This window comes from Thioalkalivibrio sp. ALE28 (assembly GCF_000377425.1).
Classification (GTDB): domain Bacteria; phylum Pseudomonadota; class Gammaproteobacteria; order Ectothiorhodospirales; family Ectothiorhodospiraceae; genus Thioalkalivibrio.
Window position 1 is genome coordinate 1 of sequence record NZ_KB898108.1, and the last position, 54,847, is coordinate 54,847.

At 65.7% G+C, this 54,847-nt stretch carries 60 protein-coding genes, 1 tRNA gene and 2 pseudogenes; 38 read left to right on the forward strand and 25 right to left on the reverse strand.

Annotated features, from left to right (window positions below; genetic code table 11):
• Positions 1 to 756 precede the first annotated feature (756 nt).
• The 5 genes from prsT to D105_RS0112700 form a co-directional block, all read right to left on the reverse strand.
• Positions 757 to 3,528: an XrtA/PEP-CTERM system TPR-repeat protein PrsT gene (prsT, locus tag D105_RS0112680; RefSeq protein WP_018878636.1), complete on the reverse strand. Its 2,772-nt coding sequence runs from the start codon at positions 3,526 to 3,528 to the stop codon at positions 757 to 759.
• A gap of 83 nt (positions 3,529 to 3,611) precedes the next feature.
• Entirely contained in the window at positions 3,612 to 4,949 is a 1,338-nt protein-coding gene (gene prsR, locus D105_RS0112685) for a PEP-CTERM-box response regulator transcription factor (protein ID WP_026280489.1), read from the reverse strand.
• Between the two features lie 61 nt (positions 4,950 to 5,010).
• The gene (prsK, locus tag D105_RS0112690; protein WP_018878638.1) at positions 5,011 to 7,062 is read right to left on the reverse strand and encodes an XrtA/PEP-CTERM system histidine kinase PrsK; all 2,052 of its coding nucleotides are present in this window, start codon (positions 7,060 to 7,062) and stop codon (positions 5,011 to 5,013) included.
• A 7-nt stretch (positions 7,063 to 7,069) separates the two neighbouring features.
• Entirely contained in the window at positions 7,070 to 8,464 is a 1,395-nt protein-coding gene (locus D105_RS0112695) for a TIGR03013 family XrtA/PEP-CTERM system glycosyltransferase (RefSeq protein ID WP_018878639.1), read from the reverse strand.
• A 158-nt stretch (positions 8,465 to 8,622) separates the two neighbouring features.
• Positions 8,623 to 9,258 (reverse strand): XrtA/PEP-CTERM system exopolysaccharide export protein, encoded by a 636-nt coding sequence (locus D105_RS0112700; protein WP_018866590.1) that lies wholly within the window; start codon positions 9,256 to 9,258, stop codon positions 8,623 to 8,625.
• A gap of 252 nt (positions 9,259 to 9,510) precedes the next feature.
• Here D105_RS0112700 and D105_RS0112705 point away from each other — a divergent pair, with 252 nt between their 5' ends.
• Together D105_RS0112705 and galE are read left to right on the forward strand one after the other, a co-directional pair.
• Positions 9,511 to 10,287 carry a YdcF family protein gene (locus D105_RS0112705; RefSeq protein WP_018878640.1) on the forward strand — a complete coding sequence of 259 codons (777 nt, stop codon included), beginning with the start codon at positions 9,511 to 9,513 and terminating at the stop codon, positions 10,285 to 10,287.
• A 42-nt stretch (positions 10,288 to 10,329) separates the two neighbouring features.
• A complete protein-coding gene (gene galE, locus D105_RS0112710) occupies positions 10,330 to 11,310 on the forward strand; it encodes a UDP-glucose 4-epimerase GalE (protein ID WP_018878641.1) in 981 nt (326 codons plus the stop codon).
• Between the two features lie 20 nt (positions 11,311 to 11,330).
• Here galE and D105_RS0112715 read toward each other — a convergent pair whose 3' ends face one another.
• Positions 11,331 to 14,531, reverse strand: coding sequence for a DUF3427 domain-containing protein (locus D105_RS0112715; protein ID WP_026280490.1), 3,201 nt, complete (start codon positions 14,529 to 14,531; stop codon positions 11,331 to 11,333).
• Positions 14,528 to 14,941 carry a (deoxy)nucleoside triphosphate pyrophosphohydrolase gene (locus tag D105_RS0112720; protein ID WP_018878643.1) on the reverse strand — a complete coding sequence of 138 codons (414 nt, stop codon included), beginning with the start codon at positions 14,939 to 14,941 and terminating at the stop codon, positions 14,528 to 14,530. The genes D105_RS0112715 and D105_RS0112720 overlap by 4 nt, the downstream gene beginning before the upstream one ends.
• 495 nt (positions 14,942 to 15,436) lie before the next feature.
• Here D105_RS0112720 and D105_RS15125 point away from each other — a divergent pair, with 495 nt between their 5' ends.
• The 5 genes from D105_RS15125 (at position 15,437) to D105_RS0112730 (ending at position 19,267) form a co-directional block, all read left to right on the forward strand.
• Entirely contained in the window at positions 15,437 to 16,162 is a 726-nt protein-coding gene (locus D105_RS15125) for a hypothetical protein (protein WP_155987710.1), read from the forward strand.
• Positions 16,163 to 16,193: 31 nt separating this feature from the next.
• A complete protein-coding gene (locus tag D105_RS14895; RefSeq protein WP_155987711.1) occupies positions 16,194 to 16,637 on the forward strand; it encodes a hypothetical protein in 444 nt (147 codons plus the stop codon).
• Positions 16,634 to 17,557 (forward strand): hypothetical protein, encoded by a 924-nt coding sequence (locus D105_RS15130; protein ID WP_155987712.1) that lies wholly within the window; start codon positions 16,634 to 16,636, stop codon positions 17,555 to 17,557. Before D105_RS14895 ends, D105_RS15130 begins: the two co-directional genes overlap by 4 nt.
• 645 nt (positions 17,558 to 18,202) lie before the next feature.
• The gene (locus D105_RS0112725; RefSeq protein ID WP_018878644.1) at positions 18,203 to 18,448 is read left to right on the forward strand and encodes a hypothetical protein; all 246 of its coding nucleotides are present in this window, start codon (positions 18,203 to 18,205) and stop codon (positions 18,446 to 18,448) included.
• Positions 18,449 to 18,847: 399 nt separating this feature from the next.
• Entirely contained in the window at positions 18,848 to 19,267 is a 420-nt protein-coding gene (locus D105_RS0112730) for an SRPBCC family protein (protein WP_018878645.1), read from the forward strand.
• Between the two features lie 3 nt (positions 19,268 to 19,270).
• Here D105_RS0112730 and D105_RS14905 read toward each other — a convergent pair.
• Positions 19,271 to 19,363 (reverse strand): annotated as a pseudogene (locus tag D105_RS14905) (peptide deformylase); the annotation flags it as partial.
• Between the two features lie 176 nt (positions 19,364 to 19,539).
• On the opposite strand from D105_RS14905, the gene D105_RS0112740 reads away from it, so the two are divergent.
• Together D105_RS0112740 and D105_RS0112745 are read left to right on the forward strand one after the other, a co-directional pair.
• Positions 19,540 to 19,800, forward strand: coding sequence for a type II toxin-antitoxin system Phd/YefM family antitoxin (locus tag D105_RS0112740; protein ID WP_018866580.1), 261 nt, complete (start codon positions 19,540 to 19,542; stop codon positions 19,798 to 19,800).
• The gene (locus D105_RS0112745) at positions 19,793 to 20,056 is read left to right on the forward strand and encodes a Txe/YoeB family addiction module toxin (RefSeq protein WP_018866579.1); all 264 of its coding nucleotides are present in this window, start codon (positions 19,793 to 19,795) and stop codon (positions 20,054 to 20,056) included. Before D105_RS0112740 ends, D105_RS0112745 begins: the two co-directional genes overlap by 8 nt.
• Positions 20,057 to 20,157: 101 nt before the next feature.
• On the opposite strand, the gene def is transcribed toward D105_RS0112745, so the two are convergent.
• The 3 genes from def to D105_RS0112760 all read right to left on the reverse strand — a co-directional run bounded on the left by def (position 20,158) and on the right by D105_RS0112760 (position 22,551).
• Positions 20,158 to 20,709, reverse strand: a complete 552-nt coding sequence (gene def, locus D105_RS0112750; RefSeq protein ID WP_026280342.1) for a peptide deformylase — start codon at positions 20,707 to 20,709, stop codon at positions 20,158 to 20,160.
• A gap of 65 nt (positions 20,710 to 20,774) precedes the next feature.
• Positions 20,775 to 21,671 (reverse strand): nucleotidyl transferase AbiEii/AbiGii toxin family protein, encoded by an 897-nt coding sequence (locus D105_RS0112755; RefSeq protein WP_196801067.1) that lies wholly within the window; start codon positions 21,669 to 21,671, stop codon positions 20,775 to 20,777.
• 280 nt (positions 21,672 to 21,951) lie between these two features.
• Entirely contained in the window at positions 21,952 to 22,551 is a 600-nt protein-coding gene (locus D105_RS0112760; protein WP_018876727.1) for a type IV toxin-antitoxin system AbiEi family antitoxin domain-containing protein, read from the reverse strand.
• Positions 22,552 to 22,916: 365 nt separating this feature from the next.
• Here D105_RS0112760 and D105_RS15290 point away from each other — a divergent pair.
• Together D105_RS15290 and D105_RS15295 are read left to right on the forward strand one after the other, a co-directional pair.
• Positions 22,917 to 23,197, forward strand: a pseudogene (locus D105_RS15290) (type II toxin-antitoxin system YafQ family toxin).
• Between the two features lies 1 nt (position 23,198).
• On the forward strand, positions 23,199 to 23,459 hold the full coding sequence (locus D105_RS15295; RefSeq protein ID WP_026280491.1) for a helix-turn-helix domain-containing protein: 261 nt from the start codon (positions 23,199 to 23,201) through the stop codon (positions 23,457 to 23,459).
• Between the two features lie 130 nt (positions 23,460 to 23,589).
• Here the strand turns inward: D105_RS15295 and D105_RS0112775 are convergent.
• The 5 genes from D105_RS0112775 to moaC form a co-directional block, all read right to left on the reverse strand.
• Positions 23,590 to 23,665: transfer RNA gene (locus D105_RS0112775), tRNA-Phe, on the reverse strand.
• Positions 23,666 to 23,766: 101 nt separating this feature from the next.
• Entirely contained in the window at positions 23,767 to 24,042 is a 276-nt protein-coding gene (locus tag D105_RS0112780; RefSeq protein WP_018866575.1) for an oxidative damage protection protein, read from the reverse strand.
• Complete coding sequence (mutY, locus tag D105_RS0112785) at positions 24,026 to 25,084, reverse strand: A/G-specific adenine glycosylase (protein WP_018878648.1); 1,059 nt, start codon at positions 25,082 to 25,084, stop codon at positions 24,026 to 24,028. The genes D105_RS0112780 and mutY overlap by 17 nt, the downstream gene beginning before the upstream one ends.
• A gap of 51 nt (positions 25,085 to 25,135) precedes the next feature.
• Positions 25,136 to 27,316: an AsmA family protein gene (locus D105_RS0112790; RefSeq protein WP_018878649.1), complete on the reverse strand. Its 2,181-nt coding sequence runs from the start codon at positions 27,314 to 27,316 to the stop codon at positions 25,136 to 25,138.
• The gene (gene moaC / locus D105_RS0112795; protein WP_017940559.1) at positions 27,313 to 27,801 is read right to left on the reverse strand and encodes a cyclic pyranopterin monophosphate synthase MoaC; all 489 of its coding nucleotides are present in this window, start codon (positions 27,799 to 27,801) and stop codon (positions 27,313 to 27,315) included. The genes D105_RS0112790 and moaC overlap by 4 nt, the downstream gene beginning before the upstream one ends.
• Positions 27,802 to 27,846: 45 nt before the next feature.
• Here moaC and moaD point away from each other — a divergent pair, with 45 nt between their 5' ends.
• Positions 27,847 to 28,080 carry a molybdopterin converting factor subunit 1 gene (gene moaD, locus D105_RS0112800; protein WP_018866572.1) on the forward strand — a complete coding sequence of 78 codons (234 nt, stop codon included), beginning with the start codon at positions 27,847 to 27,849 and terminating at the stop codon, positions 28,078 to 28,080.
• A gap of 1 nt (position 28,081) precedes the next feature.
• Positions 28,082 to 28,519: a molybdenum cofactor biosynthesis protein MoaE gene (locus tag D105_RS0112805; RefSeq protein ID WP_018878650.1), complete on the forward strand. Its 438-nt coding sequence runs from the start codon at positions 28,082 to 28,084 to the stop codon at positions 28,517 to 28,519.
• Positions 28,520 to 28,836: 317 nt separating this feature from the next.
• Here the strand turns inward: D105_RS0112805 and D105_RS0112810 are convergent, their stop codons facing one another.
• From D105_RS0112810 to D105_RS0112830, 5 genes are all read right to left on the reverse strand, one after another.
• Positions 28,837 to 30,186, reverse strand: coding sequence for a DegQ family serine endoprotease (locus D105_RS0112810; protein WP_018878651.1), 1,350 nt, complete (start codon positions 30,184 to 30,186; stop codon positions 28,837 to 28,839).
• A 28-nt stretch (positions 30,187 to 30,214) separates the two neighbouring features.
• Positions 30,215 to 31,135 (reverse strand): DnaJ C-terminal domain-containing protein, encoded by a 921-nt coding sequence (locus D105_RS0112815; RefSeq protein ID WP_018878652.1) that lies wholly within the window; start codon positions 31,133 to 31,135, stop codon positions 30,215 to 30,217.
• A gap of 216 nt (positions 31,136 to 31,351) precedes the next feature.
• Entirely contained in the window at positions 31,352 to 31,783 is a 432-nt protein-coding gene (locus tag D105_RS0112820) for an Hsp20/alpha crystallin family protein (RefSeq protein WP_018878653.1), read from the reverse strand.
• A gap of 88 nt (positions 31,784 to 31,871) precedes the next feature.
• Positions 31,872 to 32,093, reverse strand: a complete 222-nt coding sequence (locus D105_RS0112825) for a DUF2835 family protein (protein WP_018867690.1) — start codon at positions 32,091 to 32,093, stop codon at positions 31,872 to 31,874.
• A 3-nt stretch (positions 32,094 to 32,096) separates the two neighbouring features.
• Positions 32,097 to 32,960 (reverse strand): YicC/YloC family endoribonuclease, encoded by an 864-nt coding sequence (locus tag D105_RS0112830; protein WP_018878654.1) that lies wholly within the window; start codon positions 32,958 to 32,960, stop codon positions 32,097 to 32,099.
• An 84-nt stretch (positions 32,961 to 33,044) separates the two neighbouring features.
• On the opposite strand from D105_RS0112830, the gene rph reads away from it, so the two are divergent.
• The 5 genes from rph to D105_RS0112855 all read left to right on the forward strand — a co-directional run bounded on the left by rph (position 33,045) and on the right by D105_RS0112855 (position 36,370).
• Positions 33,045 to 33,764, forward strand: a complete 720-nt coding sequence (rph, locus tag D105_RS0112835) for a ribonuclease PH (RefSeq protein WP_026280492.1) — start codon at positions 33,045 to 33,047, stop codon at positions 33,762 to 33,764.
• Positions 33,765 to 33,766: 2 nt separating this feature from the next.
• Complete coding sequence (gene rdgB, locus D105_RS0112840) at positions 33,767 to 34,387, forward strand: RdgB/HAM1 family non-canonical purine NTP pyrophosphatase (RefSeq protein ID WP_018878656.1); 621 nt, start codon at positions 33,767 to 33,769, stop codon at positions 34,385 to 34,387.
• A 275-nt stretch (positions 34,388 to 34,662) separates the two neighbouring features.
• Complete coding sequence (gene hemW, locus D105_RS0112845) at positions 34,663 to 35,931, forward strand: radical SAM family heme chaperone HemW (protein ID WP_018878657.1); 1,269 nt, start codon at positions 34,663 to 34,665, stop codon at positions 35,929 to 35,931.
• Positions 35,931 to 36,125, forward strand: a complete 195-nt coding sequence (locus D105_RS0112850) for a CPXCG motif-containing cysteine-rich protein (RefSeq protein WP_026280493.1) — start codon at positions 35,931 to 35,933, stop codon at positions 36,123 to 36,125. The genes hemW and D105_RS0112850 overlap by 1 nt, the downstream gene beginning before the upstream one ends.
• Positions 36,122 to 36,370 carry a transcriptional antiterminator, Rof gene (locus tag D105_RS0112855; RefSeq protein ID WP_018867684.1) on the forward strand — a complete coding sequence of 83 codons (249 nt, stop codon included), beginning with the start codon at positions 36,122 to 36,124 and terminating at the stop codon, positions 36,368 to 36,370. The genes D105_RS0112850 and D105_RS0112855 overlap by 4 nt, the downstream gene beginning before the upstream one ends.
• Before the next feature lie 493 nt (positions 36,371 to 36,863).
• Here D105_RS0112855 and rho read toward each other — a convergent pair whose 3' ends face one another.
• Both rho and trxA read right to left on the reverse strand, forming a co-directional pair.
• Positions 36,864 to 38,123, reverse strand: a complete 1,260-nt coding sequence (gene rho, locus D105_RS0112860) for a transcription termination factor Rho (protein ID WP_018867683.1) — start codon at positions 38,121 to 38,123, stop codon at positions 36,864 to 36,866.
• A gap of 189 nt (positions 38,124 to 38,312) precedes the next feature.
• Complete coding sequence (trxA, locus tag D105_RS0112865) at positions 38,313 to 38,639, reverse strand: thioredoxin TrxA (RefSeq protein WP_018867682.1); 327 nt, start codon at positions 38,637 to 38,639, stop codon at positions 38,313 to 38,315.
• Positions 38,640 to 38,753: 114 nt separating this feature from the next.
• Here trxA and D105_RS0112870 point away from each other — a divergent pair, with 114 nt between their 5' ends.
• Complete coding sequence (locus D105_RS0112870; protein WP_018878659.1) at positions 38,754 to 40,028, forward strand: DEAD/DEAH box helicase; 1,275 nt, start codon at positions 38,754 to 38,756, stop codon at positions 40,026 to 40,028.
• A gap of 121 nt (positions 40,029 to 40,149) precedes the next feature.
• Here the strand turns inward: D105_RS0112870 and D105_RS14915 are convergent, their stop codons facing one another.
• A complete protein-coding gene (locus tag D105_RS14915) occupies positions 40,150 to 40,449 on the reverse strand; it encodes an STAS-like domain-containing protein (protein ID WP_081619317.1) in 300 nt (99 codons plus the stop codon).
• A gap of 124 nt (positions 40,450 to 40,573) precedes the next feature.
• On the reverse strand, positions 40,574 to 41,137 hold the full coding sequence (locus D105_RS15140; protein ID WP_155987713.1) for a hypothetical protein: 564 nt from the start codon (positions 41,135 to 41,137) through the stop codon (positions 40,574 to 40,576).
• 492 nt (positions 41,138 to 41,629) lie between these two features.
• Here D105_RS15140 and D105_RS0112880 point away from each other — a divergent pair, with 492 nt between their 5' ends.
• The 19 genes from D105_RS0112880 to D105_RS15220 all read left to right on the forward strand — a co-directional run bounded on the left by D105_RS0112880 (position 41,630) and on the right by D105_RS15220 (position 54,627).
• Complete coding sequence (locus tag D105_RS0112880) at positions 41,630 to 42,475, forward strand: ParA family protein (protein WP_018878660.1); 846 nt, start codon at positions 41,630 to 41,632, stop codon at positions 42,473 to 42,475.
• Entirely contained in the window at positions 42,468 to 44,030 is a 1,563-nt protein-coding gene (locus D105_RS0112885) for a ParB family protein (RefSeq protein WP_018878661.1), read from the forward strand. The genes D105_RS0112880 and D105_RS0112885 overlap by 8 nt, the downstream gene beginning before the upstream one ends.
• A gap of 3 nt (positions 44,031 to 44,033) precedes the next feature.
• Positions 44,034 to 44,675 (forward strand): DUF2857 domain-containing protein, encoded by a 642-nt coding sequence (locus tag D105_RS0112890; RefSeq protein ID WP_018878662.1) that lies wholly within the window; start codon positions 44,034 to 44,036, stop codon positions 44,673 to 44,675.
• Entirely contained in the window at positions 44,672 to 46,000 is a 1,329-nt protein-coding gene (locus tag D105_RS0112895) for an STY4528 family pathogenicity island replication protein (protein WP_018878663.1), read from the forward strand. The genes D105_RS0112890 and D105_RS0112895 overlap by 4 nt, the downstream gene beginning before the upstream one ends.
• Entirely contained in the window at positions 45,997 to 46,815 is an 819-nt protein-coding gene (locus tag D105_RS0112900; protein WP_018878664.1) for a PH domain-containing protein, read from the forward strand. The genes D105_RS0112895 and D105_RS0112900 overlap by 4 nt, the downstream gene beginning before the upstream one ends.
• 90 nt (positions 46,816 to 46,905) lie before the next feature.
• Positions 46,906 to 47,217 carry a hypothetical protein gene (locus tag D105_RS0112905; RefSeq protein WP_017926608.1) on the forward strand — a complete coding sequence of 104 codons (312 nt, stop codon included), beginning with the start codon at positions 46,906 to 46,908 and terminating at the stop codon, positions 47,215 to 47,217.
• Between the two features lie 38 nt (positions 47,218 to 47,255).
• Entirely contained in the window at positions 47,256 to 48,086 is an 831-nt protein-coding gene (locus D105_RS0112910; RefSeq protein ID WP_018878665.1) for a PFL_4669 family integrating conjugative element protein, read from the forward strand.
• A gap of 153 nt (positions 48,087 to 48,239) precedes the next feature.
• On the forward strand, positions 48,240 to 48,647 hold the full coding sequence (locus D105_RS0112915) for a hypothetical protein (RefSeq protein ID WP_018878666.1): 408 nt from the start codon (positions 48,240 to 48,242) through the stop codon (positions 48,645 to 48,647).
• Positions 48,637 to 48,987 carry a hypothetical protein gene (locus tag D105_RS0112920; RefSeq protein WP_026280494.1) on the forward strand — a complete coding sequence of 117 codons (351 nt, stop codon included), beginning with the start codon at positions 48,637 to 48,639 and terminating at the stop codon, positions 48,985 to 48,987. The genes D105_RS0112915 and D105_RS0112920 overlap by 11 nt, the downstream gene beginning before the upstream one ends.
• Before the next feature lie 186 nt (positions 48,988 to 49,173).
• Positions 49,174 to 49,569: a single-stranded DNA-binding protein gene (gene ssb / locus D105_RS0112925; RefSeq protein WP_018878668.1), complete on the forward strand. Its 396-nt coding sequence runs from the start codon at positions 49,174 to 49,176 to the stop codon at positions 49,567 to 49,569.
• Positions 49,562 to 49,756: an acyltransferase gene (locus D105_RS14920; RefSeq protein WP_081619318.1), complete on the forward strand. Its 195-nt coding sequence runs from the start codon at positions 49,562 to 49,564 to the stop codon at positions 49,754 to 49,756. Before ssb ends, D105_RS14920 begins: the two co-directional genes overlap by 8 nt.
• Positions 49,757 to 49,759: 3 nt before the next feature.
• Positions 49,760 to 49,984, forward strand: a complete 225-nt coding sequence (locus D105_RS0112930) for a hypothetical protein (protein WP_018878669.1) — start codon at positions 49,760 to 49,762, stop codon at positions 49,982 to 49,984.
• A complete protein-coding gene (locus D105_RS0112935; RefSeq protein WP_018878670.1) occupies positions 49,981 to 50,493 on the forward strand; it encodes a hypothetical protein in 513 nt (170 codons plus the stop codon). The genes D105_RS0112930 and D105_RS0112935 overlap by 4 nt, the downstream gene beginning before the upstream one ends.
• 19 nt (positions 50,494 to 50,512) lie before the next feature.
• Entirely contained in the window at positions 50,513 to 50,848 is a 336-nt protein-coding gene (locus D105_RS0112940) for a hypothetical protein (protein WP_017941456.1), read from the forward strand.
• Entirely contained in the window at positions 50,845 to 53,079 is a 2,235-nt protein-coding gene (locus tag D105_RS0112945) for a DNA topoisomerase III (RefSeq protein WP_081619319.1), read from the forward strand. Before D105_RS0112940 ends, D105_RS0112945 begins: the two co-directional genes overlap by 4 nt.
• Before the next feature lie 24 nt (positions 53,080 to 53,103).
• Positions 53,104 to 53,340: a hypothetical protein gene (locus tag D105_RS0112950; protein ID WP_018158380.1), complete on the forward strand. Its 237-nt coding sequence runs from the start codon at positions 53,104 to 53,106 to the stop codon at positions 53,338 to 53,340.
• Between the two features lie 188 nt (positions 53,341 to 53,528).
• The gene (locus D105_RS15145) at positions 53,529 to 53,720 is read left to right on the forward strand and encodes a hypothetical protein (RefSeq protein WP_026181389.1); all 192 of its coding nucleotides are present in this window, start codon (positions 53,529 to 53,531) and stop codon (positions 53,718 to 53,720) included.
• 185 nt (positions 53,721 to 53,905) lie between these two features.
• Positions 53,906 to 54,325, forward strand: a complete 420-nt coding sequence (locus tag D105_RS0112965; RefSeq protein ID WP_018878672.1) for an STY4534 family ICE replication protein — start codon at positions 53,906 to 53,908, stop codon at positions 54,323 to 54,325.
• 128 nt (positions 54,326 to 54,453) lie between these two features.
• Positions 54,454 to 54,627 carry a hypothetical protein gene (locus D105_RS15220; RefSeq protein ID WP_018158376.1) on the forward strand — a complete coding sequence of 58 codons (174 nt, stop codon included), beginning with the start codon at positions 54,454 to 54,456 and terminating at the stop codon, positions 54,625 to 54,627.
• Positions 54,628 to 54,847: the final 220 nt, after the last annotated feature.

The window sequence follows — 54,847 nt, forward strand, 5'->3', positions numbered from 1 at the left end:
CCGTCAATACTGATCCACAACTCGGCCTTGCCGACATCGACCCCGATCCGATGCGTTGCCATCATCACACCTCCCGAGCTAGCTTGGAGTGGTCTGTCGGGGCCTCACCGAACGCTGGCTTGCCATCTATCGTCGGTCCCGAGCCGATCGATTCCTTATCGGCGTTTAAGGTGAGGGGTGGGACGAACTCTCCTACCGTCTGTGCCACAGGCCAGATGCCAGCTTCGTCCCTCCACCCCGACAGACCCTTTCTAGGCCTGCCACGGGTAAACATACAAGCCTGCTTGCAGGCGAAGCCCCTGCCAGAGCCGGACGCGGGCAGGAGCATTCGCCTGCAAGCAGTCTCCTACAGGGGGCGGATCAGGACATCCGGATTCCCGACCGCATCCCCGCCACACACACCGTCATCCCCGCCGCAGCGCGCCGGAGAGCCGGGATCTCCCACCCCGCCACCGGCGCCGGACCATCCCCCGGGTGATCCCGGATAACCGCTGCGCGGTCTCCAGGATGACGACAGAGGGGTGCGCGGTGGAAACATCCTTGTGGGAGCCTGCTTGCAGGCGAAGCTCCTGCCAGAGCCGGACGCGGGCAGGGGCATTCGCCTGCGAGCAGGCTCCTACAGGGGGCGGAACAGGGCATCCAGATTCCCGGCCTCATACCCCCACACACCGTCATCCCCGCCGTGCAGGCGTGCGGGCAGGCATGAAAAAAGGGGCTGCCTGTGGCAGCCCCTTCGAACGGCGGACCTCTTCGGGCTTACAGGCGGTCGAGCAAGGCCTCGGCGTCGGCCCGTTGCGGGAAGGCGTCGTGCGCGTCCAGCAGTTGCCGCAGGCGGTCGGCGGCGGCGTCGCGTGCACCCTGTTCGCTTTCCGCCCAGGCCAGGTGGTACTGGATGCCCGGATCCTCCGGAGCCAGCTCGTGCGCGCGACCCAGGATATCCGCGGCCTCGGCCGGCTCGCCCGCGTGGATCAGCACCACGGCCAGCGTGTCCAGCACCGGGGGCGCCTCCGGAGCGAGTTCGGCGGCCCGGCGGGCATGCCCGAGCGCCTCTTCGGTCTCGCGTTCACGCAGGGTCCAGGCCAGGTTGTTGAGGGCGATCACGTCGTCCGCATCCTGATCGACGATGCGGCGGTACGAGGCCACGGCGCCCGACTCGTCGCCCGCTGCCATCTGCTGCGCCGCATAGATGTGCCGGGTGGCCAGGTCCTGCGGGTGCTCGTCGAGCCAGTCTTCCAGCGTGGCCTGGCCGGCCTCGAACTCGCCGGATTCCCGTTGTGCGCGGGCCATTTCATGGACCCAGTCCCGGCGCTGGGCGCCCGGGTCCGCCAGCGCGGCCCGGTAATGCCGCACGGCGGCCGCGGGATCATCCCGCTGCAGGGCCGCACGTCCCAGCAGGGCCTGGACCTCGCTGCGATCCTCGAAGCGTTCTTCCAGCCGCTGCAGATGCGGCCGGGCGTCCTCCGTGCGCTCCTGGTTGACCAGCCCTCGAGCCAGCAGCACGCGGGCCCGGTAATGTTCCGGCTGGCGTTCCAGCAGCTCGCGCAGCGTGGCCTCGGTGGCGGCCTCGTCACCGGCCTGCGCATGCGCGCGGGCCAGGGCAAGCCGAAGGTTCACATTGTCCGGCGCCTGCCCGACGGCCGCCTCTAGACTGGCGACCGCGGCATCGGGACGATTAAGCGTCTGCTGGACATCGGCCAGCGCATACAGCAGGTCGGGATTGTCCGGATGATGTTCACTCGCGGCCTCGAGCGTCTCCAGTGCCTGCTCGGGGCGGCCGCCCTGGAGCTGGATCTGGGCCAGCGCGAGATGCGGTGGCAGCATCTCGGGCTGTGACTCGATCGCCACCCGAAACCAGCGGGCGGCGCCCTGCTGGTCCCCGTCCTGGAGACTCAGGTTGGCCAGGCGCTGCGCGGAGCGGGCATGCCCGGGGTGGCGATCCTGAATCGCTTCCAGGACCTCCCGTGCCGCGCCACGGTTGCCGGCCTGCAATTCCAGGCTGGCAAGGTTCATCGCCACGGAGATATCGTCCGGGTCACGTTCGACCCCTTCGCGGAACGCGGCGCGCGCCTCGTCGGTCCGGCCCAGTCCCATCAGGGCGGCGCCCTGGAGACTCAGCGGGCCGGCGGCCTCCGGCTGCAGCTCCTGCAGGCGCTGGGCGCGTTCCAGCGCCTCGTCATAGCGACCCGCCTGCAACAGGTAGAGCACCATGGTGGTATCGACCTGTTGCGCCGTAACCTCGCCGCCACCGGCGGCACGCATCACGTCCAGGCCTTCCTCGGTCTCGCCACCCCGGAGCAGCGCCACCGCCAGGAGTTCCTGCAGGCCCTGAGAGCCGGGGCTCGCGGCCACGGCATCGCGCAAGGCTTCGATCCCGGCTTCGGAGTCGCCGGCCACCAGCAGCAGGCGCCCGCGCAGCTCCGCCATGTCGGCGGGATCGCCGGTGTAGTCGCGGCTGACCCGGTCCACGAACCGCAGCGCATCCTCCACCCGATCCTGTTCCAGATAGATCGCCGTCAGGGTACGGATGCCCTGCAGCGATCCCGGGCTCTCCTGCACATGGCGGTTCAGGTTGTGCTCGGCCTGCTCCAGATTGCCCAGGCTGCGATGCGCCAGGCCAAGCCCCAGTAATGCGGGGCTGTAGGTGCGATTGCCGGCCACGGCCCGTTCGAAACTCGCGCGCGCGTCGCTGTAGCGTTCCTCCTGCATCAGGAGCATCCCGTCCAGGTAATGCACGCCGGGATGCGACGAGCCACCCTGCATCAGGCCGTCGACGTCCGCCCGCGCCCCTTCATAATCGCCGGCATTCAGGCGCACCATCGCGCGCGCCATGTAGTCACGTCCGGAAGCCGGGCGCACCTCGATGGCCCGGGTGAAGGCCTCTTCCGCGCCCTCGGGGTCGCCGGTAATACGGCGGTATTCACCCAGCAGGCTCCAGGCATGCGCCAGCTCGGGGTCCTGATCGAGCGCCTGCTCGAGGGAGGCCATCGCCCGCTCGGCATCACCCTCGGCCATCGCCAGATGAGCATGCGCCAGGGCCTGCAGCGGCGCCTGTTCGGCCGCATCGACCTGTGCCAGCTCGGCCTCCGCGGCGTCGCGCTCGCCCACGGCGGCAAAGGCGACCGCCCGCAGCGCGTGCAGCCGTGGCCGCTCCTCGGCGGCGAGATCCTCCGGCACCGACTGCGCCCGGATCCGCGCGAAGCGGTCGGTCGCGAACCACGCCTCGGCCAGCGGCAGCGCCACCTGCGCCTCCGGGATACCGAGCGACTGCGCCCGTTCCAGCTGGCGGCGGGCCTCCTCGGGGTTGTCCAGCTGCAGATACACCACGCCAAGGCTGCGGCGCGTGGCCGGGGCATCGGTGTTCAGTTGCAGGGCGTTGCGATACTCGATGCGGGCGCCCCGGTAGTCCCCCTGCTCCTGCAGGGCCTGGGCACGGTCGAGGTAGTCCTGTTCGCTGGCCGTCCCGATCTGGTCACAGCCCGCCAGGCCCACTCCGGTGGCCAGGATCACCGCCAGCGCCAGTGGCTTCAATCGCCCCCGCGGCATCCGGCTGGGACGGGACCGGGCGGGGCCGGGCGCTTGATTCGTGTATCGGGTAGTCACCATGGTGTGCCTCATCTGAGCCCGTACTTGTCGAGCAGGCCGTAGAGCGTTGGACGGGTAATGCCGAGGGTATCGGCCGCCTGGGCAATGTTGCCGTTGCAGCGGCCCATCGCCTTGATCACAGACTGATATTCGGCCCGGTCGCGGGCCTCGCGCAGACGCTCCGGCGGCGTTTCCTGGTCGTGGTCCTCGAGCCCGAGGTCGTCCGCGGTCACCAGATTGCCGTCGGCCATGATCACGGCGCGGCGGATCAGGTTTTCCATCTCGCGCACATTGCCGGGCCAGGGGTGGCCCTCGATCGCGCGCAGCGCGTCGGCGGTAAAGCCGCGGCGCGGCTTGCCCTGCTCGCGCGCGAAGCGTTCCAGCAGGGCGTGAGCCAGCAGGGTCGCGTCCCCCTGACGGGCGCGCACCGGCGGGATGTCGATACTGATCTCGCTGATGCGATAGAACAGGTCTTCGCGGAAGTCGCCCGCCCGGATCAGGGCCTGGAGGTCCTGGTTGGTGGCGCCGATGATGCGGACGTCCACCGGGATCTCGTTGCGCCCGCCCAGACGCTCGACCGTGCGCTCCTGCAGGAAGCGCAGCAGCTTGGCCTGCAGGCTCTGCGGGAGGTCGCCGATCTCGTCGAGGAACAGCGTGCCCTTGTCAGCATGCTCGATCTTGCCGATGGTCTGGCGGGTCGCACCGGTGAAGGCGCCCTTCTCGTAACCGAACAGCTCGCTCTCCAGGAGGTTCTCCGGGATCGCGGCGCAGTTGATCGCGACGAAGCGCTCCTTCGCGCGGTTGCTGAGGTCGTGGACGGCGCGCGCCAGGACCTCCTTGCCGGTCCCGCTGTCGCCCAGCAGCAGGACGGTCGCGTCGGAGGGCGCCACGCGCTCCACCATGCGGCAGACCTGCAGCATTTGCGGATCCGAGGTGATGATCCCGGACAGCGAAGAGGTGCTGCCGCGGGCCAGCCGGCGGTTCTCCTCCTCGAGTTCGTACAGCCGCGCGGCGCGGTCCACGATCAGGCGCAGGAGCTCGGCGTCCACGGGCTTGATGTAAAAGTCGTAGGCCCCGAGGGCGACGGCCTTCAGCGCGTTCTCGCGATCGTCATTGCCGGTGACCACGACCACCTTGACCCCGGGGTTGAACGCCAGGATCTCTTCCAGCAGCGCGAGGCCCTCGGTGGCGTTGGCCGGGTCGGGGGGCAGGCCGAGGTCCAGGGTCACGAGTTCGGGCTCGTAGCGGCGTATGTGCGCCATCGCGCTGGCGCGATCCTGGGCCTGCAGGATCTCGTAGCCGTCCAGGCACCAGCGCAACTGGCTTTGCAGACCGGCGTCATCCTCGACAATCAGCAGCTTGAGCATCGACTCCATTACTTTGCACCCGGCCCCGGGAGGACGTGATGGTGAACGGCACGAAGACGCCTCATGTGCCGTACCGTGGCAGACGCAGCGTGAAGGCGGTCCCCTCGCCAACGTGGCTGGATACATCGATCCGCCCACCCATCCGGACCACCAGGTCCCGGGCCTCGTACAGGCCAATGCCCATGCCGGCGTTTCCCTTGGTGGTCTGGAAGGGGCGGAAGAGCCGCCGCCGGACGAAGTCCTCGTCCATGCCCGCCCCGTTGTCCTCGATTTCGATGATGGCCCATTGATCTCGGGTTTTCAGGGTCATGGTTATATCGCCGTTATCCGGCGTGGCCTCCTGTGCATTCCGCACCAGGTGCAGCAGCACATTCCGCAGTGCGTCGCGGTTTCCGAGAACTCCGGCGCTGTCCTCCACCGTGACCCGGGGCACCGGCCGGACCTCGCGGCTATCGTGCGCAACCTCCTCCAGCAGGGCGTCCACCTCGATCGCCTGGCGCGGGCTGTCGGCCCCCGGCTGGGCCTTGCGCAACTGGGCCAGGGTGCGCTCCAGGCGCTCGCGGGCATTGCCCACGGTGCGGAAGGCATCCGCCACGAACTCGGGATTGTCGCGGTGGCGCTCGGCGTTGGCGCTGATCAGGGACAACTGGGCCGAGACGTTCTTGAGGTCGTGGACCAGGAACGCCGCCAGCCGGTGGAAGGTCTCGAACTGGCGCGCCTCCAGCAGCGCCTCGTCGGTCTGTACCAGCGCCACGTACACCGCGAGCTGGCGGCCCGCGGTCTTCAGCAGATCGCGCTCCTCCCAGTCGATGCGATGCCGCGCCCGCGGCTGGGCCAGCACGACAAAGCCCTCCAGGCCATCGCTTTTCAGCAACGGCACCACGGCCCAGTGGCGCGGGTTGTCCACCAGCCAGGCCGGGAGCTCCAGTCCGTGATAGAACGCCGGATCGCGGCGGAACTCGTCGATGTCGATGACCCAGCCGGTGCGCATCAGAAACACCACCAGGGAATCGTCCGGTTCCAGCGCCGGGTACGCCGGCTCGCCCAGGTTCAGCACGCCGTCGAGGGCAAAACGGCCGTCGTCGCGATGGACCCAGAGCAGGCCACCGGGGCTCTCGACCAGCTCGCCGATGGCCTGGATCGCCCGCTGCCGGAACGGGGTCTCGTCGTCGGTCTGCGCGAGGGTCCCGGTAAAGCGCAGCCATTCCTGGCGGTAGTCGTAGCGATAGTTGAAGAAGTGCTTGGCCAGCCATACCCGCAGCTGGGCGCGGACGCTGCCGGAGAAGAGCACCACCGCCAGCAGCAGTACCGCCCCGAACAGTAGGGTCACCTGCAGCAGGGCGCCCAGGTCCCCCCCGTGGTGGCGCAGGTAGTAGCCCGCGCCGCCCACCGCCAGCAGGTACAGCCCGGCCCCGATCAACGATGCGGTATGGAACAGCAGGTGGCGCGAAACCGTGGGCCCCTCGCGCTGCGGCAGGCGCCGGCTCACCGAAATTGCCAGTAGCGGGACCACCAGCGCATTCACGAACCCGCGGGCCTGCCAGGACGGGCTGTCGATGGTCTGGAACAGCACCAGGTCCGCGAACAGGAACAGGTCGAAGGCGAACAGGCCGCCCAGACCCAGGCACAGGAACTTGATCTCCCAGCGATTCTGCGGCGGCGTATTGCGGTAGACCTGCTCCACCAGCACCAGCCCGGCGATCGCCATCAGCAATGTGGCCAGCCCCGGCCAGATCGCGCCCAGCAGCTGCGGCCACAGCATCGGCACCAGGATGAACAGCAGAAAGACCGCGACGCCACTGGCCCACCAGCGCAGGGCGCGCGGATCGACCCCGGGGCGGCTGCCACTGCCGGCGAGCAACGCCAGCAGCAGGGCGAACCAGCCGGCATTGCGCGCCACCTCCATCACGCCGCCGGAGATCGCCGCGCTGGTCCCGTACTGCCAGGCGAGAAACCCGAGGTAACCGGCCCATCCCACCGACAGCAACGCGGCCAGGACCACCCACAGGCCCGAGGGCCGGTTGCGCCAGCGCACCAGCGTCACCACCGCCAGCACCAGGAACGCCAGTGCCGCTGTCAGGTAGCCGATCGCGGCCAGGGGAACACTGGTCATTACGGGATCAGCGCGCGCCGCGGCCGAACAGGACGACCTTGACCGTCTCGATCAGGATCAGGACATCCAGGAACAGGGTGTGATTCTTCACGTAGTACAGGTCGTACTGCAGCTTCTGCCGCGCGTCCTCGACCGAGGCCCCGTAGGGGTAGCGCACCTGCGCCCAGCCGGTAATGCCGGGGCGGATCGAGTGGCGCGCCGGGAAATAGGGGATCTGCTCGGTCAGTTGCTCGACGAACACGGGCCGCTCCGGGCGCGGCCCGACGAACGACATGCTGCCCTGGAACACGTTGATCACCTGCGGCAGCTCGTCGATACGCAGCTTGCGGATAATGCGCCCCACGCGGGTCACGCGGTCGTCGTCGCGCACCGCCCAGCGCGCCACGCCATCGACTTCGGCGTCTTCGCGCATGCTGCGGAACTTGCAGACCTCGAATGGCACATTCCCCAGCCCCACGCGCGTCTGCCAGTAGAACACCGGGCCGCGGCTTTCCAGCTTGATGGCCAGGGCGGTGACCAGCATCACCGGCAGGGTGGCCAGCAGCAGCGTCGAACTGGCCAGCACGTCGAAGGTCCGCTTGATGGCGTTGCGGGACCAGTGCTGGCGGAACCCCTCGCCGAAGATCAGCCAGCTGGCGTTCAGCGAGTCCAGTTGCACCCGCTGCTGTTCACGCTCGAAGAAACTGGACACATCGGTGACAGCCACCCCGTTCAGCTTGCACTCGAGCAGCTGCCGGACGGGCAGGTTGCCCCGTCGGTCGCGGATGGCGACCACGATCTCGTGGGCCCGAAACTCGCGCGCCATCTCCAGCAGACTCGCATCGCAGCCCAGCTGTAACTGGCGCGCCGGATCCTGCGGGCAGCCCTTCTCGCCCTCGGTGGCGATGTAGCCCAGCACCCGGAACGGCAGGTCGTCCGGGGCCTTGTCCGCGTGGACCGTCTCGATCGCGCGGGCCCGGCTGCCGGTACCCAGCACCAGGATGCGGCGCTTGAAGGCGTCGGCGTCGGAGAAATTGCACCAGAGGGTGCGCTCGGCAACCAGCCCGGTCAGCAACAGCAGCACGCCGCCGCCGACCGCCGTTGGCGAAAAGAGCGCCGCCGGCACCAGGGCCCCATACAGGAGCAGCAGCCCGCCCACGAACAGCAGCGCCGGCACCAGGCGCAACAGGGAGCGCAGCGTGCTGCGGGTGGCCAGATAGTCCGACTCGTACAGGCCCGCCAGGGTGAGCACCAGCAGGACGACCAGCGTCGCCGCCACCAGCTCCGGGTCCAGCAGGCTGAGGGCCTCCGGCTGAAAGGGTGGCAGGCTCAGCACCAGGTACAGGCACAGATACGCCACCAGCAGTTCCGCGGTCGCGAGCATCAGCACGCGGCGGCGTATGTAGTGGCCGAAGATGCGCACGACTAGCCCTCTCGCCGAGGCGCTTGCGCAGCGGGGTTGTGCGTCCTTGTCAGGGGGTCCATGTCTACCGTCCCCGATCCCGCAGCGTGGCGGCGACGATTCCCCGGCGGCGCCTCAGCGCCGCGCGCCCGGAACCCGCCCGTCGCGCCCCGGGCTCGTCAGAAGCGTCGTTCCGGAATGATCAGCGTGTCGCCGGGCAGCATGTCCACGTTGGCCGAGATGTCGCCGCCATTCACCAGGTCGTCCAGGCGCACCCGGTACTGCTTGCGCTCGCCGTCCTCGTTGCGCACGATCACCGCGCGATTGCCGGCCGCGAAGTCGGTGATACCGCCCACCGCGATCATCACGTCCATCACGCTCATCTCCTCGCGGTACTGCAGCGCCTGCGGCTCCGCAGCCTGCCCGATCACCCGGATCTGGCGGCTGTAGGGCCCGGCGAAGCCGGTCACCATCACCGTGACGATCGGATCGCGCAGGAACCGGGAGAGCTCCTCCTCCATCGCCCGCGCCAGTTCGGTGGGCGTCTGGCCGCTGGCCTGGACATCCTCGACCAGCGGGGTGGTGATCTGCCCGTCCGGGCGTACGGATACGCCGGTGGAGAGATCCGGATTGCCACGCACAGACACCTGCAGGGAGTCGCCGGGACCGATGATGTACTGCTCGATCACCGTGCGCTCGATGGAGGTCGGGGCATCCGGAAAATCGGTCGTGGCGCAGCCACCCAGGATCAGGGCCGGCAGCAGGAAGGCGAACCCGAACTTCGGCCCGACCTTTGAAGCATGGATCAGGGACATCGCGACTCCCCCTTGGACATTTCTGGCGGTTGTTTGGAGGCTTCACCCGACCGGGAACCGGGCCCGCACCGCACCCCGAAGGCCGCGATACCTGGCTACGCTTACCGGGAATACCGGATTCCACAAGCAACTTGATGTTAGGCCCCGGTTGTGAACAGAGTCCACGTAAGGCCTTCATTCCCGGCGGCTCCTGACTAACGTTCGCGTTACGGCGCCGCCGGGCCGTCCTGCTACCGCCAACAAGGATGCCCCGTGGATTTTCTGTCGCTGCGTTTTCTGGCCGACTGGCTGCTGCTCCCGCCCAGCGGGCCACTGCTGCTGGCCCTGGCGGGCCTGCTGCTGATGCGCACCCTCGCGGGCAAGGCGCTGCTGATCACCGGGCTCCTGCTGACCTACGCCTTCAGCCTCCCGCCCGTCAGCCACGCCCTGATGGCCCCGTTGCAGGCGCCGTGGTCACCCCCGGACGCGGCGGCGCTGGAACGCGCCGAGGCGATCGTCGTGCTCGGCGCCGGCTACCGCAGCGGCGCCGTCGAGTTCTCCGGCGAGACGGTGAACGACCTGGCCCTGGTGCGCCTGCGCTATGCCGCGGCCCTGCACCGGCGCACCGGCCTGCCGGTGGTCGCCACCGGCGGCGGCCCGGACGATCGGGAACCGGAGGCCCGCTGGATGGCCGAGGTGCTGGAGGAGTTCGGGGTATCGCCGGTGTGGCAGGAACCTCAGGCGCGCGACACGCAGGGCAATGCCCACCACTCGGCCGCGCTGCTGCAGGAACACGGCCTGCAACGCGTGCTGCTGGTCACCCATGCCCACCACCTGCCGCGCGCCACGGCCGCGTTCGAACGCGCCGGGCTGGAGCCCATCCCGGCGCCAACCGGGGCGTTCGTCGCGCATGACACGCGGCTGTCGTTAGGCGCCTTCAAACCCCAGGCTAACGCCATGCGCACGAGCTGGCTCGCCATGCACGAGTACCTCGGTATTCTGTGGTATCGCTGGCAATACGGCCGTCACCCGGCACCACCCGACCCCTGACGCGCCCCGCCAGCCCCAACCCACAGCGACCGGGGGCGATGGATGAAACTGCTGGTAACGGGCGGGGCCGGCTATATCGGCAGCCATGTCCTGCAGCACCTGCGCAGGGCGGGGCACACGGTCACCGTGTACGACAACCTCAGTACCGGCCACGCCTGGGCCGTGGGGGATGCCGAGCTGGTGGTCGGCGACCTGGCCGATACCGAAGGCCTGCGCGACACCCTAGAACGCGGGTTCGACGGCGTGCTCCACTTCGCCGCGCATATCGTCGTGCCCGAATCGGTCGCCGATCCGCTCAAGTACTACGGCAACAACACCCGCAACACCCTCAATCTGCTGCAGGCCTGTGCGGATACCGGCGTGCGCCATTTCGTGTTTTCCTCCACCGCCGCGGTCTACGGCATCCCCGACACCGTCTCGGTTGCGGAAGACGCACCGCTGCAGCCGATCAACCCCTACGGCGCCTCCAAGATGATGTCCGAGCGCATGCTGATGGACCTGGGCGCCGCCTCGGACCTGCGCTACGTCAGCCTGCGCTACTTCAACGTGGCCGGCGCCGCTCCCGACGGCCACCTGGGCCAGGCCACGCCCGACGCCACCCACCTGATCAAGGTCGCCTGCCAGGCCGCCACCGGCCAGCGCGACGGCATCACCGTATTCGGCACCGACTACGACACCCGCGACGGCACCTGCGAACGCGACTACATCCACGTGGAAGACCTGGCCGCCGCCCACGTCCGCGCCCTGGAACACCTCGACGGCGGCGGCGACTCTCAGGTGCTCAACTGCGGCTACGGTCACGCCTACAGCGTGCTCGAGGTGATCGACGCCGTGAAACGCGCCAGCGGCGTGGACTTCCCCGTCACCCTCGGCCCGCGCCGCGAAGGCGACCCGCCCGCCCTGATGGCCGACGCCCGCCGTATCCGCAAGACCCTCGCCTGGGAACCCCGCTACGCCGACCTCGACCAGATCGTCCGCCACGCCCTCGCCTGGGAACAGAAGACCGCGCTACAGACCGCCTGATCCGCGTTTCCCTAGCCGCGTTACAGGACGGTACGGCGGGCGAGGTGCAGGAGCCGCGCGGGCATCTCGTACTCCAGCTCCCAGATGATGCTCATCGGCTTGCTGCCCTCGTGGTGCTGGTAACGCACCAGGCCGCAGAAGGTGAATGGTTCGCTGAGGCCCGTCGCATCACGCTTGGCCCGCCGAATGAACAGCATGGGGGTGTAGCCACGCGCCTCGTGGTGGATGTAACGCTGCCCGGTCTCCGAGGTGGGTGAGGTGCCGGACTGTGACTGCCAGTGGAACCGTCGCTCGTTGAGGGCGTAGTCCTCGTACATGGTGGTGGGCGAGAACTCCTGTTCGGATTTCTCCAGGGTCACGAACAACGCATCGACCCGTCGCTCCGGTACGTGCCGCACACCCTCCTGCTGGGTGATCGGCTTCTCCAGGCTGCCAAGTCCCAGCGCCAGCAGGATCTGCTCGCGGGTGTAAGACGCGTGCAGTTCCAGCGGCCCCGTCTGCTCCGGGAAGGTGATGCCGCTGGCGGGGACGATACGCTCGTGTCGCCAGGCGGCGACTTCCTGGAGATCCCGGTACAGAGGGCGCTGTTCGCGGACGAAGGCATCCACGGTGGTTAGGTCCCCGTCCCCCGGCCGCGTCTTGCCCCATAGGGTGCTGTGGACGAGGGCCAGCCGGAGCCGATCTTCTTCGGCAAGCTGCTCCACGTTCGCGGCCGGCTGCGCCAGGTGGGTCTGCAGGGTTTCCAGCAACTGGTAATCGTCACACCGCGCCAAGCGCTGCAGCCCGCGTTTGAGGCCACTGGCATAGGGCGCTAGCGCTTCGGTCGATTCGCCTCCGCATTCCGCGCGCAGCCGGGAGGGCAGGTCCTTGCGCAGCAGGTCTTCCGCATCATCCATATGCAGGCAGTCGAGCATCTTGGGCAGGCTGGCGGAGTCGATGTCCTCCCGGAAACAGTCCTTCAGCTCGCGCACGATCTGCGGTCGCTGGCGGTTGATCTGCGCACGGATGTTGTCGAGAACGTGCTGGGTGGCCAAGCGGTCGAGGTGGATCAGGCAGCCGCTGGGTAACCAGGGGAAGCCTTCCTGAATCTGGTGATCCACCCGCTTCTCCGGCCGCGCGCTCAGGGCCCGGAACCGCGCGGCATAACGAAAACGCCGGTGCTGCGGTGCGACGAAATCGAGCACGGTCAGGTGCGGCTTACCTTCGTGCAAGCGCAGGCCGCGGCCCATCTGCTGTAGGTAGACCGTCAGGCTCTCGGTCGGGCGCAGCAGCAAAACGGTGTCCACCTCCGGCAGGTCGACGCCTTCGTTGTAGAGGTCCACCGTAAAGATGAAGCGGATGCGCCCCTCGCGCAGGTCGCGCTGCACCGACTGCCGCTCGTGATCCGAGCTCTCGCCAGTCAGCACCGCGCTGGGCACCTGCTTGGCCGAGAAATGCTCGGCCATGAATCGGGCATGGTCGCAGCTGATGCAGAAACCCAAGCCCCTGACCGAGCTGAGATCCGTCGCGTGCTCATGCGCCTGCCGCAGCACCCAATCGGCTCGCGCCCGGTTGCCGGTGAACACCCCTTCCAGTTCGTCGGCGTCATAGCCGCCACGCTGCCAGCTCACTCGGCTCAGATCCACGGACTCATGGTCGGCCACGCCGAAGTAATGGAACGGCACCAGCAGGCGCCGCTCGATCGCATCCGGCAGGCGGATCTCGTGGGTGTAACGCTGGCCGAAGTGCTGGCGGATGTCGTCGGCATCCGTGCGCTCCGGGGTCGCCGTCAGGCCCAGCAGGCACTTGGGCCGCACATGGTCCAGGATGCGCTGGTAGCTCCCGGCGCTACTGTGGTGCGCCTCATCCAGTACCACGTAGTCGAAATGTGCCGGGTCGAGGCGATCGAGCTCCCGCGCATTCCAGCTCTGCACCGTGCAGAACAGGTGACGGTCCTGGGTCGGACGCGCCCCGCCCACCAGCACATCGCCAAACTCGTGGTCCTGCAACACTTGCCGAAAGCTGGCCATCGCTTGCCGCAGGATCTCTTCACGGTGGGCAATGAACAGCAGCGAAGGACGCCCCTTATCCGCCTGCTCGCGCGCAAAGCGGCGGTAGTCGAACGCGGCGATCATGGTCTTGCCGGTCCCGGTGGCCGCGATCACCAGATGGCGGGCGATCCCCGAACGGCGCTCGCGCTGGATGTCCTCCAGGATCTCCTGCTGGAAGGCATACGGCCGCAGGTCGAAGAACGCGGTGGCGTCTTTCTGCGCCCCGGGCCCCGAGCTGGATTCCGACTCCAGTGCCTGTTGCAGGCGGGGTAGGTCGTCCGTGGTGAGCGGTTCGAACTCCGCCGGGTCTGCCCAATGCGCCTCGAACGACGTCTGTATCTGGCGCCACATATGCGGCAGCTCGTATTCACTGACCTTGGCCGTCCACTCCAGGCCCTCATCCATCGCCACCCGCGAGACATTCGCCGAGCCAATGTAGGCACTGCCAAACCCCGTGTTCCGATGGAACAGGTAGGCCTTGGCGTGCAGGCGCGTGCGGTGCGTGTCGTACGAAACGCGTATCTCGGTGTTCGGCAGGCCCAGCAGAAACTCGATCGCCTTCAGATCCGTGGCCCCAAGGTACGAGGTCGTCGCGATCCGCAGCCTGGGCGAGCCATCGGTCGTCGGGGTCTCGGTAAAGCGCTTCAGCGTCTCGCGCAGGGCGCGAATCCCGCTCCACTTGATGAACGACACCAGCCAGTCGGCCCGCTCCGCACTGGCCAGCTCCTTCTCGATCTGCGTGAGCAGACTCGGTGTGCGATCCGAACCGGTGAGCAGGCTGGACAGCGCCAGCGGAACATCCGGGCGCGGTGTCTCCTGCTGCCCCACCTGATCGGCGGCCGGGGAACGCACCTCCAGCAACTGCCGAAACGGCGGCTGCGGCAGGTCCTCCTCAATCCCGGATAGCGGATGCCCCGCCGCCGCCAGCGCATCCGCCAGCCCCTGCACGGCCCGCGTCCAGTCGTCGTGTCCCTTTTCCCGCAGCTCACCCGCGCGCTCCGCGAGCCGCTGGGCCAGCTCAGCGACCAGGCTCAACGCCAGATCGTCGCCCTCCAAGCCCGGGCTCCAACGGGCGTGTCCCTCCAGCCCCAGGGCCTCCAGCGCTTGCCGTACCCGCGGCGTATCCAACCGCTCATGCAGACCGACCCATTGGCCACTGGACAGGGATTTGGCAGCGCTATCTCGGCTCATTCGGAACGTGCAGCAATAAAGGCTTCGAGCAACGGGATGTCCGCAGGCGCGAGATCGAGCCCGCGCGCCTCCGGCGGCGACACCCAGCACCACCGATCGTGCACGGTCAGCACCGGGCTTTCGTCATCCGTCCACGCGCGCAGCGCCACCAACTCAAGGCCCCCATTACCCGGAATCGGCGTGCGCCCGATCTCTTCGCCCACCCGGAGCTCCAACGCCAGCTCTTCACGAAATTCGCGGCACAACGCAGCTTCCATGCTCTCGCCCGGCTCCGCCTTGCCACCGGGGAATTCCCAATACCGCGCCAGCGCCTGATCGGCCCCACGACGCGCCAGAAAGATCCGCCCCTGTGCATCCACCAGAATGCCGCAGACCACCACCGCCTGATTCGCTTCCTTGAGCGTTTCCAACACCGGCTCCCGCTTCGCCTCTGGCCGGATCGTACCAGGGAACGCCGCCACAGCTCCCACCGGAAGCTCGTTTCTCGGGCCACGCGTGGTGTCTCCGGCCGTCCCGCGACACTGCGATAACGGTGATATACAGATTCTGTATGGCACCGCGCTCTGTCACGCTCGAGCCGCCGCTTTTCACGCCTCGCCCCGAATCAGTCCACCCGCAAGCCTTTAAGGTCGGCCCCTGCGTCTCCCCTATCTTGGGCTAGTGATGCGCTGTAAGTCTTTGAACAAGAGCCGAAACGTGCTCGCCCCAGCGCCGGCGGCGCCCTGCCCCTCGACGCGAAGGCTACTACCATGATAAAAGCAAGGTTTCCCCATGGCGGCGTGCCACCGAGAGTTGAACGCCGGGATGATATGCAGAATCTGTATATCACCAATATGACAGAATCTGTCTAGTCTACTGTTATACGATGTAGGCATTATTGCTGATAATCTTGGATGGAGTCACATGTGTTCTTGAAGGACTGGGCTGAAATTTGGCAGATCTATAGGAGCTGTGGGGCAGGAAGTATTGCTCGGGCAGTTTATGCACCTAACAAGCTGATATCTTATTGGTATCTGTGGGCTGCGACATTGCTCTATCTTCTTGTGTCCCTTCCGGCCGCATTTGGGTCTGGCGCGTGGTTTTGGTTTGGGGTCACAGGAATGGGGTTCGCATTCGTTTTTCTATTTATAGCAGTGGAGTGGGCGCTTCAACGGGAGTTTTCGTCTGAATACGATGCCCATGCCATATCACGTCATCCTTTCGGAAAGCGAAGGCTCTATCTCCGATATGCCTTATTCCTAAATAGGCTCCGCGAGAGGTATAAGGCTAATCAAGAAATAAGAACAATTCTGGAGTTCGCAGATATAGCAGATAAGCCAGAGCCGCCATTTAGATTGACGGAACACCCGATTGTGCTTCCTTTTATAACAATATTGACGGTCCTGATTGCAGATTATATTCGACAAACTGAAGCATGGCAGGATGGTGGCGGCCTGGCTTACATTTTTTTAATGGCGATGGGGTTATTCTTTTTGCTGACATTGTTGGATATGGTACGAGGGCTCAAGCATAAGCATTCTGAAATCAAGCGGTTCCTTGAGTGGGCTGCTTTTGACTTGAGCGGAAATCGTACGACAACAGCTTCAACGCGGACCGATTTTTTATCTGACGCTGAAAAATCGTCCGGTTAGGCTGGTCGTTAACTAAAAATGAGAGTCTGACATGGAAGAAGAACCGCTGTTAGAGCCCGGGCTCCACGACTTTGAGCTAGGTGAAATCGGAAATCATTTTCTCGAAGACTTTGCCGATTCGACGACAAGGCCAGCTCTGATAGCTAATCTTGAGGCATACGCAAAGCTGTTTTTGGACTTGGGTGCTTCTGTCGAGTTGTGGCTTGATGGCTCCTTCACGACTAAGAAAGTGGACCCGAACGATATAGACCTGGTTGTATTTTCATCTGAAGCGGAAGTTAATGCGTTACCGCCCAGGGAACAGAGCTTGTTAAAAGCTCTGTTGGATCACGCAACAATCAAAAAGAGATTCGGCCTTGATGTTTATTTTTGTGTTGCCGAAAACCAACAAATGCGCAGTTACTGGCGTGGCTGGTTTGGTTTTGACAGAAACGAGGAGCCAAAGGGTATCGCGCGTATAATGGTGGCAACATGAGTGAAAAAATTAGCCGAAAAAATAACGAAGCGAAGAGACTTCTTGATGAAGCCAACCGAAAGGCACGAGAAGGGAGTTTCGCCTACGAGCTGACGGCCGCTTCACTTGAAAATCATATTGACGAGTTGGAAAAGATCGAGCTCACGTCAAAGGTGAGCCCAGCGTTTGAAATGTTGGATTTCCGAATAAGCGCTCCGAACCTAAGAACTGGTAGTGCCCCTCTAGAATTCGTATCGAAGTTGACTGAAGAGGTTCGAAAAACTCTCGGCTACGCGGCGCTCCGCTTGATGCAAGGCGGTATAAATCGAAAAAGAGTTCCACGGGATCTATATGCGGATTTAGATCTAAGACTTGAAGGGCTTTTACCAGGGTCTTCGAGGTTTATAATTTCAGCAGCAGCTGAAAGAGATTTATTAGACGATGGCTTAAGTAAACGAGCTATCGAGCGTGTATTTTCCGTTCTTGATTCAGAGGGGAGAGGTGCGGAATTTCTTGATTCAGTTAACGATTTAGGGCCATTGGGTGCTAAGAGTTTGCGTAATTTCCTGAAAGTTATTCGATCTCATGACGCCGAAGCTGAGTTTACGTGGACATTCGCGGGAGAGAAAGTTCGATATTGGCAGGGAAGTAAAAAAGTTCTCGATTCAGTAGCCTCTGCGCTGGAAGTTACTGAGGTAATAGAAGAAGAAAAGGTTCTTCTTGCCGGAAAAGTGGAGCTTCTAAGTAAGCGTGAACGCATAGATTTAAGGTCATATGAAGGGAGCCTTATAAAGATTCTTTATCCTAAACGCTTGCTTCCGAGTGTTAGTGAACTGCACCTTGAGCAGGAAGTCTCCCTTTATTGTCAGGTTACTGAAACTGAAAACCCGTTAACAAATGAATCTTCCATTTTTTACGAACTTCTAGAAATCAGAAGTTAACAAGTGCGTCAACGGGACCGGTTTTCCGCTGGCGCTCCAAACCGGACCGCGGGGGTCAGGCCGTGCCTTTAGCCCTGCGATAGGCGTCCCTGAAGCATTCCACCATGCCGTTGATCAGCGGCCGCACAGCCCCTTCCCCAACGCCTCCGGGGTCACCTTTGACCGCCTCGAGAACGGGGTTTAGCGTCTAAGGGAAGGGGCAGGAAACGGCCCGGCGAAAGCCGTTGCAATCTCGCGGAATCGCGAAGGAGGCTGACCATGCGGAGTCAGTGCCCACGGGGGTCATGTGCCCACGGGGGTCAAACCTTGCCTTTTGCCCTGCGGTGTCCCTCCCCGAAGCAATCCACCATGCCGTTGCTGAAATACGGCATAGCCCCTCCCCCATCCGCTTCCGGGGTCACCTTTGACCGCCTCGGGAACGGGGTCTAGCGCAGCCACCGGGGTCAGACCTTGCGTTTTGCCCTTCGGTGTCCCTCCCCGAAACAATCCACATGCCGTTGATGAAATACGGCGTAGCCCCTTCCCCATCGCTTCCGGGGTCACCTTTGACCGCCTCGGGAACGGGGTCTAGCGTCAAAGAACAGGGGCGGAGAACGGCCCGACAGAATCCGATGCAACCTCGCGGAATCGCTAAGGAGGCACACCATGCGCAGCGTAGACAACTTGCCGGTGCTCGACTGGCAGGATGGCAAGAACGCCATGCGGGCGAAGTTCCAGGTGATGCACGAGGAGCCGGTGGTGCTGAAGATGCCGGCCGGCATGGACTGGTCGGTAAACGAGGGCGAATTCGGCTGCACGCTGGACGACAACGGCATGCCGCGTGACTGCGAGGGCGGCAGTCTTCTGCATCGTCTGGCGGAGATCAATGAGATGCCCGGAGGGAAACACTGACCCATGTACACACTCGCGTTGGTACCCCAGGTTTTCCGAGGCAAGGCGCGGCGTGCAGCGGGTAGTGGTTCTACCCGCAAGCGGTGCAACGCAGGATCGGGGAACCTGGGGTGCCAACCCCGAAGGGGCTCGGCCGCTTTTGTGTGCGCACGGCGTTGCGGCTCCCTTGTGCAGAATGACTGCACGGCAGTCACCGCGCCTTGTTCGCACGCAAAAGCGACTCGAGCGCGAGCGTGTACATGGGTCAGTGTTTCCCTTTAGGACATCGCGAAGGCCTGTGCCTACTCCAGCTCGCGCGTGGATATCGACGCCTCGGGCTCCCGCATCATCGTGCACGACTGATCGGGCCTGGGCCTCCGGGCCTGCCGGCGGCGACCCTGCAATGTGGAGCGGTGGGCGATGTCGGTGATCCACCACGAGATGGAGATCGACGCCGCTCCGGAGGCGGTGTTCGAGTTGATGGCCCGGGTAGAGGCGTTCGCCGCCTACAGCGAGGCCATCGAGTCCATCACCTGCGTCGGGCCCGAGCGCTACCGCTGGTGTGTGCGGGTGGCCGGGGTTCCGCTAACCTTCGACGTGGAAGTGCTGGTCGCCGTCCCGCCGCGCCTGCTCGGCTGGCGCGCGCTGGCCGGGTTGTCCTGCGAGGGCTGCTACCGGCTGACGCCGAGCGCGCGCGGTACGCATCTGGAACTGGCCGTGCGCTGCGGCGACGAGAATCCCCTGACCGATGGCCTGCTCGGCCTGGCGGCCCACCCGCTGCTGGATGCGCTGGGGGCGGAGGTGGTGCGCAACGCATGGCCGCGCCTCCACGGGGCGTGATCCCTACGCCTGCGCGTGGAACTCGCGGTATTCATCGAGGAAGGCGAGGCGGGTAGTTTCGGTGACGCGATCGATGAACAGGGTACCGTCGAGGTGGCCCGAGGCAGCAGGCTCGCGCCCCGCGCGGTGAACACGGGGTCCACCAGCGTCAGGCGAGTGGCTGTCAGGTAACCGGTATTTCACTCGGCGACGCGATAGCACAACCTGCACAGTTGGTTGTACATGTGGGCCGGCCGGCCTATACTTGTACAAGTCAAGGTACAGGAGGCGCCATGAAGATTGTTTCATTCACCGAGGCTCGCAACGGTCTCAAGGCCGTACTGGATGGGGTGGTCAACGATGCCGACACCACGGTGATTACGCGCCGTGATTCGGAGGATGCAGTGGTCATGTCACTTGATCACTACAACAGCCTGATGGAAACGGTGCATCTTTTGCGTTCCCCTGCCAATGCAGAGCACCTCAACAGGTCCATTACGCAATACAAGGCAGGAAAGGCGACCGAGCGTGCGTTGGTAGGTGGGGATGAGTAGTCGGTTGCTTTGCTGGACCGACGAAGCATGGACTGACTACCTCTACTGGCAACGTCAGGACAAGAAGACCCTGAAGCGGATCAACAAGTTGATAGAAGACGTGAGGCGGTCTCCATTTGAAGGCATTGGCAAGCCGGAAGCCCTCAAGGAGAACCTGGCGGGTTTCTGGTCGCGTCGGATTGATGACACCAATCGACTTGTGTATGCGGTGGAGGATTCGTCTATCACGATCATCTCCTGCCGATATCACTATTAAGTGCGAGGTCGACTACCGACGCATCCTGTATCGGCGATCGACGGTACCGTCCTAGTAGCCGGAGGAAGTCGGGCCCATTCGGATGGCCAGCAGGGGCGGGCTTACGTGGGCTTTGACGAGGGTGCCGCGTGGAACTCGCGGTATTCGTCGAGGAAGGCGAGGCGGGTGGTGTCGGTGACGCGGTCGATGAACAGGGTGCCATCGAGGTGGTCGATCTCGTGCTGGAAGACGGTGGCGAGGAACCCTTCGGGTTCCAGGTGGCGAGGCGTGCCGTCGGGCTCGTAGTAGTCCACGGCGATGTGGCGCGGCCGGGCAACCTCCCCGCGCAGCCCGGGTACGGACAGGCAGCCTTCCCAGTAGCGTTGCGGGGTTGGGTCCAGCACGGTCACGGTCGGGTTGACGAGGACCAAGCGGCCGGTCGGCACGGCTCCGGGGTAACGGGTATTGCCCGGCTGGATCTCGATCACGGCTACGCGTAGCGGAACGCCGATCTGGGCAGCAGCCAGGCCGAGGCCTTCGCTGGCGTGCATGGTATCGACGAGGTCGTCCACCAGGGCGTGCAGCCCAGGGCTGTCAAAGTCCGAGTCGGGTACCGGGTCGCAGACGCGACGCAGATCGGGGTGCCCCATGCGCAGAATACGGCGAATGCTCATGGAAACGATGGTGCCACGGCGCCGCATCTTCCGCTGCTGCGGGAGATGCGCGATGGAATCGCGTGTTAGCTGGAAGGCGTCCAGCCATGCCCGGCATGCCAGGTTTCCCGAAACACCGCACGTTGTTTGATCGCGCGCAGCGGACGCGACAGGAACGCTCGCAGATCCGTTACTACATCGGAAAGCGGGAGGTGTGCCAGGGTGTTTTTCTTCAGGAATGCCTGCCACTGGATCTGCTTCGATCGGTCCTGTGCGAAGTCGTCGCTCAGGCCGAACGGGGTACCTTCCGGCAGCGGTGTCATGCGGCGTTCGAATGTCGCGTGAATGGCCTGGTACAGAATTTCGCCTTCGAAATCGGCATAACGCGACAAGACCCAGAGATCGAAGTAATCCTTCATACGACTGTTGGCGATGCCAAGCGACACCAGGGCCTCCAGCTTTTCGGCGACAACGGTCGAGCGGGGATAGGCGCGAAGCCTGGGGGCAGGCATGTCGGGCAAGATCACCGGGAACTCGATGGCGTCGGGGCCTGGTGTCACGGCATCGCCAAAACCCACGTCGATCTGCGTGTGACAGCGCGCACCGTCCAGCAGCCCTATCAACGTGATCCGCACACCGGAGTAGCTGGCCTCCTTGCGAATCGCCTCCGCCCGTACCGAGTCGGCCTGAAAATGGATTCCATCGTCCTGCTCCACCGAACAGACATCCCGAAACACAGCCTCAAGATGTGGCAGCTCGGCTGACCCAAAGCCCAGGAGGTCGGCATCACGCGTCGGTCGGTGCGGGATGTCGAACCACAGATCGAACAGCAAGGCGCCCTTGAGAAGGAACTGGTCTGCATGGGAGGAGGTGCTCAGGCGATACAGGAACCGTTCAAGGGCATAGCGGGTTAGGGAAACCCTGATCCATGTACACGCTCGCGTTGGTGTCCCAGGTTTTCCGAGACAAGGCGCGGTGCGCAGCCGGTAGTGGCTCTACCCGCAAGCGGCGTAATGCAGGATCGGGGAACCTGGGGTGCCAACCCCGAGGGGCTCGGCCGCTTTTGCGCGGGAACGGCGTTGCGGCTCCCTTGTGCAGAATGACTGCACGGCAGTCGCCGCGCCTTGTTCGCACGCAAAAGCGACTCGAGCGCGAGCGTGTACATGGACCAGGGTTTCCCTGGTACGAGGTTGTAGTCCTGCTTGTGGTTTCGGGCGTTTTCGAGCAGCCGGGCACGCACCGAGGCAGCGGGGTTTTTGGGACTCACGTCAGGCTCTCCAGATAAGGGCGCATGACATTGCCGACCCGGCACAGCCTGGCAAACTGCCAGAGTTCGTCCATGCGCACCCGCTTCTCACTCCAGGCCTCGCGCAGGGCCTCCAGAGCGACATCCAGGCCAATCTTGTTGCGGTACTTGAAACAGTCCGCGACCGTCCTGGCAATACCGGTGACGCGCACCGGAACCCCTTCGATCAAGTATTCCTCGACGCCTTCGGCAAGAAGAGGATCGGAAAAGCGGACAATACGCAGGGCCGGGTAGTCGATCCGGGGAGCGCGGGCCTTGTTGGGGATGGCAAGCCAGACCTCGAATGGCGACTGGGTGGTGAGATTATGGAAACGCAATGCCGAGAGCAGGCACACCACCGCTCGCGGATGCTTGCGCGCGGTCTCGGCCAGCGCGGTGTGTTCCGAGACAGGACGGTCCGGCAGCGCATAGAGGCCGCGCGCAACCCGCGCGAGCATGCCCTGACGGACGAGACGCGTCAGCGCAACTCTTGGCAGGCCTAGTGGTTCCAGGTCGCGCGACCGGATCAGTCCGCGTTTGCGCGCGAGATCGAGGATGGCTTCTGCGCTATTGCCCATGCCGGCATGCTGTTCCGTTATGACGGTAGAAGTCAATCACTACCGACAAAAAGAAACACCCTGATTGTCCACGACCGCGAGCGACGGATACGGTGCGGCGTCGCAGATACGACGCAGATCACGGTATCCACGGGCAGGATACGGCGGACGCTCATGGGAAGGATGGTGCCACGAAGCCGAGGCTGACGTTGGTACGGGGATACCTGCCGGAGAGGAACGCTGAAACAGGACGTTGCCCAGATGGGGTTATCGGCTGTGCGATGAGGAAGACACCCATCTTTCTGGCTGCCGCCTAGCCGTACTCGGCGCCCGCGTCAGGAGTCCGACCTTGATATACCATATTCAGTATGCATACTCTATTTGGTATGTGGGAGATCTTTGAACACAAGAGGGTAGAAAAGAGCCTGGCGGCCGCCCCTCCAGAAGTTCAGAAGCGGTACGAAAAGTGGAAGGACATCGTCACCATCTCCGGTCCGCAGGGGTTGCGGCATATTCGGGGCTTCAACGACGAAGCCTTGTCCGGCAAGTGGAAAGGCTTCCGATCGTCTCGACTGAATATCCAGTACCGCGTCATTTACCGGGTGGAGAAAGACAAGGTGCTCGTTGAAGTCGAGAAGGTAACTCCCACGATTACGGGAGGGCGTGACATGAGTGATTATCGCAACGCAAACAAGAGGGTCGAGGTTTCGGTTGGCGAATCGGTCCGGATCCTGCGTGAGCTTCAGGAAATGAGCCAGAACGATCTGGCGAATGCCTCCGGGATCCCCCAGTCGACCATTTCGGCCATCGAGAATGACCGTGTACGTCTCGGTGTTGATCGTGCCAAGGTCCTGGCAAGGGCATTGCGCTGCCACCCCGCCGTACTCGTATTCCCGGGCTGGGATGTCGAGCATGAATCGGCCGCATAGCCATCAAGCCATTCGGGAACACGCAAAGTCAGCAGGGCACCAGGTCGCAGACGCGACGCAGTTCGGGCGGCCCATACGCAGACACGGCCAACGCTTATTGATGGGGAGGATGGTGCTACGGGAAAGATAATGGTGGCCGGGGACGGAATCGAACCGCCGACACGGGGATTTTCAATCCCCTGCTCTACCAACTGAGCTACCCGGCCATACTGCGGGGGGATTCGTCCTGCGGACGAAGGGCGGTATTAAAGCGGCCCGGCGCCGCCACGTCAAGCATGCCGGGCCGGTCGCCGCTGAAAAGCCCGGATCAGGAGGCGTTCGGGTCGACGAAGCCTTCCGGCTTCTCGGAGCCTTCGCCGAACAGGAACTTTTCCATTTCCTCTTCCAGGAACTTGCGCGCCTTGGGATCGACCGGGGTCAGGCGGTATTCGTTGATCAGCATGGTCTGGTGGCTCAGCCAGGCCTGCCAGGCTTCCTTGGACACGTTCAGGTAGATCTTCTTGCCCATCTCGCCGGGATAGGGCGGGAAGTCCAGGCCTTCGGCCTCTTGCCCGAGTTTTACGCAGTTAACGGTTCGTGCCATTGCCGGGATCCTTGTCGTCGTGCAGATAACGCTGGATGGGGGCCGGGATGCCGACCGCCCGTGATGTGCCGGGTTTATACCAAATCACCCTGTCGCCTTCCATGATCCCACACGCGCCAGCCGGGAGGTCGAAGGGGCGGATACGCAGATCCAGGCGGTAGTGGCTGAAGCTGTGCTGCAGGCCGTGATCGGTGGCGGCCGGCACGGCGCCGGGCCACTGGGCCAGCACCCAGTCCTCCAGGGCCTCGGGGGTTTCGGCCTCGGGCAGGCTGTAGAGCCCGCCCCAGATGCCGTCCTGCCCGCGCTGCACCAGGGCGATGCCCTCGGGCGCGCGCAGGCAGGCGGCCCAGCGGGTGCGGGTGGGCAGGTCGCGGCGTGGCCGGGGCGAGGGCAGCGTAGCGGTCAGGCCCTGCTGCGCGGCGCCACAGTCCTGATGGACGGGGCAGGCGTCGCAGTCGGGCCGGCTGCGGGTACAGAGCAGGGCGCCCAGGTCCATGATGGCCTGGGTGTAGTCGGCACAGCGCGTGGCCGGGGTGCGCGCCTCGGCCTCGGCCCACAGCTCGCGCTGGACGGCCGGGCTGCCGGGCCAGCCGTGGATCGCGGCGTGGCGCGCGACCACGCGCTTGGCATTGCCGTCCAGGATGGCCTCGGGGGCATCATGCGCCTGGGCGGTGATCGCGGCGGCGGTCGAGCGGCCGATCCCGGGCAACGCCTCCAGGCCCTCGCGGCGAGCGGGGAAGACACCCCCGTGCTCCTCGACCACCACCTGCGCGGCCCGGTGCAGGTTGCGCGCGCGGGCGTAGTAGCCAAGCCCCGACCACTGGTGCAGCACGGCATCCTGCGGCGCCGCCGCGAGGCTCTGCACGTCGGGGAAGCGCTCCATGAAGCGGAGGAAGTAGGGGACGACGGTCTCCACCCGGGTCTGCTGCAGCATGATCTCGGAGACCCACACCCGATACGGCGTGCGCGGGTGCTGCCACGGCAGATCCTGGCGGCCGTGGCGGTCGAACCAGGCCAGCAGTCGCTCGGCGAAGGCGTTCATGGAGGGGCCGGGCATGGCGGCGCCCGCCCGGGAGGCGGGCACCGGCGGTGATCAGCGACTGCGGAAGCGGTCCAGGAGCCGGTCGGACTCCTGCTCGATGCGCTCGCGGGCGCGCCCTTCTTCCTCGTCCAGGCGTTCGCGGACGCGTTCCTCTTCCTCGCGCACCCGCTCGCGGGCCTCGTCCTCGTAGCGACCGCGCAGGGCGTCCTCCAGGTCGAGACGGAAGTTCGGGTCGGTGAAGGTCCCGCTGATGCGGATGGGCAGGGTCACGCCGCGCAGGTCGTCCAGTTCACGGCCGCCCTGGCCTTCCAGCGTGCCTACCACTGTCGTGTTCACGCGGTAATCGAGGCTGTCGTCGTTAAGGTCCGCCTGGCCTTCTCCGCGCACCCGCAGCAGGGGCGAGCTGGCGGCGAGGTCGTCGTTGCGGACCACGCCGTCGCGAATGGTGAAGCTGCCGGCCAGTTCGCTGAAGTCGGTCTGGTTGGGCTCGTCCTCTTCCAGCTGTTCGCCGCGCAGCCGCGCCTCGGCGCGGCGGATGATCTGGGCCACGTTGATACCGCGCACCGCGCCGTCCTCGAAGCGCATGTTGCCGGAGCCGTTCAGGGCCCCTTTCAGCTCGCTCAGCAGCTCGCCGCGGGTGCTGATGTCCAGCTCCAGGTTGCCGGTACCCATCAACCGCGCGTCGTCGCCCTGGAAGTCCTCCAGCAGGGCGCCGATATCCAGGCCCTGCAGGTCGGCGGCCAGTTCGTAGCGCGGGGCATCGTGGCGGGCGTCCAGGCGCAGGCGGCTGGTCAGCTCGCCGTCGTAGGCGGCGGCGTTCAGCGGCTCGATGTTCCAGTCGCCCGCCTCGCCCCGGATCTGCAGTTCGATGTTGCGCAGGACCATGCCCATCACGTCCAGGCGGTCCAGCGCAGCGCGGCCGTCCACGTCGACGCTGCGCAGCGCCTCCAGCGGCAGTTCGATGGCGAGGTCCTCGTCGGCATCGCGTTCGCCGTTGCCGTTGTCGGTACGCGCCTCTTCCACCTCCGGCGGCAGGTAGCGGTCGAGGTTCAGGCGTTCGCCGGAGACATCGAAGGTGATCTTCGGGCGCTCACCGCGGCCATCCCAGCCGGCGGAGCCGCTCAGCATGGTGTCGTCCACGGTCACCAGGAACGGGGACATCTCCAGGGCCTGGAAGCTGCCGCTGGCCGAGAAATCGAACGCGACGCGCGCCAGCGCGTCGGGGTCGTTGGTCTGCGGCGCCTCCAGGCCCAGGTCGGTCAGCACGTCCTTCAGATTGACGGTGTTGGTACGCATCTCGGTGCGCACCTGCGGCACTTCGCCATCCAGATCGGACAGCTCGGCGAACCCGGTCAGACGCAGATCGGAAACCCCCAGCGTCAGGCGTTCGAAGCGCAGGGTCATGGCGTCGGCCATCTCCAGCCCCACGTCGCTCTCCAGCGTCATGCCGACGGCGCGCGGCAGGCCACCGCCATCCAGGCCCAGGGTCGCGTTCAGACGGCGCACGGAATAGCGCTCATTGAGCAGGTCGACGTTCATCAACCCGCCCAGATCAAGGGCTAGCTCCACCGGTTCGGCCAGGTCGCCGCCCTCGGCACGCACGACCGCCTCCAGATCAAGGCGCGTCTCGATACCCGGGCGGAAGCGCCCGACCTGCAGCTCGAACGGCTCCAGGGTCGCCTGCATGCCGGACTCGCGGTCATCCCAGTGCACGCGGGCGTTGGTCAGGGAGATCCCGGCCACGTCGATGCGCTGCAGGGCCAGACGGGTCTCGGTCTCGGTGCGCTCGTCGTCATCCGCGCCCACGGCCTCGTCGCGGGCGGCGCCGGCGTGATCCAGCAGGTCGTCCCAGTTGTTGCGGCCCTGTTCGTCGCGCGCCAGGTTCAGGCGCACACCGTCGGCCTCCACGCGCTGAACCTCCAGCTCGCGGCGCAGCAGTGGCATTACCGCGACCGCGACATCCACCACATCGACCTCGGCGAACGGCTCGTCGCCGAAGCCCTCGGCGTTGCCGAAGCGCACCTCTTCCAGGCGCAGCCCGAGGCTGGGGAACAGGGTCAGACCGATCGGCCCGGACAGGGTCAGTTCACGGCCGGTGGCCTCCTGCACCTCGGCCTCGATGCGCTCCTTGTAGTCATTGGCATCGAAGGTGACCAGCAGGTACGCGGCCACGATGATGGCCAGCAGGATCAGGACGGCAATCAGGCCCAGCAGGCGCTTGATCCATTTCATTCGGAATCTCCTTTCGGTTCGGCCCGCCAGGTGCCACTGCGGCCCCCGCGTTTCTCCAGCAGGCGAACACCATCAATTTGCATGCCGCGATCCACGGCCTTGCACATGTCATAGACCGTCAGCAGCGCGGTGGACACGGCGGTCAGCGCCTCCATCTCCACGCCAGTCTGCGCGTGCACCTCGCAGGTGGCCTGTACGCGCACGGCGGTGTCTTCCGTCTCCAGCTCCAGGGCCACCCGGGTCAGGCCGATCGGGTGGCACAGCGGGATCAGGTCGCCGGTCTTCTTGGCCCCCATGATGCCAGCCACCCGGGCAATGCCGAGGACGTCCCCTTTCGCATGGCGGCCTTCGCGGATGCGCTGCAGGGTATCCGGCTGCATATGGATGCGCCCCTCGGCGATCGCCACGCGGTGGGTGACGGACTTTTCGCCGACATCGACCATGTGCGCATGGCCTTCGGCATCGAAGTGAGTGAATTCGTTCATGATGGCTATAATGCTTGACTCGCAGCCATGTTTACAGGGGCCGGAATGACCGTACACGTTCACTATTTCGCGCGTCTGCGCGAGGAACTGGGCCGCCCGAACGAAGAGGCGGAACTCCCCGCCGGCGGCATGACCGTTGGCGGGCTGTGGCAGCACCTCCATCAGGAGGCCCCGCCGGAACGCCTGATGGCCGCGGTCAATCAGGAGCAGGCCAGCCTGGAGACCCCGGTGCGCGACGGTGACGAGGTGGCCTACTTCCCGCCGGTCACGGGGGGCTGAAGTGGCGGTCGAGATCTATCCCGAGGACTTCGACCCCTGGGCCCTGGTGGCGCGGGCCGAGCAGGCCATCCCGGCCAGCGCACGCGGCGCTGCCAGCGTGTTCGTCGGCCGCATGCGCGACTTCAACGAGGACGAGGACGTGACCGGGCTGTTCCTGGAGCACTACCCGGGAATGACCGAGCGCGAGCTGGAACGCATCGTCGCCGAGGCCGAGGCGCGCTGGCCGCTGCTGGGCTGCCATGTGGCCCACCGCGTGGGCGACGTGCGCCCGGGCGACGCCCTGGTGCTGGTGGCGACCTGGTCGGCCCACCGCGTGGCCGCCCGCGACGCCTGCAGCGACATCCTGGAACGCCTGAAGCACGAGGCCCCGTTCTGGAAGCGCGAAACCCTCACCGACGGCACCCAGCGCTGGGTGGAGAAGAACACCCCGGGTTTCTGAACCCCACCCCTGCAGGAGCCTGCTTGCAGGCGAATGCTCCTGCCCGTGTCCGGCTTTGGCAGGGGCTTCGCCTGCAAGCAGGCTCCTACAGGGGTGGGCCAGGGCCTCGGGATTCCCGCTCGCATACGTCCCTACACCCTCGTCAACCCGGCCGCGGCGGAGCGGAGAGCCGGGATGACGAGACATGGGGGTTGCGCGATGGAAGCATTCTTGTGGGAGCGGGCTTGCCCGCGAAGCCCCCGCCCGCGTCCGGCTTTGGCAGGAGCATTCGCGGGCAAGCCCGCTCCCACAAAAGCCCTCGCCGGTAGTGATCACACCTACCTCAGGGTGAGGTAGAGGGTCTGGTTGCCGCGGCGCAGCTGCAGCTCCAGGGTCTGGTGGGCGGCCAGTTGCTGCGGCAGGTCGGCCAGGCGCTCGATGCGCTGGCGGTTGATCGCCAGCAGCACGTCGCCGGGGCGCAGGCCGGCCCGCGCCCCGGCGGTGCCGGGCTCCACCGCGATGACCGCCACGCGGCTGCGACCGTCGTTTCCTGTGGTCTCGGACAGGCGTACGCCGTCGAGCCGCGGGTGGATGGCCGCCCCCTCGATGCGCCGCTCTTCCGGGCGATCCAGTCGCGCGACGATCTGCCGTTCCGTCCCGTCGCGCAGGATGTCCAGATCCACCTCGGACCCGGCGCGCAGCAGGCCCAGGCGGTTGCGCAGGTCGCTCGCGCTGCGCACCGTCTGGCCGTCCACCCGCAGGACGATGTCGCCGTGGGCCAGGCCGGCGCGCTCGGCGGCCGAGCCGCGCACCACGCGGGTGATCACGGCGCCCTGCGAGAGGTCCAGACCGAAGGCCTGGGCCAGCGCCGGGGTGAGGTCCTGCATCTCCACGCCCAGCGCGCCGCGCTCGACCCGACCTTCGGCCAGCAGGTGCTCCTGGATCTGGCTGGCCATGTTGGCGGGGATCGCGAAGCCGATGCCGATGTTGCCGCCGCCCCGCGCGAGGATGGCGGTGTTGATGCCGACCAGTTGGCCGCGCAGGTTGACCAGCGCCCCGCCGGAGTTGCCCGGGTTGATTGAGGCATCGGTCTGGATGAAGTCCTCGAAGCCGGCGCCACCCAGGCCGCTGCGGCCCAGGGCGCTGACGATGCCGCTGGTTACGGTCTGACCGAGGCCGAAGGGGTTGCCGATGGCGACCACGAAGTCGCCCACGCGCAGGGCGTCGGAGTCGGCCAGCGGGATCGCCTGCAGGTCCTCCGCGTCGATGCGGATCACGGCGACATCGGTGGCCGGGTCGGTGCCCACCACCTCGGCCTCGTACTGACGGCCATCAAAGAGCGTGACCAGGATGGTGTCGGCGCGGGCGATCACGTGGCTGTTGGTCAGGATGGTGCCAGCCCCGGCATCCACGATGACCCCGGAGCCCAGGCCCTGGCGCTCGCGTTCACGCGAACGCTCGGGGACATCGAAGAAACGGCGGAAGAAGGGATCGTCGAACAGCGGGCTGACCGATTCCACCACGCGGGCGCGGGTGGCGATATTGACCACGCCGGGGATGGTCCGCTCGAGCATCGGTGCCAGCGAGGGCAGCGGCTGGCCGTCCACCGCGGCCGGTAGCTGGGCGGTGGCCGGTGCGGCCCCGAACAGGGTCAGGGCCAGGATCAGGAGGGGAACAAGCCGACGCATGGGCGCTCCTCGAACGGGGTTCCGGTTATCAGGGCGCCAGGTTGGCGCGCGGGGCGAAGGACGACTTCTCGGCCATCTTGCGGTACCAGTCGCCGGCCTCTTCCTCCGGCGGCACCTGCACCATCAGCTTCAGGTAGAGATCCCCCGGCGGCTTGCCCGGCAGGCCCTTGCCCTTCAGGCGCATCTGCTTGCCCGACTGCGAGCCGGCCGGAACCTTCAGATTGACCCAGCCATGCGGCGTGGGGACCTCGATGGTCGCGCCCAGCGCGGCCTCCCAGGGCGTGATCGGGATCTCGCGGTAGAGATTGCGGCCGTCCAGGGTGTAGCGGCTGTCCGGCTTGACCCGGATCTCCAGCAGCAGGTCGCCGGCGCCGCCACTGCCGACCCCCGGGTCGCCCTGACCGCGCACGCGCAGGCGCGAGCCGTCCCGGGCCCCGGCGGGGATGCGTACACGCTGTACCCGGCCCTCGGCATCGTTGACCGACACCTCGGTGCCCTTGAGCGCCTGGTCCAGAGTGATCTCCACCCGGCCCTCGCGGTCGGCCCCGCGCATGTTGAAGCCGGCCCCGCCCGCACGGCGGCGACCACCGCCCATGCCGCCGCCACCAAAGATGGAGTCGAAGAAGTCCGAGAAGCCGCCGAAGTCGGCCCCGGCTCCGGCGCCCCCGCGGGCCCCGCCGTGCTGGCTCCAGCCGTCCCAGCCGGGCGGCGGGCGGAAGTCCTGGCCCTGGCGCCAGTTGGAGCCGAGCTGGTCGTAGGCCTTGCGCTTTTCCGGATCGCCCAGGGCCTCGTACGCCTCGTTGACCTCCTTGATGCGGGTCTCGGCGTCCGGGTCCTTGCTGACATCCGGGTGGTACTTGCGCGCCAGCTTGCGGTAGGCCTTCTTGATCTCGTCCTGGCTGGCGTCGCGGCTCACACCGAGGATCTTGTAGTAATCCTTGAATTCCATTGCGTTCCTCGAGCGGTTGCGGCTTCCTCGGGTGACACCCGGATCCCGCCACATGATAGCCGGGATGCGGCTGTCACCCCGGGAGACACGGGCCGCAGAACTAGATCCCTGTCTCCCAAGGCTTAAAAAGACGAGGCGCTACCGCGGGTGGCACCCGGGGCAGCGCCCGTGGCTGCGCACGCCGCGGGGATCCGCGGCGTGCGACGGGAGGCCGGATCAGCTCTCGATCTGGATCCGGCGCGGCTGCACGCGGGCCTGCTTCGGAATGCGGACTTCCAGCACGCCATTCTCGCTGCGCGCGGAGATGTTGTCGGCGTCCGCCGTGTCCGGCAGCGAGAAGCGGCGGAAGAAACTGCCACGCACGCGCTCGATGCGCTTGTAGCCGTTCTTCTCCTCTTCGCTGTCGTGCTTGCGCTCGCCGCGCAGGGTCAGTACGCCGTTCTCCATGTGCAGCTCGATATCCTTCGGGTCCACCCCGGGGATGTCGGCATGCAGCACGTAGGCATCGGTCTCTTCGCGGATATCCACCGCGGGGGCCCAGTCGGAGGTCGCGGCGGAGTCCTCGGTGCCGGGCATGTCCGGCATGCGACCGAGTTCACGCGACAGTTGGCCGAGCAGGCTGAACGGTTCGTAACGGGTCATGGTCATGGCGTTCCCTCCTTGTGCGGGTGTCATCTGACTCACCCATAGAGGTAGGGACACATCCCGCGTTTTCAAGGGCCTGGAGTCATGCCCGTTACGCGAGACGGCGAAACTCGCGCAGCTTGTAGTCGTCATCGGTGACCAGCTCGAACACGCCGTGTACGCCGCGCTGATCCAGGTGGCTGCGCAGCAGCCGGGCGGGGAATTGCACGCTCTCGCCGCTGTCGGCCTGGGCGAAGACCACCGCGGCGCGCCCCGTGTAGTAGTCCTCCATCTCCTGGCGCGAGATGGCGAGACGCAGGCGGAACCGGCGCATCGGCTATTCCAGGTTCTGCACCTGCTCGCGCAGCTGCTCGATCAGGACCTTCATCTCCACGGTGGCGCGGGTGATCTCCAGGTCATGCGACTTGGACGAGATGGTGTTGGCCTCGCGGTTGAACTCCTGCATCAGGAAGTCGAGCCGCCGCCCGCTGGGTCCACCCTGGTCCAGAATCTCGTGCACGGCGGCCACATGACCGTCGATGCGGTCCAGCTCCTCGGCGATGTCCATGCGCTGGGCCAGCAGGGCCACCTCCTGCTCAAGCCGCTTGGGATCCAGGTTCAGGTCCAGTTCGTGGATGCGGGCAAGGATGCGGCCGCGCTGCTCGTCCAGCATCGGCTCGCGCCGCGCGCGAATCGTCCCGGCGTGTTCCGCCAGGGCGTCCAGGCGCGAGCGCATGCCGTCGGCCAGGGCCGCGCCCTCGGTCGTGCGCATCGTGACCAGGGCCTCCAGCGCGCTGTCGAAGCCCGCCAGCAGGGGCTGCGCGAGGCTCTCGCCGACATCGGCGTTGCCCTGGAGCACCCCCGGCCAGCGCAGGACGTCCAGCGGCGAGACCGGCGCCGGGTTCGGCAGCATGCGCTCGATGGAGGCGCAGGCCCCGATCAGCGCCCGGACGCGCTCGTGATCGAAGGCCTCCGGGGCGTTGTCGGCCTGGCCACGGTCGCGCAAGACCGCATCCACCTTGCCGCGCGCCAGGCGGGCCTTCAGGCGGCTGCGCACCTCGGCCTCCAGCGAACGCAGGTGATCGGGCAGGTGGACGCGCAGCTCGAGATAGCGGTGGTTGACGCTCTTCAGTTCCCAGTCGAACACGCCCGCGTCCAGGCTCATCGCGTGCCGGGAAAATCCGGTCATACTGGTGATCATGCGTCCCTCCATGGTGATCCCTGCTGCGTGTGGCGGTGGCGGCCCGTATACTGCGCCCCACTCAAATCTAGCAAGGATCACAGCATGCGACCCAGTGGCCGAACAGCCGACGCAATGCGCCCCGTGCGTTTTACCCGCCATTTCACCCGCCACGCGGAGGGTTCCGTACTGGTGGAGTTTGGCGATACCCGCGTGCTGTGCAACGCCACGGTGGAGTCGCGCGTGCCGCCGTGGCTGAAGAACAAGGGCCGCGGCTGGGTCACCGCCGAATACAGCATGCTGCCGCGTTCCACCCATGACCGCATGGTGCGCGAGGCCGCGCGCGGAAAGCTGGGCGGCCGCACCATGGAGATCCAGCGCCTGATCGGCCGCTCGCTGCGCGCGGTGGTGGACCTGGAGGCCCTGGGCGAGCGCCAGATCATTGTCGACTGCGACGTGATCCAGGCCGACGGCGGCACCCGTACCGCCTCGATCAGCGGGGCCTATGTCGCGCTGTACGACGCCATCCGCAAGGCGCGCGAACAGGGCCTGGTCCGCAAGGACCCGCTGCACGGTCAGGTGGCGGCGATCTCGGTGGGCATCTTCGGCGGCGAGCCGGTGCTGGACCTGGATTACGACGAGGACTCGCAGGCCGAGACCGACCTCAACCTGGTGATGAACGAGGCCGGCGGCGTGATCGAGATCCAGGGCACGGCCGAGGGCCACGCCTTCCGCCGCGACGAGCTGGACCAGATGCTGGACCTGGGCGAGAAGGGCATCCAGGAGATCTGCGAGGCCCAGCGCGCCGTGCTGGCCGAGGGCTGATCATGGGCGATCCGCGCCGCGTCGTCCTGGCCACCGGCAACCCCGGCAAGCTGCGCGAGATCCGCGCCCTGCTGGAACCGCTGGGGCTGGCGGTCGAGGCACAGTCCGAACACGCCGTGCCCGAGGCCGACGAGACCGGCCTGACGTTCGTGGAGAACGCGATCCTCAAGGCGCGCAACGCCGCCCGCCACACCGGACTGCCGGCGATCGCCGACGACTCCGGGCTGGAGGTCGATGCCCTGCACGGCCAGCCGGGGATCTACTCCGCGCGCTATGCCGGCCCCGATGGCGACGACGCGGCCAATAACGCCAAGCTGCTGGAGGCACTGGCCGGCGTCCCGCCGGAACAGCGCGGCGCACGGTTCCGCGCGGTCGTGGTGTACCTGGAGCATGCCGAGGATCCGGCGCCGATCATCGCCCAGGGGGTGTGGCCCGGGCGCATCGCGGAACAGGCCAGCGGCGCCGAGGGCTTTGGCTACGACCCCCTGTTCTTCGTGCCTCAGGAGGGCTGCACCTCGGCCGAGCTGCCCCCGGAGACCAAGAACCGCCTGAGCCATCGCGGTCAGGCCCTGCAAGAACTCGGGAGCGCCCTGCGCGAGCGCATGGGCAACCCGCCGGCCTGACAACCCACGCCGTCCGGCACCGGGGCCACCCGGAGAGATCGCCACGGCGCTGCGCGCCTCGTGATGACGGGGACTTCCCGTCGTTGCGAGGCTCCACAGGGGCCGTGGCAACCTCCCGACGACACCCCGGCGCATGTTCGGACCCGCGTCGGGCCAGGCCGGGAAGATCGCCACGCGCCTGCGGCGCTCGCGATGACTGTGCTTCCTGCCCCCGTCATCGCGAGGCGCGCAGCGCTGTGGCGGTCGGCAGGGGGCCACCGGCGCGCAAGGCCGCAATGGCGGGACTGGGTCCTTTCGACGCCACCCGCCCCCTCGCCTATGCTTCGCACATGACTGCCGCGCTGACCCATCCGCCGCCCCTGGCGCTGTATGTGCACCTGCCCTGGTGCGTGCGCAAGTGCCCGTACTGCGACTTCAACTCGCACGAGCCGCGCGGCGAGCCGCCCTTCGATGACTACGTGGACGCGCTGCTGCGCGACCTGGAAGGCCAGCTGCCGGATATCTGGGGCCGGCGGCTGGAGAGCGTCTTCATTGGCGGCGGCACCCCCAGCCTGTTCCCGCCGGAGGCGCTGGATGCTCTGCTTTCCGGCCTGCGCGCCCGGCTGCCGCTGCGACCGGACTGCGAGGTGACGCTGGAGGCCAACCCCGGGACCGCCGACCGCGCCTACTTCCGCGGCTACCGCGAGGCGGGGGTCAACCGGCTGTCGCTGGGCATCCAGAGCTTCGACGACGCGATGCTCGCGCGCCTGGGGCGCATTCACGGTGCGACGGAGGCCCTGAGCGCGGTGGAGCATGCCCGTGCCGCCGGCTTCGAGGCGATCAACCTGGACCTGATGTTCGGTCTGCCGGGGCAGTCGGTCGCGGCCGGGATCGCGGATCTGCAGGCGGCGATCGAGCAGGACCCGGGACATATCTCCTGGTATCAACTGACCCTGGAACCGAACACCCTGTTCGCGGCGCGCCCGCCCGAGCTGCCGGAGGATGCGACGATCGAGGAATTGTTTGCCCGCGGCCAGTCCCATCTGACGGCGGCTGGCTATACTCGATACGAGGTATCCGCCTATGCACGTCCGGGGCAGGAATGTCGGCACAACCGCAACTACTGGACCTTCGGCGATTACCTCGGCATCGGGGCCGGGGCCCACGGCAAGCTGACGCAGGTCCATCAGGGCGCGATCCTGCGCCGCATGAAGCCGCGCCAGCCCGAGGCCTGGCTGGCCGAGCCGCAGGCGCACAAGGATCAGGCCGTGGACACGGCGGAGCGGCCTTTCGAGTTCCTGCTGAACGCGCTGCGGCTGGTGGAGGGTGTGCCGGCGGCGAGCTTCGAGGCGCGCTGCGGCCTGCCACTGGCGATGCTGGAACCCGCACTTTCGGAACTGCGCGCGGACGGGCTGCTGGTCGCGGATCCGGAACGGCTGCAGGCCACGGAACGGGGCCTGGCGTTTCTCAACAACGTGCTGGAACGTTTTCTTCCGGAAGGGACGCCGCAGGACTCGGTTGCCACGCCGATCGCCTGGCCCGCAGGCCGGGAGGAGGGTCGATGATGCGTCCCGTCGAGTTTGTCGGTTTTGCCTGCCCCTGGTGCGGCGAGCCCGGCGAGACCACGGTGGACATGGTCAGTAACGACCGCGAGTGGATCGAGGACTGCGCGGTGTGCTGTGCCCCGATCGTGTTCCGCCGCGAGGATGCCGGCGACGAGGAGGTCCCGCGCATCGAGGCCCGACGGGAGGGCGAGTGAGCGAAGCGCCGCCCTATACCCCGATTGCCTGCGAGCGCTACTCCGAGCTGGAGCTGGCGATCGTGCGCGGGCAGTTTCTGCGCACGCACTGGCGGCGCGGCGAGATGGACCGGATCGCGATCGTGCGCCCGCTGGACCTGCGCACCCGGCGCGGTGCCGAATACCTGATCCTGCGCGACACCGCGGGCCGCCGGCAGTGGTGGCGCCTGGACCGCCTGATCAGCTTCGAACCCGTCTCGGGCTGAACACCAAAAGGCAACCTACAGGAAGGCATAAAGACGGGAAGAACGGATCAAAATGGGCCTGTAACAGCCTCCGACGATGGGCCGACCCATGAGGCCTCGGCCCTGCCCGGATACCCCTGAAACCTTCTGTTCTTCGAACCTTCCTGTAAACCGCCCTTGCCTTTCGAGGCAGAGGCGGCCACGGCGGGGCGCAGCGTGGGAAACACTGATTAATGTGCCCGCTCGCGTTGGCACCCCAGGTTTTCCGAGACAAGGCGCGGTGCGTAGCCGGTAGTGGTTCTACCGGCAAGGGCCGCAACGCAGGATCGGGGAACCTGGGGTGCCAACCCCACATATCATTGAAAGCAGGGGCTCGGCCGCCCGTTGTTATCAAAAACGGGCGCGCGCACGGCGTTGCGGCTCCCTTGTGCAGAGTGACTGCACGGCAGTCACCGCGCCTTGTTCGCACGCAAAAGCGACTCGAGCGCGAGCGGGCACATTAATCAGTGTTTCCCTAGCTGCGCTTCATCTGGTCGAAGAATTCGGAATTGGTCTTGGACGACTGCATGCGGCCGAGCAGGAATTCCATGGCCTCGATGTCGTCCATGCCGTGCAGGAACTTGCGCAGGATCCAGAGCTTTTGCAGCTCGTCCGGGGCGGTCAGCAGTTCCTCGCGGCGGGTGCCGGAGCGGTTCACGTTGATCGCCGGGTAGATGCGCTTCTCGGCGATGCGGCGTTCCAGGTGCACCTCCATGTTGCCGGTGCCCTTGAACTCCTCGTAGATCACTTCGTCCATCTTGGAGCCGGTATCCACCAGCGCGGTGGCGAGGATGGTCAGGCTGCCGCCCTCTTCCACGTTGCGCGCGGCGCCGAAGAAGCGCTTCGGGCGATGCAGGGCGTTGGCGTCCACGCCGCCGGTCAGGACCTTGCCGGAGCTCGGCGCCACGGTGTTGTAGGCGCGCGCCAGGCGGGTGATGGAGTCCAGCAGGATGACGACGTCGCGCTTGTGCTCGACCAGCCGCTTGGCCTTCTCGATCACCATCTCGGCGACCTGCACATGGCGCTGGGCCGGCTCGTCGAAGGTGGAGGAGACGACCTCGCCCTGGACCATGCGGTCCATCTCGGTGACCTCCTCCGGGCGCTCGTCGATCAGCAGCACGATCAGGTAGCACTCGGGGTAGTTCGCGGCGATGCTCTGCGCGATGTTCTGCAGCATCAGCGTCTTGCCCGCCTTGGGCGGGGAGACGATCAGGCCGCGCTGGCCCTTGCCGAACGGCGCGACGATGTCGATCACGCGGGCGGTGATGTCCTCGGTGGAACCGTTGCCGCGCTCCATGCGCATGCGCTCGTTGGCATGCAGAGGGGTCAGGTTCTCGAACAGCACCTTGTGCTTGGCGTTCTCCGGCGGCTCGAAGTTGATCTCCGAGACCTTCAGCAGTGCGAAGTAGCGTTCGTTGTCCTTGGGCGGGCGGATCTTGCCGGAGATGGTGTCCCCGGTGCGCAGGCCAAAGCGGCGGATCTGGCTGGGCGAGACGTAAACGTCGTCCGGGCCGGCCTGGTAGGAGCTGTCGGCGCTGCGCAGAAAGCCGAAGCCGTCCGAGAGGATCTCGAGGACGCCGTCGCCGTAGATGGCCTCGCCGCTCTTGGCGTGGGCCTTGAGCAGGGCAAAGATGATCTCCTGCTTGCGCGCGCGGGACATGTTCTCGATGCCCTTTTCTTCGGCGAAGGCCACGAGATCGGCAGCGGACATCCGCTTCAATTCGGTCAGATTCATGCGTGGGGTGCTGTATTCAACGTGGATGATCGGCGACCGGGGGTGGCCGCACGGATTGACTGGAAGGAGGCAGGGAATGGCCTGGCGGCCACTCGAACTCGTTCGATGGTAAGCGAGGCGGCGGCGCGGGGCAAGCCCGGCGAAGCCATGCGCCTGCTGGGCCTGGCGGCGGACCGCCAGGCGCGGATATTACAGGTGCTGGTCCAGGAACGCGGTCAGCTGCGACTTGGACAGGGCACCGACCTTGGTGGCCTCGACATCGCCGCCCTTGAACAGCATGAGCGTCGGGATCCCGCGGATGCCAAACTTCGGCGGCGTGGACGGGTTCTCGTCGATGTTCAGCTTGGCGACCTTGACCTTGCCGGCGTATTCTTCGGCGATTTCGTCCAGAATGGGCGCGATCATCTTGCAGGGACCGCACCACTCGGCCCAGTAGTCCACCAGGACGGGCTGGTCGGCCTTCAGGACGTCCTCGTCGAAACCGGCGTCCGATGTGTAAACAATTTTGTCGCTCACTCCGAGCCCTCATGACTTGGGTTGGGGGAACAGCCCGCACCGCCGGCTGCTCGGCCTTACTATCGACGATCAGCGCCGGACAGTTCAAGTAACAGGCAGCACCCGAGGAACCCGATGACCGAAACCGCCCAGGACACGCCCCGCTTCGACCAGCTCGATCTGCCCGAACCCGTCCAGGCGGGCATCCGCGCCACCGGTTTCGAGACCTGCACCCCGATCCAGGCGCAGACATTGCCGATCGCCCTGGCCGGGCGCGACGTCGCCGGCCAGGCGCAGACCGGGACCGGCAAGACCGCGGCCTTCCTGATCGCGACCTTCAACCGGCTGCTGCGCCAGGCGCCCTCGCCGAACCGCCGCCCCACGGACGTGCGCGCCCTGATCCTGGCGCCGACCCGCGAACTGGCCATCCAGATCCACAAGGATGCCGAGTCGCTGGGCGCGGAGACGGGGCTGAAGCTGGCCCTGGCCTACGGCGGCACCGGCTATGACACGCAGCGCGAGCAGCTCGAGGCCGGGGCGGACATCCTGATCGGGACACCGGGGCGCATCATCGACTACTTCAAGCAGAAGGTCTTCGGCCTCAAGTACACCGAAGTGGTGGTGCTGGACGAGGCCGACCGCATGTTCGATCTCGGCTTTATCAAGGATGTGCGCTTCCTGATGCGCCGCTGCGCACCCCCCGGCGAGCGCCTGTCCATGCTGTTCTCGGCCACGCTGTCCTACCGCGTGATGGAGCTGGCCTTCGAGCACATGAACAACCCGGAGAAGGTCCAGGTCGAGGCCGAGACCCTGACCGCGGACCGCGTGCGCCAGGTGATCTACTACCCGGCCAACGACGAGAAGATCCCGCTGCTGCTGGGGCTCGCGCGTGACCTGGAGCCCGAGCGCGCGATCGTGTTCGTGAACACCAAGCATGGCGCCGAGAAGGTCTGCGACTGGCTGAACGCGAACGAGCAGAAGGCCGCCCTGCTGTCGGGGGACGTGCCACAGCGCAAGCGCCAGACCCTGCTGGAACAGTTCGCCTCCGGGGAGTACCGCTTTCTGGTGGCCACCGATGTCGCCGCGCGCGGGCTGCACATCCCCGCGGTCAGTCACGTCTTCAACTTTGACCTGCCGCAGTCCGGCGAGGATTACGTGCACCGCATCGGGCGCACGGCCCGCGCCGGCGCCGAGGGCGACGCGATCAGCTTCGGCTGCGAGGACTCGGCCTTCTACCTGCCGGACATCGAGAGCTATCTGGGCGAGCGCATCCCCACCGCGAGCGTCGACCCCGAGCGACTGTTCCAGGATGCCGTGAAACCGAAGCCGCGTCCGCGCAAGCCTCGAAACGACAACCGCAGAGGCTCTAGTCCGGGGCGCCGTGGGGGTGCAGCAGTGAAGCGCCGATAGCGCAACTGACGCTTGGAAGCTTGTCCGAATGCGCCCGAATCTGGTGGCAAGGCAAGCTTTCAATTCGAAGAGAGAAGCCTGCCCAGCGGCCTAACTCCACCTAGCCAGCCTGGTACATCAGCTAAGCTGCTATCTGGCCATTTTGGCCACGCCGGTAAATCGCCTCGGCAAGCGCGCGCAGCACTTCTGGTTTGATTCCCTCGAAGCGGACATGCTCAGTCACCCACTCAAGACCAAATTCATCAGCCAAAACGCCAAATGACTCGTCAGCATAGGACTCTGAAACGGACTCCACAGAGGAAAAATTCACTGTCACAAGGCCAGCTTTCGACGCAGCAATCACTTCGGCGCGAAGGGCTGCCGCAGTTGTACGCGACGCTAGATCTGTCCCATGCAGATGGATAGTTGCGAAATCACTCATCGCGGTCCTCCTTGTAACAAGCGCATGAGAGCCTCTACCTCGGGTTCTTGGGGATCACCGCTGTGTTTGGCAACCAAGCTCTCACGAAAACGGCAGGAGATTGAGACCCCCTGCCAAAACGTGTCTATCTGAGAATAGCTCTTTTTGCCCCCGCTATCCATGCGCATGATCGAGTTTCCCGAGGCAATGTTAGCTCGCCACAGAAGTCCGAGGCCAAGCGGACCAGCTTGGGCAACCCAAGCCCTTGGTGGTGATTCCCGTAGTTCGTGTGGCGTGCCAAGCCCTGCATTGGGTTCCCAGAAACATCTTCAGGGAGGGTCTGGACCAAGGGGTCTTCCGATTCGTTCACCAATTTTGTCGAATGCCCCTCTTGGATACACCAATCAATCGCTTGCTCGTGGTTAGCGGGCGCTAACCCGACACGGTGCATTTCCTGGAAAAAACCAATCCCCCCATCAGCCAAGGCAAATTCCAGATAGGAATCCTGTTTATGAGGCACTTTCCAGCGCTGCGCCATAGACACACCTAGCGACATGCCGTGAGCCCAGACATTGTCATGGAGATCACCTACCACAGAGAAGAGATCCCGGGTGAATTGGCCAAACTGCTCGTCCCACGGAGCAATATTCCGGATGCAGCCATTGATCTGGCCCGTGGCACGATCAACCGCTTCGCGATTATCCAGCATCACCAATGGCGAGTATCGGCACCCAGCCCCGTGGCGTTCATAGGGATACGTATCTCTTCCGCCCAAGATTCGTTCTAGGGCGATTGCTCCCGCGTACTCTCGGAGATCTTCCGTAGGAAAAGCTACGTTGTCGATGGGGACATGCCTCGCGCGCGCCCTGATAGCGAACGTGACCCAAAATCCCGGCGTGCAGAATCCTAGGGGCACCCGCGCAGACAAGGACGCCTCGTTGATGAGCCCGTCAATCTCATTCAGGACGCGAGTGGCGTTGTATTCCGGCATAGCGGTGGTCGACGAATGACGCTTAACGACAAGGACCGAATGGACTTCGGCTCCAAGCGTGAAGAGGGGCGGGAAGATGGTGCCGGCGAGAGGAGTCGAACCTCCGACCTATCGATTACGAATCGGTGCCGGTGACCAAACAATGTAGAGGGCGTTACGTCAGGTGACCCGTGAGGACTGGTAAACACACCAGTACCAAGGGGAACCATTATGACAGTCCGAATCACGACCGCATCAACCAAGGGCGGTGTCGGCAAGACCACCGTCACGGCCAACCTCGGCGCCTACCTCGCGGACCTCGGCTACAAGGTCCTGCTGATCGACGCCGACATCCAGCCCACCCTGTCCAGCTACTTCCCGGTGGACCCGGCCCTGATCGCCGCCGGGGGACTCACCGAACTCATTACCGCTGGCGACACCGACGGCACGGTCACTCCGATCGACATCCCGCTCGACGGCGAGCACGACGGGGCACTCGACATTGTGGTGTCCAACGACCCCCAGGGTCGGCTGCAGCAATGGATCCTGCACACGCCGGACGGCCGCGTGCGGCTCAAGCACATCCTCGCGGATTACGACGACCTCTATGACGTCGTCCTGCTGGATACCCAGGGGGCTGTCGGCCCCCTGCAGGATGCCGCCGTCCTGGCGGCAGACTTCCTGCTCTCCCCTATTCCCCCTGAAATCCTCTCCGCCCGCGAGTTCGCGCGCGGGACCGTGTCGATGCTTGATCGGCTGCGACCGATGGCGGCCATGGGCGCACCGGTCGGTCCGCTGCGCGGCCTCCTCTATCGGGTAGACCGAACCGGAGACGGCCGCGCGATCGCGGACGAACTCCGGCGCGAGGCCACCGGTGAAAGTCGCGGCCAGATCACCATCCTCGATACGTACATCCCCTCCGCCGTGGCCTATCGCGAGGCGGCCACCCAGCAGGTGCCCGTCCATCGGTGGGAGCCCCACCGGCAAGGCCCCACCCTGTCCGGCGCCGAGACCATGCGCCGCCTCACCGAGGAGCTTCTGCCTCACCTGATCCGGGGAGGGGCGCAACATGGCTAAGAAACAGCTGAGTTCCGAGGAGCTGCGCAGCCGCCTGACCGTCGGCCATTTCGGTGATTCGGCGGCGCAGGAGCTGCCGCCCGGAGATCCCCTGACCGTCACGCAGATGGTGCTGGAGATCGACCGGATCCGGCCGTATGACGGCAACCCTCGGCGGCAACGCAACCCGCAGTACGACGAAATCAAGGCATCCATCCGGGCGCAGAAGCGTCTTAACAACGCCATCGAGGTCACGCGGCGACCGGACGACGACCTCTATATGGTGCGCGCCGGCGGGAACACGCGGCTGCAGGTCCTCAAGGAACTCTATGAGGAGACCGGCGACGAGGCCTATCGCCAGGTGCATGTCCTCTATCATCCCTGGACCTCGGACCAGGATGTGCTGGGCGCGCACCTGATCGAGAACGAAATGCGCGGCACGATGACGCTGATCGATCGCGCACTCGCGGTCGATCGTCTCCGCGAAATGTTCGAGGCGGAAGTCGGCGAGAGCCTGAGCCGCAGCGAACTCCAGCGGCGGCTACAGGAGATCGGCTATACGGCCTCTCGGACGCTATTGAGAAGGTTCTCCTACGCCGCGACGACTCTACTGCCGTGCATCCCACAGGCCCTCTACGGCGGGCTCGGCAACGACGGAGTCGAGAAACTCCGCAAGCTCCACCGTTCGGCCCATGCCGTCGGCGAGTCCCATGGACACACCCAGGATGCGGTGGACATGGTGTTCGAGGAGTCGCTCGCCGTTACCGATGCGCCCGATTGGGACCCCGGCGCCGCGCGGCAGGAGCTGGAGCGACGTCTGGCCGAGGATCTGTCCCTCGATCTGCGCACCGTGCGCATGGAGCTCGATACGCCGCCGACGCAGGACCCCGAGGGAACGACGGACCCATCCGACATGCCCTCGGACGCCGATCCCGGCGCAATGGGCCAACCGACACCGCCCGTCCAGGATGCCCCACCTGACGGGGTGCCCGGAGCGAACCCCGAGCGTTCCGGTGCCGCTACCGGTGGTGAAGCCGGTGAAGGTGACCCGCCCCCTGCCGCCCCACCGGTCACGGCACCGACTGAGCCCGCGCCCACGCCCGGACCCGCGCCAACCGTGGCGGAGCTACGGGATCGGATCTACACGTTGGCCCGGCAGATCGCCACCCGCTACCACTACGCCGATCAGATCCAGCCCGTAGACATCGGCTATGGCTACTTCATCGACCTGCCGAGCGAGACGGTCGAGGAGGCGGCGGCCAGGATGAACGGGGTGGAGAACGACTACCGCCTCTGGACCTGGTGGCTGCTGTTCAGCTGGTCGCAGATCGGCCTGCACCCGGACCGCGTCCTGCAGACCGCCCCCACCCATCGCCTGGCCTCAGCGATTCACCGAGGCGACGAGGAGGAGGTCATCGCGCGGCACATCCCCGAGCCACCCTGGCGCGCGCTGGGCTGGATGGTCAGTTCGTGCCTTCGCGAGCCCGATTTCGCCGACTTCGTCGCCCTCGTCCAGGCCTGCCGCGACCTGCAGCACCAGGCCGACGCGGACGATCTCGATCCGTGGGAGGGCTGAGCCATGAGCAGCACAGCGGATCTCACCCTCCATGTCCTGCGCTACGCCATGTCCAGGCTGCAGGACGCCGACATGAACGCCCTCAGCGTATTGGGCCTCACACCGGACCAAGCCTCGACGCTCGCCGACATGACGTTCGACGAGCTGGTCGAGATTTCGCGGCTCGGGCATCTGTTCATTGATCTGCAGATCGACGCCGATCGGTTCGATCAGCTGATCGAACGAGCGCGGGGCGAGGTCCAGTCCCGGCAGGTTCAGGACGAGCTGCTGCGGCACCAGGCCGACGCCCGGATGATGGAGGCGCTATTCGGCATGACGACAACGGATGTGGCCCGACGTCGGCGAGTGCTCGGGCTGCCCTCGCAGCCCGGTCGGCCGCGCTCCCCCTCGCCCGAACAGGCTCAGGCGATGTGGGACGCATGGCGGGCCGCCCCGAAGGACCTACCCGATCCGGATCGCTATCTCCACGTCGCGCGAAGCACGAAAACCTCGGCCGCTGCGGTTTACCGCCTCGTCGCGGAGTGTCAGCAAACACTCACCGATCGGGCCCCAACGTATCCGCCGGCCAAGACGACGCAACCCGTGGTGGACCTGGTGCATCACCAGTTCGGGACCCACCTCTATTCCGCCGGGGGCTCGTCGTGAGTGCAGCGGAAATCACACCCCGCATCCGAGGACTCAAGGCGTACCTGGAGGACGCCGCGCGACAGCTACGGGATCGACCGCCGGACCCCGCCGGCGAGGAGGAAGGCGCAGTCCTGTATTTCGGGAACTGGCATGACTCCCACCCCCGGGCGCTGCTATTCGCGGACGAGCTGGGGCCGACTGACAAGCTCGCCTGGATGGTGATCCAAGCGACCTCGGATCCCAAGGCCCCCGCCCGATTCCCGTCGTATGACGAGTTCGGCCGCGCCGGCCTCGGGTCCCGGCCCACCATCGCCGCCGCCATCGCCATGCTGCGCATCACTCGATGGATCTCGCTGTGCGATCGCGTCCGCGACGGTCAGGGCCGATACCGGGGGAGCGTCTACGCGATCCACGACGAGGCGGTATCCGTCACCGAGGCGATGTACCTCGATCCGGAGTACATCACCTATCTGGAGAGCCTGACCGATCACGGCCATCGACGGGTGCGCGAGACTGCGCAGCAGGTGCTGTCCACGATCCAGCATCGCCTCGATGCCGACCGCGACCTCACCGATCCCGTGGACACCGGGGGTCGCTTTGAGCGCCGCCTCGCCACCCTGAGCGCCGACCCGGCCGTGCGAGCCGCCGCGAGCCCTTCGGGACGGGCCTGCGGTGCCCAAGTTAAGGAGGCTAACTCGGGTGAGAGCCAAGTAAAGAATCTTAACTCGGTCGCCGATCACCGAGTAAAGAATCTTAACTCGGTGGACCCGCCCGACGAAAATCCTTCAAAAACAGAAACTTCGTACCAAGTTAAGAATCTTAACTCGGCTCGCGCGCGCGGGGGTAGTAGTAGTTTATATAAACCTACTACTACAAAACCTACCTCTGAGGTATTGGAACAACCGGGCGCGCGCGACAGCGAGGAGACCGCCGCTGAGCTGCACTATCCCGAGAGCTTCGGCGCCGATCACCGCAAGCTCGCAGACCGATGTCTGCAGGGATTACCCGCCGACCAGGCCCAGCAGGTCCTGGACGAGGTCGCCGGTGCCATCCGGGATCGCGCTCAGACGGATCCGATCCGCAACCCCTTGCGCTACCTGAGTGCCGTCGCCAAGCGGGCGCGCAGCGGCGAGTTCCTGCCGAGCTACGCCGTGGACGCGGCCGAACGACGGCGACGCAAGGCCGAGCAGGCGGAGCGCGAACGCCGGATCGATCAGGCAAGCGTCCAGCAGGCCGAGGCGCAGGTGGTCACGGTCGAGCCCGACGCGAACAACGAACTGGTGCAGCGGCTGGAGAAGGCCCGCAGCCGCAGTACCCACCGATCCAAGGAGCCAGGGGCATGATCCTCGACGAATATGACATGCCGTTCAGCCACGGCCGGGCTCGCGTGGTCCGGGATGCGCTGAATCGCGAGACCGAACAGCGGTACGAGTTGGTCGAAGTGTATTGGGGCGACCATCACGCGGGGTATGGCGTGGAACAGGTCGATCCCGATTCACCACCCGAGCCCCCGCCTCGGCCAGCAGACGACGAGGAGCCAAGCGAGTCGCTGCGACAGGCCGCACGGGAACACCGCCCGGCGTCGGACGGGGAGCCACCCCGAGACCAGTCCGCCAATGCGGACGCCGAGGTGCCGACCTATACCTTGCGCCCGGCGTTGCGCAGCGTATGGCCCACGGTGCTCAAGTTTGTGCTGCTCCTCGCCGTACTGGCCTGGACGCCGGAGATCGCGGCTTGGCTGGGGCAGTTGCCCGATCCAGTAGGTGCGAGCATTGCCGAGTGGCGCATGACCATCCCGGGCATCGGCGAGTTGCCCATCGTGCAGGCAGCACTGTCGATGGTCCTCGGGATCTGGATGGTGCTCACCGCGTTCCGGATCGTGTTCGCGATCTACTACTACCGATTCACCCTCGAACCGGATCGCGTCACGGTGCAGACCGGGATCATCGCGCGCCATCGCCGCACGATGCGCTATGCCAATGCGCGGATCCCGACCCTGGAACAGGGGGTCATCGATCGCCTGATCGGAATCGGCGAGGTCCGGGTGTCCTCGGCGGGCGGCGGCGAGACCGGCGAGATCCGGCTGCACGGGATCCGACGCCCCCTGGAGGTGAAGGAGGAGATCCAGCGGCGCGTGGACGCGGTTTGGGAGCGCTGAGCCAGACCAGAGGGGGTGGAACCCCGTTCCACCCTGAGCCAGACCAGAGGGGGTGGAACCCCGTTCCACCCTGAGCCAGACCAGAGGGGAATGCCCGTGCCGAGGATTGCCACAGTAGACGCAGATCAGGCCCTAGATCGACTGCTGGACGTTGCGCTGAACCGCAGCGGGCAGGCGCGCTCCGTCCGTCGCGTGCTGCTGGCCTGCTACAACGCGCCGGAATGGCCGCTCGACCTGTCCGATCTACGAGGACTCGATCCGGATCTCCAGGCGTCCGCGCTCACGGCCATCGGACTCTTTATGGAAGGTTCCGATCTTTCCGAGCACCGACCCGAAGCTCCCTGGCAGGCAATTTGGGATTTCGCCTGCCGGGAAACGGAGGACGGTGATAGAACACGCTGACCGGGATCGCCCGGCACTCACGACATTAGGAGGCGACCATGGCCGACACGAAACCCATGCCCAACGAGGCCGACCCGATCGTGGACTGGCGTACCGCCAGTTCGTCCCCCGGAGGCCTGCGCGGGTCCGCCGCGATGGAGATCCAGACGCGCCAGGCGCAGCGGCTGGTGCACGGACGCGGAGCCACCGACAAGAAGGCACCCATCATCGGACTCGTGCGCTTCGCGACCACGATGCGGCGGATCTGGCGAGCCGCCGCCTTGGATGATCCGTGGGCCGACTGGAAACTGCTGCAGACCTATGAGTCCCTCACGGAGAACCGCGAGGGCATCAATGCCCTCCGGGAACAGACCGAGCGCCTCCTGGCCTCGATGCCCGGTATCGAGATCGATGTGGCTCAGAGCCAGAGTCCGTGCACCGTCCCACTGGAGTTCTCAAACCCCTACGGCTTCATGGGGGCCTACCTGATCGCCGACTTCGATCGGACCGCACGCGCCATCCTGACCGCGCGCCACGTCGGGCTCATGGGCCGGGACGAGAGCGAGCGGATGCTGTATCAGGGTGGCCGACTGGTCCGCAGTGCGTTCAACGCTCCGCAGGGATTCCAGTATCAGGGCGTGACCCGGGACGACGTGGCCGCTGGCACAGCGAAAGCCCGACAGGCCATCGAGACCCTCGGCCTGCCGCCGAAGGAAGTCCTGGAGGGGAAACTGCGTGCGCCGGTGGCACCCGACATTCGGGACCCGAAGGCGCGCAGCGAGCCGCCCCCGGGGCTTTATGACGACGAGGACGACGATGAAACCGATGCCCCGGCAGGCGAGCGCGCCGAGTCCTACGATTCGCCCGTGGCTCAGGAAACCGGAACGTGATGGACCTTGATGGATCGCCTGGCTCAGATGCACGGAGAGTAGTTATGGCCGAAGGCCTGCCATGTAGTTATGCCCTAAAGGGCCCTTTAAGGGTAAGGGGGGCGCGGGGCCACTGGAGAGGGATACATGAAACTCGCTGACGCACGTAAGCGAATGCAGGTTCTCGAAACCGAGCTACGGCAGATCGATGATCAGATGGACCAGCTGGTGCAGGAGTTCAAGAACACGTACCAGCGGCCCTGGGTCGCACATCCCGCGATCCATCGCTCCCGGCGGGAAGGCGGGTCCGTGTTCCGGTGGCGTCTACGTGGATTCGACGGCATCGGCCAGTCCTGGCTGATGTTTACGTCGGACATGCTGCAGGAGGCACTTTCCCGCGAGGGTGTACCCCTGCGAACGCGTCTGGCGTGGCTGAAGATCGAACGTCGAGGGCGGATCCTCACGTTCGAGCACCGCAGACGGAACTACGAGCGGCTGCGCCTCAAGGACCTGGTCACCCAGCTCCAGGGCTTGAACGCGCTGGAAGACCAATGGAGCGGTGGAGAGAGCCATGCTGAATGACGCCATGAGTCAGAAACTGCGAGAGGGTATCCGTAAGTCTGCCCGGGCGATGCGCCGGTCAATCGGCAGCATGACCATGGAAGAGGCGGCCAGGGCGGGGCATATCGTTCCGCTGGACGGCTGGAATGGTCTTGACCTCGTGGAACTCGACGAGCTTTTCGACGGACTCGATCAGGCGCGGGCACTGCGTGTCATTTGGCGGGCACGAACGGAGTTCGGCATCGACGTCACAGGACCCGACCACGCGTTGGAGCAGATTCGCCATCACCGCCTGGGTGATCGGCAACGGTTCCAGCTCGTGACGATCGCGAAAATCGAGACGGCGAGAGCCGCCGCGTAACCGCTATCCCGATAGTGGAACCCTGAGCCAGACCAGAGGGGGTGGAACCCCGTTCCACCCTGAGCCAGTAGTAGGACGAGTCGGCATCTTTCGGCCAAAACCACCCCGCTTCACTTCAGGATTTCGCCTAGCTTCCGGATGGGGCGCCGCGCACGCTGAAATCGAACCCATGTCCGGTGCGAATCAATGTCCAATGCCTTTTCCGGTCGCGGCAACCTTGGCGCGGCGCCCACGCTCCGCCATGCCGAGCGCGGCGGCGAATCAACCCCCGTCACCAACCTCCGCATCTTCTTTGATCGTCCGAAGCCCGATGGCAACGGCGGCTTTGAAGACAAGGGCGGGTTCTGGCTGGACGTCGCCCTGTGGGGCCCGCGCGCCGAGACCGCCGCTCGCCTGCTGCCTAAGGGCGCCCGGGTCCACGTCGAGGGCGAACTGTTCGAGTCCACATGGAGTGACCGCGAGACCGGCGAGGAGCGATCCCGCCTCGAACTCCGCGCGTCCGCCGTCGATCTCGATCTGGCTCGGGTCGAGGACGTGACCTTCCGGCGCCGGGACGACGGGGCTGGAACGACCGATGCCTGAGAGCCCGCTTGCCCGCGCCCGCTGCGATGCCTGCGTCTACTGGCATCGCCTGAGCACCAATGAGGGCTCCTGCCGGCGCCACCCTCCGGGACTGCTGCAGCCCATAGGCGAGAGCGACGGACCGTTCCCCCTTACGAAGGCGATCCACTGGTGCGGCGAGTGGACGCACCCGGACGAGGTTCGCTGAGCCATGCCCTTGTATCAAGCCCAACTGGTGGAACTCGGTCGCGTGGTCGCCACGACCCGCTTTGAGGCGCACAGCGACCAGGCGGCCGGGAAGGAGGCCGACGAAAGCGCCGACTGGCGCAGAGGGCAATGGGCCGAGGTCACCCGTGTCCCCACGAAGCCAGAACCCACGATCGCCTCGCGCGTCGCCGACGATGACCCAACCAAGGAAGAAGGAGACACTCCATGATGAACGGCACGATCACCCGCACCCTCCTTGCCGGTGCCGCAATCGCGGCCCTGTCCGGCTGCATCGTGATTGAGGAGACGCGGCCGACGACGTCCAGCAGCCCCACGGCTGGATCCAGCAACCAGGGCGGCGGCCAGCAGCAGTACGCGAACGAGGTCCTCAACTTCGAGGTCACCACCGCGACCGACGTTGATACTACCTTCAATCGCATCCGCCGCGAGTTCGGGTATCTGCCGCTGGAACAGCGCACCAATCCCGCCGGACAGCCGTACCTGGAGGCCTCGGACGCCTACCATTTCCATGAAAACCCCGGCTCCTTCTACTCCGTGCGGGACTACCGCGAAATCCTCGGTCACGCCGGCGTGGTCCAGATGGATATTTCCCGGGAGGGCAGCGGCAGTCACATCGCCGTGGAGTATTACGAGGGCACGGACAGCGTAGACGGCTTCCCGGCCACGGACGCGTTCATGGACCGCTTCCGCGCGAAAGTGCGCGAAACCGTGGAGTAACCCCGTACACGAGGACCCCATGATGCCCACCGGAATGTTCTCTAGCCGTATCGACACACTGGCGCGCGATCAGCTGGGACTCGATGACCCCCAGTTCACGATCTACGCCGCTGCCGTGCGCCAACTGGACGAGTGGCGCGAAGACGAAGGCGACTCTCCGTCCGTGGTGACCGTCGAACTTCCGCCGGGGTTCATGCGGGTCTCACTCGCCCCAACCACGGCCACGGACGCGAGCGGTCGGGCCACCGATTGGGACGTTACCCAATCTCGACACGGCATCGTCTACGTTGAGCTGGACGAGCCAGAACCTCCCCAACAGGGACCGAACGCCTCGTCCAACTCCTTGCCGACATGAAACTCTTTCTTGCGGAAAAGCCCTCCCAAGCCCGCGATATTGCGCGGGTATTGGGTGCATCGCGCAAGGAAAATGCGTGTATTCGCGGGGATGGGGTGACAGTCACCTGGTGCTTCGGGCACCTGCTGGAAATGGCCCCGCCACAAGACTATGACCCGGCGCTCAAGCAGTGGCGCGTGGAGACGCTTCCCATCCTGCCGGACCAGTGGCGGATGAACGTGCGACCCAAGGTGAAGGGGCACTTTTCCAGCATCCGGTCCCTGCTGAAACAGGCCTCCGAAGTCGTCGTCGCGACGGACGCCGACCGGGAAGGCGAGACGATTGCGCGCGAGGTTCTGGATCTGTGCGGCTACCGGGGGCCGATCCAGCGCCTCTGGCTCGCCGCGCTGGACGAAGCCAGTGTGCGCAAGGCCCTCGACAACCTGCTACCGGGGGATCAAACCTTCCCCTTGTACCGCGCCGGCGTGGCACGCGCCCGCGCCGATTGGCTTGTGGGCATGAACCTCACGCGGGCCTACACCCTCGCAGCTCGGGCCCGAGGCTATGACGGCGTTCTGTCCGTGGGGCGTGTCCAGACGCCCACCCTCAAGCTCGTGGTCGATCGGGACCGCGCGATCGAACAGTTCAAGCCGGTCCCCTACTACGAGGTATCGGTCCGCTGCGGCCATACGAACGGCTCCTGGGAGGCCCGATGGGTGCCACCCGAGGGGGTGAGTGACGCCGAAGGCCGCTGTACCAGTCAACAGGCGGCCGCCTCTGTGGCGCAGCGTGTACAGGGGGTGCAAGGCACCGTGACCCTGGCGCAGACCGAGCGCAAGCGCGAGAACGCGCCGCTGCCCTACGATCTCTCGACGCTGCAACAGGAGGCATCGAAACGGCTGGGGATGGGGGCGCAGGAGGTCCTCGATATCGCACAGTCGTTGTACGAGAAGCACAAAGCCACCTCCTATCCCCGGACCGACTGCCGCTACCTGCCCGTCAGCCAGCACGGCGAGGCCCGCGACGTCCTGCAGGCGCTGATGCAGAGCGACTCGACCATCGAACACCTGGTTGAAGGCGCGGATGCTTCCGTGCAGGGGCGCTGCTGGAACGATGCGAAGATCACGGCGCACCACGCCATCATCCCCACCACCGCCGCTGTGGATGTCCATGCCATGTCGTCGCGGGAACAGGCGGTCTACGACCTGATCCGGCGCCGCTTCATCGCGCAGTTCTATCCGGCCTACGAGTACGATCAGACGCGGCTGGAAGTCGCGGCCGAGGGCGAGACGTTCCGTGCGCAGGGGCGGGTGAACCGCCGAAGCGGCTGGCGCGTGCTGATCCAGACGGACGCCTCGGCCGAGGAGCGCAACGAAAGCGCCCAGGCGCTTCCCAGCGTGCAGAAGGGCGACCCCGTCTCCCTGGCCGGCGCGCAGATCCGCGACAAGGAAACCACCCCGCCGGAGCGCTTTACCCAGGGCACGCTGCTCGCCGCCATGAAGAACATCGCCCGCGAGATCGCGGACGAGCGGCTGCGGCGCGTCCTGAAAGAGAACACGGGCATCGGCACGGAGGCGACGCGCGCCGGGATCATCCAGACCCTCATGGATCGCGGCTACCTGGAGGAGCGCAAGAAGAAACTCACCTCCACGGCCGCCGCCCGGTCGCTGATCGATGCGCTGCCGGATCCGGTGAAGGACCCGTCCACCACGGCCCTGTGGGAACAGGCACTGGACCAGATCGCCAAGGGAGAAGGCGAGATCGACGGGTTCCTGCAACGGCAGTCCGAATGGGTCAAGCGACTGGTGCAGAACGTTCAACAGCAGGGCGCCGACGCGGTTCAGGTCGAGGCGCAGGCCCAGCACGCCTGCCCCGCATGCGGTTCGCCCATGCGGCGCCGCAAGGGCGGGTCCGGGGCGTTTTGGGGTTGTACCCGCTATCCGGACTGCACGACCACGCTGCCCGACCAGGGCGGAAAACCCGGCAAGGCCCCGAAACAGGGGCCGGTCGGGCAGTGCGGCTGCGCCCAGCAGGGCAACATCAAGGAATCACCCAAGGCCTGGCAGTGCGAAGCGTGCAACGCCATTGTCTGGAAGCAGGTCAGTGGCAAGAAGCTGACCGAGACACAGGCGCTCACGCTGTTCGCGGGGGACCTGGTACAGCTCAAGGGTCTCAAGAGCAAACGGACTGGCAAAACCTTTGATGCCGGTGCGAAACTAACGGAAGGCAAGGTGCAGCTGCAGTTCGACTGACTGCGCCAGACTACAGGAGAGCCCATGGCGATCATCCGATTCCCCATCGAGCGCCGCGATCACTGCGCCGCCGGCGCGACCGTGGAACACCCCGAGCACGGGGTCTGCGAAGTCCTGGATATTCCGGACGAGAACCCCATGCGGCGGCTGCTCTATCGGGAGCGGGACCATGCGTGGATTGAGGCCGATGTGCGGGAGCTGCGCCAGATCGAGCGCCCGCTCGAACCGCATGAATTGACAGACGATTATTGGGAAGGATAAAACTAGAAGCGTCACACGGCTTTACCGCCCGCCTGAGCGCATCAGGCCCCTGAAAGCACCGCCCGGACCGGGTAGCGGTGCGCTGGCCCAGCCAGTCGGTCCTGCTGTATTCCATCCACCCACGCCGGGGAGAGCCTCCCCCCCGGTTGGGCGCGTCTCTTTCGGCTATTCTCGAAGGAGGCGCCTTTGTGAAAAGACCCCTTATCAACATCCAGACCGTCAAGGAAGATTCGCGGAAAATGGGCGTCGGCATGATCGTCGCCAGTATCGTCGCGTTGTTCCTGGAGGCGGTGCCGCTGGCCAGCGTGCTCTACGTGATCACGCTCGGAGTGATGCTCCTGGTCATCGGAAACATCCAGATCAACGAGGAGGAGTCGTGATGGAGCCGTTCGCGCTGATCGCCACTCTGATTTTCATCGTCTTCGTCATCCTGAACGTCATTGGCTGGCGTCAGGAACGTCGCAGCAAGAAAAAGTAGCGCCTCGCGCTACCTTCACCCTCCCGGGGAAACCAATCCCCGGACGGGCATGGTTTCTCCGGATTTCACTGAAACAGGAGAACCACCATGTCTGAGAACAAATACTTCGATCTGCACATCACCGGCCTTGGCTACCTGAATCGGGTACGCGAGGTGAGCCCCAAGAAGGGGGCGTCCTTCTATGCGTGCGACATCGTCGCGCTGCATGGATCCGCCGACGCCCCCGACAAGACCCGGTTCGATTGCCGGGTCAGCGGGGCGGAAGCCGAGCGGCTGATCAAGGCCGCCAAGACCTACATCGATGAAGATCGCAAGGTCCTCATCGGATTCAAGCTGGGTGATCTGTACCCGGATCTGTTCGAGTATCAGAAAGGCGAGAAAGCCGGTCAGACCGGCGTTTCGCTGAAGGCTCGGCTGCTCCGGATCGCCTGGGTCAAGGTGGACGGCGAAACCGTCTACACCGCATCGGCGGACTCGACTCAGGAACCGGAAAGCTCGGCCGCCTGAACCCGACCGACCGTTCGCCAGGGGGGCTCTCCCCCTTGGCTGCGGGGTGTCTCCGTTGTGGGACACCACCGATCCCTCTTGCCACGGCAGGAGGGATCGGGGTGTCCCACAACTGACGGAGAAGCCCCATGAAAGCTCGAACCACCATCACCAAGCTCTTTCGTTCGCTCGACTCGGTTTCCGAGGCCCTCAAGTGCGGTTTCCAGGTACTGGATAGCCGCACGCTGGAGCCCATTACGGATGCCGATCTGGAACAGCTTTCCACGTCCGATCTTCACCATCTGGAAATGCGGATCGGTTGATCGAGCCGGCGCCCCTTCGGGGGCGTCATTCCCGAGGGTCGCGCGCGACCCTAGGGAATGACGGCTTTACCGCCCGCCTGAGCGTATCAGGCCCCTTAAAACCCTTCCGGATCGGGAAGAAGGGTGCCGGCACTGCCGGTCGATCCATTTCCTTCACCCACCACGGGGACAACTGACCCCGTGGGGGCAGTCTGTCCCCATTACTCGGAGACAGACTCAT

Coding starts and splice junctions, on each gene's coding strand:
- prsR (WP_026280489.1), bottom strand. CDS start 4,949: ATGCTCAAGCTGCTGATTGTCGAGGATGACGCCGGTCTGCAAAGCCAG.
- prsK (WP_018878638.1), bottom strand. CDS start 7,062: ATGACCAGTGTTCCCCTGGCCGCGATCGGCTACCTGACAGCGGCACTG.
- D105_RS0112700 (WP_018866590.1), bottom strand. CDS start 9,258: ATGTCCCTGATCCATGCTTCAAAGGTCGGGCCGAAGTTCGGGTTCGCC.
- galE (WP_018878641.1), top strand. CDS start 10,330: ATGAAACTGCTGGTAACGGGCGGGGCCGGCTATATCGGCAGCCATGTC.
- D105_RS0112715 (WP_026280490.1), bottom strand. CDS start 14,531: ATGAGCCGAGATAGCGCTGCCAAATCCCTGTCCAGTGGCCAATGGGTC.
- D105_RS14895 (WP_155987711.1), top strand. CDS start 16,194: ATGGAAGAAGAACCGCTGTTAGAGCCCGGGCTCCACGACTTTGAGCTA.
- D105_RS15130 (WP_155987712.1), top strand. CDS start 16,634: ATGAGTGAAAAAATTAGCCGAAAAAATAACGAAGCGAAGAGACTTCTT.
- D105_RS0112725 (WP_018878644.1), top strand. CDS start 18,203: ATGCGCAGCGTAGACAACTTGCCGGTGCTCGACTGGCAGGATGGCAAG.
- D105_RS0112730 (WP_018878645.1), top strand. CDS start 18,848: ATGTCGGTGATCCACCACGAGATGGAGATCGACGCCGCTCCGGAGGCG.
- D105_RS0112740 (WP_018866580.1), top strand. CDS start 19,540: ATGAAGATTGTTTCATTCACCGAGGCTCGCAACGGTCTCAAGGCCGTA.
- D105_RS0112745 (WP_018866579.1), top strand. CDS start 19,793: ATGAGTAGTCGGTTGCTTTGCTGGACCGACGAAGCATGGACTGACTAC.
- def (WP_026280342.1), bottom strand. CDS start 20,709: ATGAGCATTCGCCGTATTCTGCGCATGGGGCACCCCGATCTGCGTCGC.
- D105_RS0112760 (WP_018876727.1), bottom strand. CDS start 22,551: ATGGGCAATAGCGCAGAAGCCATCCTCGATCTCGCGCGCAAACGCGGA.
- D105_RS15295 (WP_026280491.1), top strand. CDS start 23,199: ATGAGTGATTATCGCAACGCAAACAAGAGGGTCGAGGTTTCGGTTGGC.
- D105_RS0112780 (WP_018866575.1), bottom strand. CDS start 24,042: ATGGCACGAACCGTTAACTGCGTAAAACTCGGGCAAGAGGCCGAAGGC.
- mutY (WP_018878648.1), bottom strand. CDS start 25,084: ATGAACGCCTTCGCCGAGCGACTGCTGGCCTGGTTCGACCGCCACGGC.
- D105_RS0112790 (WP_018878649.1), bottom strand. CDS start 27,316: ATGAAATGGATCAAGCGCCTGCTGGGCCTGATTGCCGTCCTGATCCTG.
- moaC (WP_017940559.1), bottom strand. CDS start 27,801: ATGAACGAATTCACTCACTTCGATGCCGAAGGCCATGCGCACATGGTC.
- moaD (WP_018866572.1), top strand. CDS start 27,847: ATGACCGTACACGTTCACTATTTCGCGCGTCTGCGCGAGGAACTGGGC.
- D105_RS0112810 (WP_018878651.1), bottom strand. CDS start 30,186: ATGCGTCGGCTTGTTCCCCTCCTGATCCTGGCCCTGACCCTGTTCGGG.
- D105_RS0112815 (WP_018878652.1), bottom strand. CDS start 31,135: ATGGAATTCAAGGATTACTACAAGATCCTCGGTGTGAGCCGCGACGCC.
- D105_RS0112820 (WP_018878653.1), bottom strand. CDS start 31,783: ATGACCATGACCCGTTACGAACCGTTCAGCCTGCTCGGCCAACTGTCG.
- D105_RS0112825 (WP_018867690.1), bottom strand. CDS start 32,093: ATGCGCCGGTTCCGCCTGCGTCTCGCCATCTCGCGCCAGGAGATGGAG.
- D105_RS0112830 (WP_018878654.1), bottom strand. CDS start 32,960: ATGATCACCAGTATGACCGGATTTTCCCGGCACGCGATGAGCCTGGAC.
- rph (WP_026280492.1), top strand. CDS start 33,045: ATGCGACCCAGTGGCCGAACAGCCGACGCAATGCGCCCCGTGCGTTTT.
- rdgB (WP_018878656.1), top strand. CDS start 33,767: ATGGGCGATCCGCGCCGCGTCGTCCTGGCCACCGGCAACCCCGGCAAG.
- hemW (WP_018878657.1), top strand. CDS start 34,663: ATGGCGGGACTGGGTCCTTTCGACGCCACCCGCCCCCTCGCCTATGCT.
- D105_RS0112850 (WP_026280493.1), top strand. CDS start 35,931: ATGCGTCCCGTCGAGTTTGTCGGTTTTGCCTGCCCCTGGTGCGGCGAG.
- rho (WP_018867683.1), bottom strand. CDS start 38,123: ATGAATCTGACCGAATTGAAGCGGATGTCCGCTGCCGATCTCGTGGCC.
- D105_RS0112870 (WP_018878659.1), top strand. CDS start 38,754: ATGACCGAAACCGCCCAGGACACGCCCCGCTTCGACCAGCTCGATCTG.
- D105_RS14915 (WP_081619317.1), bottom strand. CDS start 40,449: ATGAGTGATTTCGCAACTATCCATCTGCATGGGACAGATCTAGCGTCG.
- D105_RS15140 (WP_155987713.1), bottom strand. CDS start 41,137: ATGCTGGATAATCGCGAAGCGGTTGATCGTGCCACGGGCCAGATCAAT.
- D105_RS0112880 (WP_018878660.1), top strand. CDS start 41,630: ATGACAGTCCGAATCACGACCGCATCAACCAAGGGCGGTGTCGGCAAG.
- D105_RS0112885 (WP_018878661.1), top strand. CDS start 42,468: ATGGCTAAGAAACAGCTGAGTTCCGAGGAGCTGCGCAGCCGCCTGACC.
- D105_RS0112890 (WP_018878662.1), top strand. CDS start 44,034: ATGAGCAGCACAGCGGATCTCACCCTCCATGTCCTGCGCTACGCCATG.
- D105_RS0112900 (WP_018878664.1), top strand. CDS start 45,997: ATGATCCTCGACGAATATGACATGCCGTTCAGCCACGGCCGGGCTCGC.
- D105_RS0112905 (WP_017926608.1), top strand. CDS start 46,906: ATGCCCGTGCCGAGGATTGCCACAGTAGACGCAGATCAGGCCCTAGAT.
- D105_RS0112910 (WP_018878665.1), top strand. CDS start 47,256: ATGGCCGACACGAAACCCATGCCCAACGAGGCCGACCCGATCGTGGAC.
- D105_RS0112915 (WP_018878666.1), top strand. CDS start 48,240: ATGCAGGTTCTCGAAACCGAGCTACGGCAGATCGATGATCAGATGGAC.
- D105_RS0112920 (WP_026280494.1), top strand. CDS start 48,637: ATGCTGAATGACGCCATGAGTCAGAAACTGCGAGAGGGTATCCGTAAG.
- ssb (WP_018878668.1), top strand. CDS start 49,174: ATGTCCAATGCCTTTTCCGGTCGCGGCAACCTTGGCGCGGCGCCCACG.
- D105_RS14920 (WP_081619318.1), top strand. CDS start 49,562: ATGCCTGAGAGCCCGCTTGCCCGCGCCCGCTGCGATGCCTGCGTCTAC.
- D105_RS0112930 (WP_018878669.1), top strand. CDS start 49,760: ATGCCCTTGTATCAAGCCCAACTGGTGGAACTCGGTCGCGTGGTCGCC.
- D105_RS0112935 (WP_018878670.1), top strand. CDS start 49,981: ATGATGAACGGCACGATCACCCGCACCCTCCTTGCCGGTGCCGCAATC.
- D105_RS0112940 (WP_017941456.1), top strand. CDS start 50,513: ATGATGCCCACCGGAATGTTCTCTAGCCGTATCGACACACTGGCGCGC.
- D105_RS0112945 (WP_081619319.1), top strand. CDS start 50,845: ATGAAACTCTTTCTTGCGGAAAAGCCCTCCCAAGCCCGCGATATTGCG.
- D105_RS0112950 (WP_018158380.1), top strand. CDS start 53,104: ATGGCGATCATCCGATTCCCCATCGAGCGCCGCGATCACTGCGCCGCC.
- D105_RS0112965 (WP_018878672.1), top strand. CDS start 53,906: ATGTCTGAGAACAAATACTTCGATCTGCACATCACCGGCCTTGGCTAC.
- D105_RS15220 (WP_018158376.1), top strand. CDS start 54,454: ATGAAAGCTCGAACCACCATCACCAAGCTCTTTCGTTCGCTCGACTCG.